This is a genomic window from Humiphilus diazotrophicus (genome assembly GCF_059726315.1).
On sequence record NZ_AP040870.1, the window covers coordinates 6,094,971 to 6,152,641 of the forward strand.

Consider the following 57,671-nt stretch of genomic DNA (forward strand, 5'->3'; position numbering starts at 1 on the left):
CCACAGTCAAGCGAGGAGTAATGCGCCAGTCATCTTGGATGAAGGCTGCTGCCTGTAACAGGTTTGGAGTGGTACGCGGTCCGGTTGTTCCTGCTCCTGCATATGCCTGAACGAGTTGCAGGTTGGAATTTGGTGTTGCCGGGAGAACCAGTGGCTGCCCAAGCAGGCTGCGCCCGAAATTCTCGAGGGTATCGAAGGTATAGGCTCCGGAGAAGTTCCCGGGGAAGTTGTTGAGGATGCTGTCGCGGAGGATATCCACACCAAACTTCAGCGTATGAGTGCTAAGAACGTAAGAGAGAGTATCGGCGTACTGCTGACGGTGAAGCGTAGTTTCACGCGGACTGAAGTTGTTGCGGCCTACGGTTAACTGCACGGCATTGTTGTTGCGTACGGCTGCTTCCGGATTAAGGGAGTTTGCCTTTCCAGGTTCGCTATCTCTCTGGTAGCTGAGGCGCAGGGTATTGATCAACTTAGGAGTGATGGTGGAATTCCACTGCAGTCCTACGGTGTCGCTGATGACGTTGGAGGCGCCTGTGTGTTCCTGCGCACTGGTGGTACCGCTGTTTTCCAGATTATTCCCATTGAAGCGCTGTGCGTTGTAACGCAGAGTGATCTGGTTGCGATCATTCAGCGTGTAGTCCAGCTTCGCTAGATAGACATCCTGGTTGAAGGTTGTGTTGTAGGTGTTGCTGCGAGCTGTCAGGTATTGGACAGCTGCTGTTTGTGCTGCTGTCGTGGGCGTCGGCAGGCTCAAGCTGACAGGTACTCCAGCCTGGTTACGCTGTCCGTCATAATCGAAGAAGAAGAAGAGCTTGTCCTTCTTAATTGGCCCACCAATGTTTCCGCCAAACTGATTGTAGTGATAGCCCGGCTTTACGGGAGCAGTAGTGCGCAGGCGTCTGTTGAAGAAATCGCGCTGCATGCTGTAGCTCTGATCGTTTGCATTCAGGCCGCGATCACGAAAGAACTCGAAGGCGGTACCGTGGAAGGCGTTCGAGCCCGACTTCGTGATCACATTGATAACAGCTCCACCGGCACGTCCAAACTCCGGAGCGTAACTGCTGGTGTTGACCTGGAATTCCTGAACAGCGTCCTGACTGAACTGGTAAGGAGCACGCCCGGAACCGGTACGTCCGAGGGTCTGCCCAAAGAAGGTGTTGTTGTTGTCTGCACCGTCGATGGTCAAGGAGTTGAGTGTTCCTCGTTGTCCTCCGAAGCTGAGGTCGCCGCCGCGGACGTCACGCACGACACCAGGGGTTAACAAAGTGAAATCGAGAAAGTTACGTCCATTGGTGGGCAGGTTGGCAACAGCACGCTCGTTTACAGCCTCTGCGACTGTCGTTCTGGTAGTGTCGATAACAGGAGCTTCTTCCGTGACCTTGATAGTCTGGGTGGCTCCGGCAACCTGCATGTGAATGGGAAGATTGACTTTCCCTCCGACAGAGATCTGAACATTCTCGGCTTCCACAGGAGCAAAGCCATCGTGCAGTACACGAACTGTATAAATTCCAACAGGGACTACCGGCAGGATGAAGATACCGCTGTCGTTGGATGTCGCCTTCAGTTCGGTACCCTTAGCAGGGTTTGTGACCGTGATGGTAGCCGAGGAAAGTACAGCTCCAGACGCATCGGTGACGACTCCTTCGAGGACTCCCTGATTGCCACCCTGGGCGATTGCCTGAGACGTGACAATTGTGAGCACACTGGCTAAACCAGCGGCCCAACGGAGAATATTACGCATATTGCCTCCAAATTGGATAAGGGCGTGCTTCTACTTGTTTCTAGAGCTTGAATAAGACCTTTCGAAGGCTATCGAAGTAAGGTTAGAGTTTTATTAATAAAGAACTTTTATTGGAGTTTGAGAATGTCTTCTCTCTGGGATTTGCACCTTTCACAGTTCCAACGGCATGTATCGTCGCTTGATCCAACACCGGGAGGTGGTTCCGTAGCGCTGGTTAGTGCTGCTCTTGGACTTTCTTTGGTGCAGAAGGGGATCCGTGTCTCGCATAAAAAAATCGATGAGAATACTTCCGCGTATCGGGAGTTATCGGACCTGGAGATTCGGGCCTCTTCCGCCCTGGAACCTCTAAAGCGTTATGCCGATGCAGATAGTCAGGCTTTTCAGGGATATCTGCATACGGTAAGACTACCTCATTTTACCCCGGAGGAAAAGGCGGCTCGTAAACGAGCTATGGAAGAGGCATTGCTTCATTCTTCGAGGATTCCTCTGGAAGCAGCGGCGCAAATGAAACTGTGTCTGGACATCGCAGAAGCTGCGATGCGGGTATCGAAAGATAGTGTGTTGAGCGATATCGCTGCCGGAGCTTTGTTGATCCGAACCTCTATTCAGGCCGTCTTGTTGAATGTGGATAGCAACCTTACCGGAGTATCCGATGCTATTGTTCGAGATAGTTTGACCCGTAGGCGCAAAGAGCTGGATGAGGAGTCTGCAGGCTACGTTGATGCTGTTCTTCAGGAACTACATCGAAGATTGGCTGTCTCGCAATGAATCTGAGTTCTCCCCAGGATGCTGCTTCCAGAAGAAATGGGCCTCAGGAGAGCAAGATCTTTATACCCTCAGTCCATTCTTCGATTTCCCGGATCGGCAGGCACTCACGTTCGCTATGAGCGGTGTGCATGTCTCCCGGTCCAATAACGACAACTTCTTCCGCAATTTTCGCAAAGCGTGTAGCTTCCGAGCCAAAGGGGATACCGGTCTTCACTCTATTGAATAGCTGGGCTAAGGTCTTTCCTAACTTTGCTTCGTTCGGATTTCTAAATCCCCTCTCTGCCCGCTGCATTTCGATTGTAATTTTGCAGCCTGGATTTCGACTTTCTACTTCTTGTGCGAATTGAAGGATATGTTCCGCACCCTGTTCAGGTGCTTCTTCGGGAATGGGCCGCCACTCGACGAGGAAAGTACATTCTGCTGGGACTATGTTCTTTGCTGTTCCCCCTTGTATTGTGCCGATGTTGAAGGTAGTAGAGGGGGGAGAAAAGAGATCATCCTGCAGGTGCGAAGCTGCTTTTGCAAAGTTTTCGATTTTGCAGATCAGCTTTGCAGCAACGCCAACTGCTGAGATTCCTTCTTGAGGAAAAGCACTGTGAGCAGGTTTCCCTGCGATATGAACCTGCAGAAGTCCGTAGCCCTTTCCTGCAACTGCCGGATGGAGCGAGGTGGGTTCACAGACAATCACGCGTTTAGGGCGGATAAAGTTCGAAGCGATCAGGTGAGAAGCGCCGATACAGCCGATTTCTTCATCTGCAGTCAAAATGAGGGCGATGGAGCTATTGGTTGCGGAAGGCTGGTGCCCGGTGATTGCCGCCAGAATCCCTGCCAGAGAACCCTTGACGTCACAAGCTCCGCATCCATGAAGAAAGCCGTTGCGTTCTTCAAGCCGAGTGGCATTGTTCCAAGAAGAGGAGAAAGGAACAGTATCCGTATGACAAGCGAAAGCGAGATCGACTTCGAGTCCGGAGCCGGATATCTCACCTGGAGTGGCAATCAGATTGATCTTTTCTACACCGTTTCCGTCTCGATAAGGAAAGGTCTTCGTCTTCCAGTTATGTTTTGCAAGCAACGCGGAGACATAATCGATCAATGGGCGATTCGAAAGTCGTGAGACGGTGGGAGTCTTAACCAGTTCATGCAGAATCTCAGTGGCTGTCATGCCTGTGCTCCCAAGAACTCGTTTCCTGCAAGAAAGACTCGGGGACGCGCCGATACTCCGACGAAGTAGATCATTTCTCGATAGTCCTTACCTTCATGAATGACAAAATCGGCACGCTTCCCAATTTCCAGAGAACCGATTGAGGCCCCGAGGCCAAGACTATATGCCGCGTTGATGGTAGCCGCTGCGAGTGCCTCACTCGGTAACATTCGTAGATACAGACAGGACAGCGACAATACGAGAGACATCGATGTGGTAGGCGATGAGCCTGGATTGAAGTCCGTTGCGATGACCGGAGCTAGACCTGCCTCGATCATTTTGCGGGCGTTCGGATATTGAGTCCTGCCCAGAGCGAATACGGAAGCAGGTAAGAGCACCGGCTGAACTCCACCAGCATGTAGGGCTACCATTCCGGAATCATTGGTACACTCCAGATGATCGGCGGTTTGTGCGCCTAACTCTGCGGCCAGAGCTGCAGCTCCATCCGCATGAAATTGTTCAGCATGAATGCGGAGCCCCAAGCCCTGCTGTTTGGCTGCCTTGAGTACAGAGCGGCTTTCGGCGAGGCTTAAGGCATGTTCGTCACAGAAGGCATCGCAATAGCGTGCAAGCTTGTGCTTAGAAATCTCGGGAATAAGCTCTTCCGTGAGCAGCCGAATATATTCCTCTCTCCTGTCTAGAAATTCCGGTGGAACAGTGTGGGCTCCCAGAAAAGTAGGTACCACTCTTAACGGAGTACGTTCCGGCAGTTGTTGTAGAACTTTGAGGATCTTTAGTTCGGAATCTCTGTTGAGCCCGTAACCTGATTTGGCTTCGATCGTCGTTGTTCCGCCACGAAGGAACCATGTCGCATATTGTGTGGATGCTTCCAGAAGTTCTTCATGGCTTGCTGCACGTGTTCGGGAGATTGTCGAAGTGATTCCTCCACCACTTGCAGCGATCTCCTGGTAGGTTTTGCCTTCAATCCGTTGTTCGAATTCGTTGACGCGATTTCCTGCAAAGACCGGATGCGTATGCGCATCGACAAATCCGGGAGTCACGCTTCGCGATTCTGCATCGATGACCCGAGTATCTTTCTGGATCAGAGGCTTAGCTTCGTCGTATTTACCTACAAACCGAATGCAGCCATCTTCAATCACCATGGCCCCATCTCGAACAATCGCTAATTCCTGTAAGGCTCTACCGGTTCTCGGCATCGCAGGACCGGAGAGCGTTATCAGTTCTCCGCAATTCACTACAGCTATACGCTGGGATTGCTTTCGTTCTTGAGACACAGTGGAACATCTCTCCTGTTGCAGTTAAAGGTCAAGCCGGTTGCTTCTCTAGGGCCGCATGGGAATGTGGATACCTTTAGTATCCGCAGTTTCACGCGCGATTTCGTATCCAGCATCGACATGCCGGGCAACACCGATTCCAGGATCGTTATTGAGCACGCGGTGCAGCCGTTTTGCTGCTGCATCGGTTCCGTCTGCTACCGTAACTTGTCCGGCGTGCAGAGAATAACCCATGCCGACACCTCCGCCATGGTGGAACGATACCCAGCTTGCCCCACTGGCTGTATTGAGCAGGGCGTTGAGAATCGGCCAATCGGCTATGGCGTCGGAGCCATCTTTCATCTTTTCGGTTTCGCGATAAGGAGATGCAACCGAACCGGTATCGAGGTGGTCTCGGCCGATGGCGATAGGCGCCTTTAATTCGCCACGTTTGACAAGATCGTTCATTGCCTCGCCCATCAAAGCGCGATTACCGTACCCGAGCCAGCAGATACGCGATGGCAGTCCCTGGAAGTGAACACGATCTTTGGCCAGATGCAGCCAGCGTGTCAGGATCTTGTTCTCCGGGAAGAGTTCGAGCGCCAACTGGTCGGTGCGTCGGATGTCTGCCGGATCTCCCGAAAGCGCTACCCAGCGGAAGGGTCCTGAACCTTCGCAGAAGAGCGGACGGATGAATTCGGGAACGAACCCTGGAATCTCAAAGGCGTCCTTACATCCTGCATCTGCAGCACGGCGGCGAATATTGTTGCCGTAATCAAAGGCCACGGCTCCAGCTCTCTTCATCGCCAGCATTGCTTCGACGTGAGTAGCCATGGATTGCATGGACTGCTCGACGTAAGCGACAGGGTCTTTCTCTCGTAGCTCGGCGGCCCGTTCAAGGCTGTATCCGGCGGGGACATATCCGTTGAGCGGATCGTGTGCGCTAGTTTGATCCGTCACGGCATCGATTTGGATCCCACGACGAACGAGTTCCGGAAGTACTTCAGCGCAGTTTCCTACAAGACATACGGAGAGTGCTTCTCCCTTGCGACGTGCTTCTTCACAACGTGCCAACGCTTCGTCGAGATCGTGACTCATGACATCGCAATAGCCTGTTTCCAGACGACGCTGGATGCGCGAAGGATCGACATCGATACCGAGAAAGACTCCATCATTCATTGTTACGGAAAGAGGCTGTGCTCCACCCATGCCTCCGATGCCGCCGGAGACAACCAGCTTACCGCGAAGGCTTCCGCCAAAATCTCTCTCTGCCAATGCGGAGAACGTTTGATATGTCCCTTGCAGAATTCCTTGTGTGCCGATGTAGATCCAGCTGCCTGCCGTCATCTGTCCATACATGATTAAGCCTTGACGATCCAGCTTGTGGAACTCATCCCAGTTCGCCCAAGCCCCAACCAGATTGGAGTTTGCAATCAGAACGCGGGGAGCATACTCATGCGTAGGGAAGACGGCTACAGGCTTTCCCGATTGAACGAGCAGTGTCTCTTCATTTCCAAGGTGCTGCAGCTCGCGGACAATGGCTTCGAAGCAGGACCAGTTACGTGCAGCCTTGCCAATTCCACCATAGACAACAAGATCTTCCGGGCGCTCTGCAACGGCAGGATCCAAATTGTTCATGAGGCAGCGCAAGGCGGCTTCCTGCTGCCAGCCTTTGCAGTGAAGCTGTGTGCCTCGTGGAGCTGTAATCGAGTGAGTTGCTGTAGTCATTGGAACCTCCGAGCCTGGAACTTGTTCTGGACCAAGAGCTGCTTGGGATATGAGAATTTTGCTAGTTTTTGCAACCTATCCGGTTACAGATTATGTGTGCCAAACCTTACGGTGAACCTCGGTGTATTGCGCGACAATTTCATCCCGAGCCGGATGCCGTCCATCTGACAGAATCTTGCTTCCTCCGACAAATACATCTCGAATTGCATTTCGCGGGAGGGCGAAAACTATCATCGGCAGTAATTCTGTCGATGAAGCACCACATAGGGAAGGATCGTTTCTGTCGATAGTGAAGAAATCGGCTAATTCTCCAGGCTGAAGCGTTCCGGCGTTAATCCCCAGACTCATTGCTCCACCCTTTGTGGCATAGCTGAAGAGACGGGCAGAAAGATCGATACCATCGATTTGATCGAGGAGTACACGCTTTTGGTGAATGAGGCGTAGATGGTATTCCAGTTCTCTGGCATCCTCCAGCGGGTCGATCTGTGCCTGGCTGTCAGAGCCAAAAGAGAACCGAATTCCTTTGGCGATGGCATGATCCGCGGCGATGATTCCATCGCCCAAATTACGTTCTGTTGTCGGGCATGAGCAGATCGTGGTCTTTGCTCCGGCTAACGCATCCATCTCTTCGGCACTTATGTGTATGGCGTGAACAAGTGTGAGATGTTCCGTAAGGAGTTGATGCTTGTGGAGCAAACTGACTGGCGTTAACCCATACTCTTTCTGGCAAGCGTCCAATTCAGCGATTTGCTCCGCCATATGTATATGTATGGGGTAGCCCTGCTCTGCGGCCCAGGAGAAAATCTCTTCGAGATCGGGAAGCGGTACGGCCCGGATACTATGAGGTGCGACGCCAAAGGACACTCGCGCGTGTGAGCGGGAGATTTCTTTGGCAAGGGCGGCGGCCCGGTCGAGATAGTCTTCTTTCGACTCGTAAAAGCGAAGCTGTCCTGGGTCGGACGGCAGATTGTATCCCGCTCGAAAATAGGCAACACGAAGCAACGCAATTCTCAGGCCGACGGATTGAGCTGCACGAATAATCTGTTTTGACAGCAGATTCGGATCGTCATATGGCTGGCCGCTTCTCGCTTGATGCAGGTAGTGAAACTCTCCGACGGAGGTGATTCCACTAAGCACCATCTCCATAAAGACCATGCGCGCAACGTGGTAAACATCTTCATGATCGACAGCCAGCGCGGCGCGATACATTGCATTGCGCCATGTCCAGAAGTCTTTGCCGTTGATTCCGCGATTTTCCGAACGTCCACGGATCAGGCGCTGAAAGCTGTGCGAGTGTCCATTGACGAAGCCGGGCAGGAGTGCTTTTCCTACGAGCCGTACTGTTTCGTATTGAGTGGCAGCATCGGCTGAAACAATGTCCAGAATGCGTCCGTCATTGCCGACTAGAAGACCTCTGTCGGCAACAAAGCCGCCATTCTGGTAGAGCAGGTCGGGATGGTAGAGCACTGGCATGGACAGATATTTTGCCGTTTCTCGGCGTTTTCGTGTTTATTCCGTTCATCATAGTCAGGTGTTCGGCCTCGGGAAAGAAGGAATCCACGGCGGAAATACGTAATCGCCGAATTATCGATGGTAAATCTGTGATTCTGCTGTGAGTTGCAGCGTCCGCTTTCTGAGCATTCTTTCGTGTGCAGCTCTCTTTTGGCAGCAAACTGAGTGAGCTTTTGTGGCTTGGTCTATAACTCTGAGTGAAATGCTGAAGCCCGTTCGAGTGTTCAATACATTATCGATGGACACGCTCGATTGCCAAGCCTCAATACAAGGCCTGCGGCGTGTCCCTAGAGGTGATAATCTTTCTTTCTGTTCGCGGTTCCGCGATGAGAAAGAGTATTCTCGCCAGAACGAGGCTATGTAGTTGATGTTGCCCAGATTACCGAAGAATTCTTAAGAAGGATTGCTGCTTTAGGCAATCTGTTTCTGTATCACCTGGCCGCTATGTTCAGGACTTCCGCCTGGCTCAGGAAAATCATTTTCGCAGTCTTGAAGAAAAATCGATTTCGTTCGCTGCGGTATCTGACTGCAGAGGTTAGCCTGCGACAATTCGTAGGGACGCTCGGTTTCGTGAGCCCCCTTCTGGAGGTCGGAATCTGTAGTCTTGTGTCTCATTGAGCATGTCTCACATGCCGGGAATTGTACCAGGGTTTGCCGAAAGTGCTTAACTTAAATCTGCAGGAAAAGAAATGCCCGGCCCTTGTTCTCCAATGGAAATCTGTTTCCGTTTCTACCCGACGCGTATCGCTGAAAGAGCATGCTGCATATCTGGAAGAGAAGATCTGTCAGATCCCCGTCCATACCAGTGCTTCTATAGTCTCTTTGAACTTATTTCCAAGGTATATCTGAGCCGAAGGACAAATTTTCGTTCCGAGGCAGGCTCCCTTTGCGCTTGTACTCTCATCTGAATCAAATGTCGGGATACAAGTTATTTCTGCTTATCGTTAAAACATAGATTATTCTCTCTTCGTTTACCGGAACACTGCGTCTTCGGTTTTTTGCATGATTGTGTCTTGAGCTTTGCTGGGAAAATTTCATTCCTACTGGAGTAGTCCCATGCTATTTAACTCTCTGTCTTTCTGTCTGTTTTTCCTTGTTGTGACGGGGCTTTATTTCGTTCTGCCCTGGAAGTGGCGATGGAAGATGCTGCTTGTTGCGAGCTGTATCTTCTATATGTCCTTTATTCCTATTTACATCTTTATCTTGTTTGCCACGATTTTGATTGACTATTTCATGGCTATCAAGATAGCTGCGGCAGAAGGGAAAGAGCGAAAAATCTATCTGTACGTGAGCATTCTCTCCACGTGCTTCGTACTGTTTCTTTTTAAGTATTACGATTTCTTCATATTGTCAGGACGCTTTCTGGAGCGGCTGGTAAGGATTCCGGAGAATCTTCCTCTGGTATCGATCATTCTGCCTATTGGCTTGTCCTTCCACACCTTTCAGAGTCTTAGTTACGTGATCGAAGTTTATCGGCGGAATCAGGCTCCTGAACGTAACTTTGGCATATATGCTCTCTATGTCATGTTTTATCCGCAATTGGTTGCAGGTCCAATTGAACGGCCGCAGAATCTCCTGCACCAGTTTTATCGGGACCATAAATTCCAGATTGAAAATGTGATCGAAGGTCTGATGCTTCTTGCCTGGGGCTACTTCCAGAAGATGGTCGTTGCCGATCGGGCTGCAATGTATGTCGACAAAATCTACGGAAGCTGGCACGGACAATCCGGGCTGGCACTCCTGTTAGCGACCGTGCTTTTTGCCGTTCAGATCTATGCCGATTTCTGTGGGTACTCGCACATTGCAATCGGATGTGCGCGAATCATGGGCTTTGAACTGATGACTAACTTCCGGCATCCATACTTTTCAACGAGCATCAGCGAATTCTGGAGGAGATGGCATATTTCGCTCTCGACATGGTTTAAGGACTATGTCTATATCCCGCTGGGCGGGAGCCGTGTACCAGTGCCCCGGCTCTATATCAACTTACTAGCTACCTTTACTATCAGCGGATTGTGGCACGGCGCAAACTGGACTTTTGTTCTCTGGGGTTTTTATAACGGCCTGCTTCTGGTTCTAGAACACTCCTTGGGGCATCTATGGCTTCGTCCAGGGATTTACTGGACGGCAGTTCGCCGTGTCATTACTTTGTCCTTTATTGGGCTAGGCTGGGTAATTTTCCGCGCACAAGATATAGGATCTGTGTTTGAGATAGTCAGAAAGATCCTGACTTCGACATCTCTAAGTATGGAGAGCATCCAAGGCGCAATTCGTGCTGCGACGGATGACAGTACGGCCTTGGGTGTTATGACGACAACCTTCCTTTTCGTGGGACTTATGTTTGCAATGGAGTGGGTCCAGGAAAAGCAACTCTTCCAGCTAAAGGAAAAATTACGTATTTCTTTTTCCTATCAAGCTGCGACGATCGCTATTTTGCTGCAGGCAATCCTTATATTCGGAGTTTTGCGAGCATCATCGTTTATCTATTTCCAGTTCTAGCCTATGAAGAAAGTCCTCAAGGTTATATCCCTTGCCGTTCTGCTTTTGCTGGTTCTCGTTGGACTCAAGTTCTGTTTCGAGCAGCATTTCTCCCTGAAAAATGCCGGGCTGCAGGGAGAATTGCGCCTGGATCATGTCGATATCTTATTCGTCGGTTCTTCGCATACTCGCCAGGGATATGACATACAGCTCCTTGAAGCGAAGACCGGCTTGACGGCCTATGCTTTGGCCTATGACGGCTTGGATTTCTATCACATGTTGCCTCTCCTGGAAGAGGCATGGAGGAATCCTTCACATCGCCCCAAGCTTTGCGTAATCGAAGCCTATCCCGCGAACGTAGCGCGTGCTCCGGAATTCGACGATCCCAGATTGTTCTTTGACGCTCCGCCACGGATGAAGATCCAGCTTCTCATGAACTATTCCAGGATGCACCCGGGACCCTCGGGTTGGGAAGATATGTTCGTGCTCATCGTGAATCGCGGGGCGGATCAACTTCTCAGCTATCCGCTTGTACGAAGGATGATCGATCCATATTTCTATCGCGGAGGGTATGTTCGGAAGAAAGTTCCCGGATTACCTCCGAAGGTATTCTCTAGTCTTCATCTTTCTGTGGCAGGTGCAGAACCTGATCATCTCGAAAAGGCAGCGTTTCAGCAGATTCTGGCATTGGCCGCAGAAAAAGGGGTTCCGGTGGTCATGGTCGATCCCCCAATGCCTGCCCCAGTAATAGCGCAACCGGAGGTCGTCCGGCTAAAAGGCTGGTTCCGTCAGGTAGCGGCGGAGCATGGGCTTCGGTATATCGACGGTGATGAAGAATTTCCTACTGGGGAACCCTCGATGTTTGCAGACTCCAATCACGTTTCCACCGCGGGTAGGGAAATCTTTACCTCGCAATTGACTGCACAGCTGTTTTCGCTTGGAGTGTTGAAAGAGAAAGCTTCCGGGGCCTTTTAAAGCATTTCCCGCATAGGTATCGACATGCCAGGATAGAACGCTACGTAAGCTTTTGTGTCTTGGTTACATCGATGAGAGAAATGCTTCAGGCAGGCTTTTCCCCTCCGGTTTGTCCGCTGTGCTCGGGGCTTGAACCGGGTTCCGGAAAATCATTGTCGGTTTCCTGGAGAAAATCCGATTTTGTTCTCTGCGGAATTTGAGTGTCCAGGTTTGTTTGCGATAGCTCACCGGGACGCTCGGTTTCATGAGCCCCTTTTTGAGCGTCGGAATCTTTTATCTTTTCAGGCATAGCAATCGTAGGACGCGAATCGCGAGGGTATGGTTTTCTGAGTGGCCGATTCCTGACGGCAAATGAAAAAGGCTCGGGAACCCCGAGCCTCTTCAGTGAAAGGTTTTTCCTTAACGTGCTGAGCTTGGTTTGGGACTCAGACGAACTCCCATGCCATTCAGACGGCTACGCGCCTGGCGTGCCTCTGGTGTCTGGGGATAGCGCTGAACGAGAGCACGAAACTCACGAACTCCGGCGTCGTTCTGATTGAGCTGCATGTAGCACTCGCCCTTATGGAGCTGAGCCGAAGGAGCCTTATTGTTTCCGGGGAACTGCTCCAGGACAGCGTCATACTCCTTGATGGCATCTTTGTACTTGCCCTGCCGGAAAGACATTTCGCCAATATAGAAATGAGCATTGCCTGCCAGATTCTCCTGGGGGTAGTACTTGACTACGTCGCTGAACTCGGAGGTTGCCAGCTCATACTTGGCGGCGTTGTAGTCTCCTAATGCACTCTGGTAGAGAGACTGCAGAGGCGGTGCCGAAGATGCCATTCCACCTTGAGGAGGCACGTTTCCCGGCTGATTGGGATCGGTTGGCGCACCGGTAACCGGAGCAGCTTGTGCCGGAGGCTGTGGCTGTAAATCCTGAATTTGCTTTTGAATCTTGTCGAAACGGGTCTTGAGTTCATCAACTGAATCGTTCAAAGCTTGAATCTGACCGGAAATGCCGTCCAGCTTCTGGCCTGATCCGTCCGTCTGCTGCTGCATCGTGCGCTGCAGGCTGGTAACGCTCTGTGTAATCTGATTGAGATTATCCGACGTCTGTTCAATTAAGTGCTGCAAGACCCCAAAACGAGAATCCGTAGTCGATTGCAGGCGCTGAACCAGCTCCTGCAATTGTGAGACCTGCGTTTGGAGCTGAATCATCTCCTTCGAGACGGCGCGTGCAGGCGGAACCGTGAAGGCAAGAGAGAGGGCGGCAACAGCGGTATAGCGAAACAGTTTCATTGCTTGCGACCTGAGAAATCGAAATGCGGCAGCGCCAATCCATGCCAAAAACTGCCGCGGCCAAAAAATTACCTACCTATCCAGGTTAAACCCAGCACAGCGATTCTGGTGCTGCACTGCGTTCGGAACACCCGGAGACAACTAGGACCAAATGCCGACCCGAGTGAGAGCCCGCATCGCTGCGTTTCCGCAATCTTGTCCCAAAACTAAATTGTACTCGCTCGGTCCGGAGATATTGTGTGTTCCCCCGATGCCAAGCTTGAGACCTCCTCAAATTGTGAGGAGGCGAGAACACCACACTCTAAAAAGTGAGGCCATTCCTACACGGAATGGCCTCGTTCTACTTGCTTTTTTCTATGCAGAAACCGCAATGGCGATGCCTCTATTTCCAGCTCCAATTGGGCATGGTGTTGCTGCCGCTCTTGGTCAATTGCTGCTGTTCGAGTCCATTGGCCAGCATGGACCAGATCTCGCTCTTTCCTCCAACCTCTCTCTGGAAGACAATGTGGCGATTATCCGGAGACCAGGAGGGGAAATCGTTGCGTCCTGCTTCGTGCGTGAGCTGAGTCCAGCGCTTGGAGGCAATGTCCATGATGTAGATGTCCTGTCCGCCAGGTGCTCCAGGTCCATATTTACGATTCCACGCAAAGGCGAGGAACTGGCCATTGGGCGACCATGACGGAGAGGTGGCATATCCGCCATCTGTCATCCGCTGGACGTTGGTTCCATCGGCACTCATGATGTAAATCTGTGGCAGTCCGGAGCGGCCACTTACCCAGGCAATCTGGGAATTCGTGCGAGGGTTCCATACTGGGGATACATCGGGACCGGCGAAGGCCGTAATGCGAGTTGGCTTGCCGCCATTGGCATCGCTCACCCAGATCTCCGGATCTCCCGAGCGGGAAGAGGAGAATGCGATTCGCGATCCATCTCCAGACCAGGCCGGAGAGAGATTCGTGCCACCGCTAGTGCCCGCAGGGAAGCTGACCGGACGGTTCAGTACGAGAGAAAACATCCGAATCGCCCAACCGCTGCGCGGATTCAAGGAAGAGAAGGCTACGCGCGAATTGTCCGGTGAGATGCGGGGTGAGAGTGACATACTGCCCAGATGTGTCACCGGATGCTGGTTCTGACCGTCGTAGTCCATCACCCAGATCTCTTTTGCTCCTGAACGATTGGAAACAAAGTAGATATGGGTGTCGGTGATGCCGGCAATGCCGCCTAAGCGAAGAATGATTTCGTTGGCAAACTTATGCGCTATCGAACGGGCGCTGTCTTGGGAAGCGTTATCCGTATATTGGCGACTCAGGATTTCCGGGGTCTGCGAATTCTTTACGTCGTGCAGCCAGCCATTGACCACTAGCTTGCCACCGTTGATGCCTAATCCGCCGAAGGCGACCATAGCGGCGTCCGATGGAGGGGCTGCCCACTGCGCGGCATTGATCTCCTGCGGCGATCCAGGCATGACTGTCGGAATCATGCTCTTCGAGACAACATCGAAAATGCCTGCATTTTGCAGATCGGTATAAAGCGTTGAATCGAACGTAGCTTTTAATTGCGGTGTTTGGGGGTCGGCCGATATGGCCTTGAAGTCTGCGGCTGCAATACGAATTCGCTGTACACCCAGGTTCGTGCCTGTGCGGATCCAATCCTGCGCGAGGCTGTGACCCGCGGCCAGGAAAACGAATGCGCAGACAGAGAAGGCGCGGAGGAGTATCGCTTTCTTATCCTTACTGATCATCGTGTCCATGTCCTCAAAACCTGTACAGTGCTTACTTCAGCTCCCTCCCAGAAAGGTATTAGGAGCCTATACTGCCGGTTTGACTTGTTTTCACTCTCAATATCATTTGCCTTCGAACGTGAAGGTGTACGCAACTGATACGGTGCTCTGGTTGTATCCCGCCGGTAGAGGTCCAAAACTGTCTACACGCTGTACTGCTCGCACAGCAGTATCGTTAAATGTCGGCGAGCCGCTTCTCGATTGCAGCTGGACATTCGAAACGGTGCCATCTCGGTGGATGGAAAAGACTACTACGACCTGGGATCCGAGTGGCGTTCGTGGATCTATCGTCTGGGTGTACCAGTTCTCACGTACTTTGCGTTGAATAATGCTTACGTAATAACCAAACTTGGAACCGAAATCGCCGCCGCCGACGGAAACCGGATTATTGCCGACGTTTCCTTGAGTAGCCTGGTGCATGGAGGAAGGCGCAGCTTCACCATACCGAGCCAAATTCTTCTGCTGCGGTGTAGTAGGCGGTTTTAAGTTACTTTGCTTTCCAGTCTGCTGCTGCTGTTCCTTCTTCGGCTGAGTGCTCTTCAGCGGAATGGGAATAGCCTTGTCTTCCTGTACCGTCGGAGCCTTCGGAGTAGGAGGTGCTGGAGCGGGACTGGGGGTTTCGGTGGCCAGCACGTTGTCCGTTGGCTTCTGATCTTGTGGTAGTGGAATTGTGGCCTGGCTCACAAGTGTGGCCTGGATAGCTCCTCCGGGATTCTCTGTGCCCCAGGAGTCACCGTGGTGAAAGTGCACAACTCCAAAGAGGAATAGGAACGCCACAATTGCGCAATGCATGATGACCGCGCCCATGAAGGGCATGGCCAGGCGTTCCTGCTGGTCTCGGAACGCACCTAAAGAGCGGTCGCTTGCAAAGCCTCCCATGGCTTTACCTCGCTGCGCCTGAGGGGCTTTGAGTTATGGGCTGCGTCACGATGCTGATATTGGAAATCCCCGCCTGTTTGACTGCGTCCATGACCGAAGCGAAAGCTCCGAAAGGAACGCGTTCGTCTGCACGCAAATAGATAACCTGGTGCGCCGGATCAGTGTCCGATGTACGGAGGATGACCGGCAGATCGTTTAGATTCACCGGCTTGTCCCCTAGAAAGACTTCCTGATCGCGGTTGATCGTGAGAACCTTACGCTGCTCTGTGACTTCCTTGACCGTCTTTGTTTTTGGGACAGCAACATCGATGCCGGACTGCAGTACCGGTGCTGTCAACATGAAGATCACCAACAGCACCAGCACGACGTCGACGAGCGGAGTAATGTTGATGTCCGCCATCGCTGACTGTGTTTTGCCGCTGCTAGTCGTGAATGCCACGTGCTGGCTCCCTTTCCAAAACGTCAGAAGAGGAATGTGGCGAGCGTCCCCCGGGGACCTCTTCCAGAGTGTTCAGCAGTTCGCGAATAAAATCGTCCATGCGTCCGCCAAGTTCGCGTAGCGAGGCGGCAAATTGGTTATAGGCAACGAGCGCCGGAACGGCTACGAGCAAGCCGGCGGCGGTGGTAATCAAAGCTTCCGAAACGCCCGGCGCTACAGCGCGCAGGGTGGCCGATCCAGCGGTGCCCAGACCATGGAAGGCATCGACGATACCCATGATGGTTCCGAAGAGACCGATAAACGGAGAGCTGGAAGCAATGGTCGCCAGCCAGGGAAGGCGGCGCTCCATATTGGTTAGTGCCTCGCTGGCGGCAATCTGAGCACTGCGCTCCAGTGTTGCGCTATTGCGTGGCGGTCCGAAGCCACCGGTCTGGCGGCGGTAGGTCTCGTAGACCTCGTCGAAAATCATGCACAGCGGGCTAGGCTGGAACTGCTCGCTGACGGCTGCGATTTCCTGCAGGCGGTTCGCCTTGCGGAAAGCACGCAGAAAACGGCGGCTCTGATTCTTCGCCCGTTTGAAACTGGACCATTTCCCGAAAATGATGGTCCATGAGAAAAGACTTGCAATTACAAGCAGACCCAACACACAGGTCGCCAGGATTCCCATGTTTTGAAGCATTTCGAGAATCGCATTACCGCTTGGCGCTGGGGCGGGTGTCGCCTCGGTTTGCAGGAAGAGAACAAACGCTGCTATGAGGTGTGTCATTACTCTCTAGGCTTCCAAGTTAGCAGAATGGGGGACCCGATACCAAATAGTTGCTCGTAGAATGAAACGCTTAGGTAAAGATTTTGTTGTCATCGAAGAGGTATCTTGGCGTGCTATTCTCGGCTCGGATTCCCATCTGTGTATGTTTAAGTAGATGCATGGCATCGGCCGACAATAACCTAAGAGGTATTGCATGCTGTTGGAATTACGTGCGGAGAACTATGCGGTCATCGACCATGCAGTTGCCGTTTTCGGTCCAGGGCTGAATTTGCTAACGGGTGAGACTGGGGCCGGGAAATCCATTCTGGTCGATGCTCTTGCTTTATTGCTGGGCGAAAAGGCCTCTTCCGACGTGGTCCGCCATGGCGCAGATCGCGCCGTGGTCTCCTGTGTCTTCGAATCCACAGCGGTTGCCGAGACGATCCTGGAAGAGAACGGGATCGACTCAGGCGGGGCCGAGATCATCTTGCGCCGGGAGATCCATACCGGCGGTAAAGGCCGTGTTTTCATCAATAACCAGCCTGCCACGGTGGCAGTTTTGCGCCAATTGGCACCCGAACTGGCCCTGGTCCATGCTCAGAGCGAGACCCTTGGAGCCTTCGATCAGGCCCAGCAGCGCAATCTGCTGGATCGCTTCGCTGGAATCTCAACCGATTCCGTAGCCTCTGCCTATCAGGCCTGGGGGGAGATCCGGAAAAAGCTGGAAGATCTCGAGAAGGATGAGCAGGATCGCCTCCGCATGGCCGATATGTGGTCCTTTCAGAGGAAGGAGATTGAGGCCGTCAAGCCGGTTGTAGGGGAAGATCTGGCTCTGGAAACCGAGCGACGGGTCCTGTCGAATGCCGAAAAGCTCTATAGCGCTTCTATGACCGGTTTCGAACTGCTCTACGAGGGAGAAACTTCGGCTGAAACTGCCCTCCGTGCCGCTCTGAACCATATTCAGGAGCTGGCAAAGTACGACGAACGCTTTGCCGAATCTGTTCAGCAGATTATTTCTGCTCGCGCCGTTGTCGGCGACGTGAGTGCCACTTTGCGGGACTATGCCGAAGGCATTCAGGCTTCTCCCGACCGTTTGGCGGAAATTGAAGATCGTCTGGAGCTCTTGAGCCGACTGAAGAAAAAATACGGCTCGACTCTCGAAGAGGTTATCTCCTTTGGCGAGGATGTCTCTGCGAAGTTGTCCGAGATCGAAGATCGGGACGAGATCGTACATCGTCTGCGCGAAGACTTGTCTCGTGCAGAAGGTAAATTCCGGCAGGCCGCCGATGAGCTGACGCTGCTCAGAGCCGCCGCTGCCAAAAAGCTTGCCAAGCTGGCCGAGAGCCAGATTAACGATCTCGCCATGAAGGTGGTCTTTGCCGTAGAGGTGACAGCTCATCACGAACAGTCGATCTGGAGTTCCTATGGCTGGGATGAGGTCTCCTATCGTATTGCTACCAATGCCGGAGAGCCGCTCAAGCCTCTCGATGAAATTGCCTCCGGAGGTGAGATGTCCCGCGTCATGCTTGCCCTTAAGGTGAGCGTCGAGGAGGGTGCTTCCAAGACCAAGAAGAAGACGGCGGTTCCTCGCACGCTGGTTTTTGACGAAATCGACATCGGTATTGGCGGAAGAGCTGCCGAAGCAGTCGGTCAGAAGCTAAAGGCTCTATCCCGGGCGCAACAGGTTCTTTGTGTTACTCATCTGCCGCAAATAGCGGCCTTCGCCGATCAGCATTTCCTGATTGAGAAGAGAGAGGAACGGGGCAGGACCAGGACCAACGTCCGTCTGCTGGCTGGGGAGGAGCGAACCGGCGAAGTGGCCCGCATGCTTAGCGGTGCGAAGTTGACTGAAGCCTCGCTAAAGAATGCAGAACAGATGATTCAGGCCAGCCGCTAGCCTTTAGGAGCCTGTACACATATCATGCATGGTACTCAGGGGAGCTAAGGCTTTTTGCGCAGTGATGTGACTGACGCGGTGTAACGGTCACCCCTCAATAACGAGATGCTGTATTCGATCGGGACCTTTTGGATGTCGTAGGTTGTTTCCCGCACGATCAGGAGTGCACTGCCCACCGTCGTCTGCAAGATACTTGCTTCATCGGGACCGGCATTGATTGCGCCGATTACCTCTTCCGCACCCTGCAAAGGCCGATGGTAGACGTTCTCAATCACGTAGTAGAGCGACTGCCCGGCCAGATCTGCCTTCTCCAGTTCAGGAAAGACGTGTGCAGGCAGAAAGCTGGTCACCACTGCCACCGGATGCTGATCGACGAAGCGTAAACGCTTTAAATAATAGACTTGTTGTCCAGGCTCAAGACGAAGGGCCTCTGCTGTTTCCGGCGTCGGTTGTTGCCGTTCAATAGCAAGGACGCGGGCAGAGGGCTTAAGGCCGCGACGCCTCATCTCCTCGCTGAATCCCCTCAGTTCTTGAAAATCCCAGCGAACCCGTTCCGTTCCCACCACAGGCCGTTTGCCCTTGGCAATTACCAGCAGACCTTCGGAACGCAATTTCTGAAAGGCTTGGCGAACCGGCATCTTGCTGATTCCAAGTAGTTTGGATAGCTCTGCTTCGGAATAAAACTCTGCTCCCGGCAGCAGCACCTTTGCCTGAATCTGCTGCCTGACCTGTTCGGCGATCTGTTCGTAGTAGGGAACAAAACTTGTGGAATCGAGCGTCACCTTGATCCGAACATCGGTTTGGGACGGAGCGTTCAGCGGAGAAACTGAAATCATATGCAGTGATGATTATAAGGGACCTATTCAGAATTTCCCTTGACAACAGGTTGTATACACATGATGCTAGGTATTCGCAAAGGAGACAACCGGGACTGAACGGGAACGGGGACATGGGGTGGATTGGATACTCCCTCAATGTGCTTCGTGTAGCTGATTCGCGGTTGCCAGCGCGATTTTGACGTTTCGATAGGGGACAGAAAGTGGAACGGATGAACTTCAAGACAGCCTGTATGCTTCTTGCTCTTTGCCTGGGGGCTTCCGGTGCACGTGCCGAGAGTAAGGATCTGGTCAGCTTGCCTTCAGTGCGGTTGGACGGCAGCTACTTTGCGAGCGAGGGGAAGCGCTTCATTCCTGTGGGCGTGAACTGGGTTCCGGCAAAGGCCGCCATGGAATGGCCCTACGAGTGGGATCCGGCTGCCATCGAGGCAGATTTTGCTCAGATGCACGAGCTGGGGGTGAATACCGTTCGCCTCGATCTGGTATGGGCATGGTTTGAACCCAGGCCGGGACAATATCACGAAGAAGCATTCCGCCAGCTCGAATACCTCATCACCCTGGCAAAGAAGTACCACATCTATCTGCATCCCTGTCTGCTGATTGGCGGAGAGGTGGGAGAGGCCTATTGGGATGTGCCGTATCGGCATGGACGGCATCCTCACGCTGATCCGGAGATGCTGCGTTTGGAAACCAATTTCGCAGCCGAGCTTGCTCGGCGCTTTGGCAAGTCGAACGAAATTCTCTCCTGGGATCTTACCGATGAGCCGCCCTTCTGGATCGCTGTGGATTCGACCTCGGATGCAATGGCGATTAATTGGACGAGATTGATCGCTTGGGCAATGCGCAAGCAGGGCGACGTCCACCCTCTGGTAGTAGGAACCAGCATGCAGGATGTTGGGCATGGACCTTTTCGTCCGGATCTTATTCGCGATGAGGTCGATTTCTTCAGCGTGCATCCTTACACGATCTATGCTGCGAATCTTTTTCCCGATCCCATGCTCTCGGCAAGGCAAACCTACGGCGGTTCATTTGAGACAGCTCTTTCGGGTGGAGCTGGAAAACCGGTCATGCTGCAGGAGCTGGGTGCATCCTCCGCGCAATATGACCCTGAGAGGATTGCAACCTTCGAATCTGCGCTAATGCACTCTAGTTTGGGCGTTGGAGCCAATGGTTTTCTACTCTGGTGCTATACCGACGCCGCACCCGACCAGTACCACAAAGTGCCTTATTTGCGGTCGCCGCACGAGACTCAGTTCGGGCTCGTGACTTGGGATCGCAAGGAACGTCCGGCAGCCAGGATGTTTCGAGACTTCTCGGCGGTTACCGGAAAGCTGGACCTTAACGGGGTCGAACCTTCCGCAGCGCAAGCCGCACTCCTGATCCCCCAGGAGTGGTCAAAGCCGTATGGCGATATGTCTCACTTTGGGCTTACCGGTCCCTCGGTTGTTCCCTATACCTCGACGGTGGAAGGTGGAACAGTTTCGGGACAAAGCCAGTCCTCTGGTGGAGGAGAGGGAAACAACAGGCTGATGGGCGGGCTAATCTCCAGCTACATTCTTGCCAGCCAAGCCCAGATGAAGGCGGATATGCCGCGCGAATACGACAACTGGCAGAAACACCCCCTTGTCCTCTTGCCCTCCCCCTTAACAAGTACGGAAGATCGCTTGATCCATCTCCATTCGGACTTCTGGACGAAGGCTGCCTCCTATGTGCGAGATGGAGGTGCGCTCTATGCCTCGGTTAGCGGCGATGCCGCCATTCCGGAGATGGAGCAACTCTTTGGGGCCAGACTGGTCGACCGTGTACCTGTATCGGACGTGACCTTGAAGGTGGTTGCGCCCTATGGAGACCTGAAACCAGGAGATGTGTTCCATTACGATGCCTCGGCCGGCTCTTCGGCGAATTGGGCTGCAGTTCTATCCGTCCACGGCGGACGTGTAATCGCTGTCGATCAACAGGGACGGCCTGCCCTGGTTGCCAATCAGCTGGAGAAGGGGCAGACGCTTCTCTGTGCTTATCCGATTGAACTCTATCTGGCTAGCAAGCCGATGGCCTTCGAGAAGAACGAACCGACCTACCGTATCTATGAGGCGCTTCGCAAATCGGTTCATGTCTATGCTCCCTTCGAGTCGGGGAATGCGGTGGTTGAAGCTTCGTCGTTAAACGGCAGCAATCGCGGATATGTGGTTCTCGTGAATCACTCCGACGCCAAGCAGGTTGCAAAACTGACCTCGACCGTAGGAGCTCGGAAGCTTTGGCAGATCCTTCCTGATAAGGAAGCAACAGTGCCGTCTGTCGGGCAGGATGCAAAGACCTCCTGGACGATCAATCTAGAACCATTTCAAAGCATGGTAGTGCGTTGGGAGTAGGCCGGGTGGGAAGACTTTTGTTAGGTGCAGTAGATATTGGCGGTACGAAGATTGCTGTTGGCCTCGTAAATGAGAACGGAGAATTACTTGCCCAAGAGGAAACTCCGGTTCAAGTCGAGCTTGGTTTCCTTGCTGCCATGCAGCGTGTTGTGGATATTCTCGATCGCCTGATGAAGCAGGTGGGAGGGGCGATTCAGGGAATTGGAATCGGCTGCACAGGTCCCATCGATCCTTTTACCGGGCAGTTAGAGGATGTAAACACCTTACCCGGCTGGTCAGGGTCAAATCCTGTGAACTGGCTCTCCGATCACTATGGGGTGACGGTTGCCATGGAGAACGATGCCGATGCTGCTGCACTGGCAGAAGCCTGCTGGGGCAGTGGAAGCGGTAAGCAGCGTTTCATCTGCATTACGGTGGGGACCGGCATCGGTTCAGGGATTCTCATCGACGGTGTCCTCTATCGCGGAGTGAATCAGTCCCATCCGGAATTGGGTCACCACATCCTCGATCCTCATGGTCCTCACTGTACCTGTGGCGCTACCGGCTGCTGGGAGGCAATGGCCGCAGGTCCAGCTCTGGAACAACTAGCCTACGAACTCGCTCCGGCAGAGATAAAAGCCAGTCGTCCTTCTGCCGCAGAGATATGCCAGCGAGCCCGTGACGGTGAAGACTGGGCTGTCAAGACCATCGAACAGGTGGGCCGCTATCTGGGAATGGGACTGGCAAACGTCATAACGATTTTTCTGCCTGACTGTATTGCGCTTGGCGGCAGCGTGATGAAAAGTGCGGATCTGTTTATGCCGGTGATGTGGAAGGTCATTCAAGAGAACTGCCGCCTGGTGCCTTTTCGCGATTGCGAGATTACGCTTGCGCGGCTTGGTCCGGAAGTGGGTCTGATTGGCGCGGCGCAAGTATGGCGCCATCGTTTTCAACCGGAAGTGAGGATGAAGTGAATTCTAGAAAGTATCAGATCGTAGAAGGTGCGTATGTACACGATATTTTGGAACAACCCAAGGCTCTGCATAAGACATACGAAAAGCTGGACCTCTCGGCAGGTCTGAATTCGCTGGCAAGAGATTTACAGTCAGGACGTTTCCGCAGAGTAGTACTTACCGGAATGGGCTCTTCTCTTCATGGTCTGTATCCCTTGAGCCTGCGTTTGAATGCTGCGGGTTATACAACTCTGCTGGTCGAGACCTCGGAGTTAGTGCACTATATGCGCTCATTGATTGGCCCTGAGACACTCTTCGTTGTCGTGTCGCAGTCCGGACAGAGCGCGGAGATTATCCGGTTACTACAGATCAATCAAGGTATAGCCCCGGTTCTGGCTATTACCAACACGGAAGATAGTCCATTGGCAAAGGAAGCATCGGTAACTCTGCTAACTTATGCAGGACCGGAGTTTTCTGTTTCCGTCAAAACCTATGTGACGGCGTTGATGATGATGGAATTCGCCGGTGCTGTGCTCTGCGGGCTCGACCTGGATAAAACTTCAAGTCAATTGGAGAGCGCAGAGGCTGCTGTGGCCGAGTATTTGAAGGACTGGAAGGAGCATGTTGTAGAAGTAGCCGATCACTTCGACGGAATTCAACAGCTCTTTCTCGTTGGACGTGGCCCCTCTCTGGCCGCTGCCAGGACGGGCGCTCTCATCATGAAGGAATCAAGCCGTTTTCATGCAGAAGGCATGAGCAGTGCTGCTTTTCGCCATGGCCCAATGGAGATGCTGAGCGATGAGACCTTCGTCACGGTCTTTGATGGCGAAGATACAACGATCGAGCTGAATCGCCGTTTATTGGCCGATGTTCACTCGCAGGCAGGCCAGGCAGAGGCAATAGGAAGTGATGCACTTATGCGCGCTTTTCGATTGCAGAGCTGTCCACCGAGTATTTTGCCGATTCTAGAGATTCTGCCCGTACAGATGATCACTCTTGCACTGAATGCCCGTGCAGGTACAGAAGCAGGGCGTTTCTCCTTTGCAACCAAGATCACGGTTGTGGAATAGGCACGGGAACGACGATGGAAGGCAATACACAACGCAGCAAGTACATGGTGGTCGTGGTCTTTGCGATTTTCTTCGTTATGTCGCTCGTAACGAATATCCTTGGGCCTATTGTCCCGGACATCATCAGCAGCTACCGGGTTAGTCTTACGGCTGCGGCGGTATTGCCTTTCTCTTTCTTTGTCGCCTATGGAGTTCTTTCCATTCCCGCGGGATTTTTCGTTGCACGATGGCGGGAGAAGAAGGTCATTCTTGGTTGCTTCACTGCGGCGTTGGCTGGATCTCTGCTGATTGCTGTGTGGCCGACGTATGCGATTGCCGTTGCATCGCTATTCGTAATTGGCGGAAGCATGGCAGCTCTTCAGGTCGCTATTAATCCTCTATTGCGGACCGCAGGTGGAGAAGAACACTTTGCGTTCAACTCTGCTTTTGCTCAGCTCATTTTTGGCATTGCCTCTTTCCTTAGCCCTCACCTCTACTCCTACATTGTGGAGGGGCTGAAAGAACAGGGGCGTGCATCGAGTGGTGTGATCGGTATCCTGTCGCGGGTAGTTCCTGCAAATCTGCCTTGGATCTCGATGTACTGGGTCTTTGCCGTGGTGATCTTTGGAACGGCCCTGGTTCTTGCTTTCTCGCGTTTCCCAAAGGTAGAGCGCAAACAAGATGAAGAAAGCGGAACCGCTACGATGTATGCCTTTCTTCTTCGCAAGCCTACTGTATTGTTGTTCTTCCTCAGCGTGTTTCTGTATGTAGGTTCGGAGCAGGGAACTGCCGACTGGATCTCAGAGTTTTTGTGGCGGTATCATCATTACGATCCCCATACCGTCGGATCGAATGCAGTAGCTTTCTTCTGGGGACTGATGACCGTCGGATGTTTCATCGGAATGGTCTTGTTGAAGGTTCTGGATTCCCGTCTGGTGTTACGAATCTTCTCCTGCGGAGCCCTAGTGGCATTAACGGTCGGTTTGTTTGGGAGCGGGGCCGCAGCTAAGGTCGCATTTCCCTGTATCGGCCTCTGTGCTTCGGTAATGTGGCCCATCATCATCTCTCTAGGCCTTAATTCGATTCTTGAGTATCCCGGACCTCTGGCTGGAATTCTATGTTCGGGAATTATGGGGGGAGCTTTTCTTCCTCTGCTGATTGGGCGATTGGGAGATTCCTTCGGACTACGAACAGGAATGTTAGTTCTCTATCTTTCTTTTGGCTGGGTAGGTGCCGTTTCTTTCTGGGCCCGGCCGCTCATAAAGAACAAGACGGCCGTGGTGCAGAATGTCTGATTCGTGCCCGTGTAATTTACGGTCATGAGATTTCGAAATTCTTCAGATTTTGGTCGCGACAAGTGCTGAACACCAATGTTCTATCCGCTCTTTTCTGTGCCGATCGAGGGCAAAGGGATGCTCGTCTTCTTCGAAGTGCTCGATTGCTTCGAAAGAGAAATTATTAGCTCCCTGCTCGTTCCACGCCAATTGCAAGGTTCGGTAACGGGGACTGTTATAGCGCAGCTCGGAGCTAATACGATTCCAGATTGTCGATAGGTCCGGTGCGTATCCAACCCACTTTTCATCGGTTGTTGTACATCGGATGGCATAAATTCCTGAAACAACCTTGCGTTCTTTGTAGGCTGCGATAGCAGCTTTTCTAGCTTCTCTAGATATGGATTGCCCACTCATTCACTCTGACTCCCCCATTGGCCGATCTTTGTTGCCGGGTATAATAGTTACTCTGCGATAATACCCGGGTGATAATGGATTGTCTACATAAGAGGTGAATTTCGTTGCTGCTGTTGGGAGATCTTCTTCGAGATGGCTTCGATCTTTATCACGGACTATTGTTTATGGGGGAGGCGCCCTATATCGGGGCAGTTAGAGAGGAGATTCCTGCTAGGGGCAGATCTCATAGCCTTCAGCTAACGTATTGTTGATTCCGCGCTTCTTCTGTATTGGAACGGGTTTTCCGCTGAGTGGAGATTCTACAAACGCTTGTTATACTGAATCCTGTGACTGTTAACACAACTGAAACCCAGCCGAGCGAAGCGAGAGAGGATTCCCCCGTGTCCGAAAAGCGCGTTCTATTGCTGAAGCCCCGTGGATTCTGTGCTGGCGTAGTACGCGCCATTGATGTCGTAAAGATCGCCCTTGAAACCTTTGGAGCTCCGATTTATGTCCGCAAGGAGATTGTCCACAATCGCTTTGTGGTGAATGAGCTTGCTGCGAAGGGCGCAATCTTTGTTGACGATATCGACGAAGTACCTGAAGGGAAAAGAGTTATCTACAGTGCGCATGGAGTATCACCGGCCGTGCGCGAGCGCAGCAAAGAGCGTGGACTCAAGGTGATTGATGCTACCTGTCCTTTAGTGACGAAGGTTCATGTAGAAGCTGTAAAGTTTGCCAAGCAGGGCTATTCCCTGGTGCTCATTGGCCACCGGGATCACGATGAAATCGAAGGAACGTTAGGGGAGGCTCCTGAGGTAACTCAGGTTGTTTCTTCAGCGGCAGAGGTCGCCAATCTTCAGGTTTCCGATCCCAACCGTGTGGCTTATTTGACGCAGACCACCCTTAGCTTGGATGAAGCCAAGGACATAATCCAGGCCCTCAAAGAAAAGTTCCCCAATATCGTGGGACCTCACGCGCAGGACATCTGCTATGCGACAGAAAACCGTCAAGTAGCCGTGAAGAATGTTGCGCATCAGGCTGATTTGGTTCTAGTTGTCGGTTCTACCAACAGCTCGAACTCCAATCGATTGGTTGAGGTTTCTCGCAATCTCAGTACGCGTGCCTATTTGATCGACAACTCGCAAGCAATTGACCCATCCTGGCTGGATGGCGTTTCCACCGTTGCTGTGACCGCCGGTGCATCTGCTCCGGAGGTTCTGGTGGGAGACGTTGTCAATTATTTGAAACAAAAAGGCTTTGATGGCGTCGAAGAAGTAGAAGTGATGCCTGAGAATGTACGGTTTGGGTTGCCTCCGGAGATTGTCCAGGCAATCGGTGGGGGGCCCGGCGGCTCTCCGGTACTGGTTCGCTAGCAGCGTCGTGTCACAACTAGAGGACACGATGCGGACAAACGCATGAGTGTTTTACATACGAAGACGCAGACCGGGCGTACCCGGTTTGGACGTTTGGACGTGGAGTTAGAGCAGGTTGATTCTGCTCTCGCACGTTCACGCGATTACATTTTTTCCGAACAGCATCCGGATGGATATTGGTGCGGCGAGCTGGAAGCGGATTCCATGCTCGAAGCCGACTACATCTACATGCACAAGCTGTTAGGTACGGGTGATCCCGGACGCATGCAGCGTGCCTTAACGGAGATTCTCCGTTACCAGAATGAAGATGGTAGTTGGAGCATCTATCCAGGCGGACCGGGAAACATTTCCCTTGCTGTTAAGTGCTATTTCGCCTGCAAATTGATGGGGATGACCATGGATCATCCGGTGCTTGTAAAGGCACGCGAATGGATCCTGGCCCATGGCGGGGTCGTGGAGTGCAACACCTTCACGAAGATGTACCTGTGTTCCCTCGGCCAATACGATTACGATGCTGTTCCGGCTGTTCCGCCGGAGATCGTGTTGTTCCCCAGCTGGTTCTACTTCAACATCTACGAGATTTCGTCGTGGTCTCGGGCGATCTTGGTCCCGCTGTCGATCATTTATGCGAAGAAGCCTTTCAAGAAGCTTCCTCCGGAGCAATGTATCGATGAGCTCTTTGTCGGGGGGAGGGAAAATGCCAACCTTCGTCTCCGCTGGGACAAGAAGAACAAGATCAGCTGGCGGAATTTCTTCCTGTTGACCGATCGCATTACGCATTGGTTTGAGGCGATTCATATTCGTCCCTTGCGCAAGATGGCTTTGAAGAAGGCCGAGCGCTGGATGCTGGAACGTCTCGAGATGTCGGATGGCCTCGGTGCCATTTATCCGGCCATGCTCAATGCGATTGTTGCCCTGCGTTGCCTGGGCTATTCGGACGACGATCCCCAGATGATTCGGGCAATGGACGAGTTCGAGAAGCTGGGAATCGAGGACGACGGTTCGGGTGACTACAAGGAACCGACCTTCCGTATGCAGCCTTGCGTCTCTCCGGTGTGGGATACGGCTCAGGCCGTCTTTGCCCTGGGAGAAGCGGGCGTTTCTCGTCAGGATCCCCGGTTATTGAAAGCTGCTGACTGGCTGTTGTCGAAGGAAGTCCGGCATAAGGGAGATTGGGCCGTCAAGGTTCGCAATTCTGAGCCCGGAGGCTGGTACTTCGAATTTAACAACGAGTTTTATCCGGACACTGACGATTCGGCGCAGGTTCTTCTGGCACTGAATAAGGTCGATAATCCGCGGGAGCGCTATCAATACGACGTTTCGCAGCGGGCGATTGACTGGATCTTTGCCATGCAGTGCAAGAATGGCGGCTGGGCAAGCTTCGATAAAGACAATACGAAGATGATCTTCCAGTACATCCCCTTTGCCGACCATAACGCCATGCTGGATCCGCCGACGGTCGATATCACGGGACGCATCCTGGAGATGCTGGCCACCTACGGTTACACGCGCAAGGACAAGCGGGTAGAGAAGGCTATCAAGTTCATCATGAGCGAGCAGGAACCGGATGGTAGCTGGTTCGGCCGCTGGGGTGTGAACTATCTCTATGGAACCTTCCTGGTGCTGCGTGGTCTGGAAACCATTGGGGTGTGGAACCACGAGCCGGAGATTCAGCAAGCCGCTGAGTGGATTCGCAGTGTGCAGAATGCCGATGGTGGATGGGGAGAGACCTGTGGAAGCTACGACGATCCCACCCTTCGAGGGGTAGGTCTCAGCACTCCTTCGCAGACTGCCTGGGCAGTTCTTGGATTGTTGTCCGCTGGCGACACCAGAAGCGATTCGGTAGCCAAGGGTGTTCGCTGGTTAATCGAACAGCAGAACCAGGATGGTTCATGGAACGAGCATATCGGTGAAGAGCAGACAAAGCAGAGCCTCTATACCGGTACAGGGTTCCCTCGCGTCTTCTATCTGGCGTACCACATGTATCGCAATTACTTCCCCCTGTTGGCATTGACGACCTACAAGCGGGCAATGGAGCGCGGCGCTTAAGGCGCCCGCAAGGAGGACAAAGGTTCATGGCAGTTCCTATCTCCCAGGCGTGGGCAGTCACCAAATATGTTCTCAAGAATAAGATTGGCGGGCGTAAGCGCTACCCTCTGGTCGTTATGCTTGAGCCGCTGTTTCGTTGCAGCTTGGCCTGTGCCGGTTGCGGGAAGGTTCAGTATCCACCGCATATTTTGAAAAAGCAGCTCTCTCCGGAAGAGTGCTTCCAGGCCATTGAAGAGGCCGGAACGCCTATGGTGGCGATTCCTGGCGGAGAGCCGTTGCTCCATCCTCAGATTGTCGAGATTGTGAACGGGCTGATTGCTCGTGGCAAGTATGTGTATCTGTGTACGAATGCTCTCGATCTGAAGCGCCGTCTGAATGAGTTCACCCCGTCGAAGTATTTCTCCTTCTCCGTTCATCTGGACGGACTACGGGAGCACCATGATTTTGCCGTCTGCCGTGACGGCGTTTACGACATAGCCGTAGATGCAATCAAGGAAGCGGTAAAGCGCGGTTTCCGCGTTACGACGAATACGACTTTGTTTGACGGTGCAGACCCAAATGAGGTCCGCGCTTTCTTCGACGAGGCGATGAGCATCGGAATCGAGAGCATGATGCTCTCTCCGGGATACTCGTATGACAAGGCCCCGGACCAGCAGCGTTTCTTGGCTCGTGCCAAGACCCGGAAGCTCTTCCGGGCGATTCTTTCGAATCGCAAACCGAACTGGCGCTTCAATGCTTCTCCGCTGTTTCTTGAGTTCTTGATGGGGAAGCGCGAATTTCGTTGCACCCCGTGGGGAATGCCTACTTACAACATCTTTGGCTGGCAAAAGCCCTGCTATCTGCTTCAGGACGGTTATGCCACAACCTTTAAAGAATTGATGGAGACAACCGCCTGGGAGAATTACGGGACTGAGAGTGGTAATCCTCAGTGCGCGAACTGCATGGTGCACTCCGGCTATGAGGCTTCCGGGGTCGACTATACTTTCGGTTCTTTACGTGGATTGTTGGCTACGGCAAAGGCGACGTTTTTCTCGAAATACGAGGACCGCGGTGCTCTAGATCTGCTGAACCAGCCGGTTGAGCATCCAGCTTCTTCGCTTGTCCAGATCAAGGGCTCTTCGGAGAAGGAATACGAGGAGACGCGGGCATGACGGAAGCAAAGCAGGGAACAGTATCAGTAACCGACCAGGAAGTAGCCCCGGGTGCGCATCATGAGAACCTGGAAGGCTGGATTCCCGAATTGGCTTCGCTGGAGGAGCTTCGGGATGCTTTGGAAAAGGCATTTGACTATCGGGGAGACATTACCATCACCTTAAAGTCCGGAGAACGCTTCGAGGCGTATATATTTGATCGGAAGACTGGTTCGACCCTGGCGGATTCATATGTCCGGCTCTTCCCGGTTGACTCTTCGGAAAAGCGTCAGATCGCCTATGGCGAGATTGCAAGGCTGGAGTTTACCGGGAAAGATCGCGCGGCAGGAAAACACTGGGAAGACTGGGTAAAGAAGTTTAACGAAAAGAAAGCGCGCGGCGAAAAGAATATTGGTTTACACCCGGAGAGTCTCGATTAGAAGACTCGGGTTTTGGCTTTGACCAGGAATCGGTCATGTGAGCCGATCCTGGCTAAGTCACAGCAAGAGCCCGAATACTCGTGATCTCGGCATTGCCAACAGCCGCTACGACGATGAAAGTTTTTTTGACAGGTGCAACCGGATTTGTTGGCCACCATGTGGCGAGGGAACTCCAGGCTCAAGGTGCGGAACTTCGGCTTCTAGTTCGAAAATCGAGTCGGCTGGACAATCTTGAGGGAATTGAAGGGGAGCAGATCGTCGGAGATCTGCTGGATCCTGAAGCACTTCTTCCCGCAGTCAAAGATTGTGAAGCACTGATTCATGTAGCTGCCGACTACAAGCTGTGGGTACGCGACCCTGATTCCATGTACCACGTGAATGTGGATGGAACACGCGGCATGTTGCGTGTGGCGCGGGAGGCCGGAGTTCGCCGGGTCGTTTATACCTCCAGCGTTGCAACCATGGGTTTCAAGGAAGATGGAAGCATTGTTGACGAGGACACTCCTGTGTCTCTTGCCGACATGGTTGGCCATTACAAGAGATCGAAGTTTATGGCTGAATTCGAAGCCTTGAAGGCTGCCGATGCCGGTCAGGACATCGTTATTCTGAATCCCACCACTCCGATTGGGCCTCACGATATCAGGCCGACCCCTACCGGGCGCATCATTGTGGACTTTCTCAACCACAAGTTTCCTGCCTACATGGACACCGGACTGAATCTGGTCGATGTGCGGGAAGTCGCAAGGATGCATGCTTCGGCCTTGGAGAAGGGTAAGTCGGGCGAGCGGTACATCCTGGGTGGCGAGAACCTCACCTTAAAACAGATTCTGGACAAGATGTCCACCATTACCGGTATTCCATCGCCCAAGATCAAGATTCCTCCGTTTATCGCAATGGCTTATGCCTATTACGAGGAGAAGGTGACGGCTGGAATGCGTGGCCAAGAACCTCGGGCCACGATGGAAGAGGTTCGTATGGCGGGAAAGAAGATGTTTGCTGCTTCGGCGAAGGCCGAGCTGGCTCTAGGGTTCCAGGTGATGCCCGTATATCAAGCTTTACGTGCAGCGATTCACTGGTTTCAGACGAATGGCTATGCTCCGAAGCCTGCCCAATGAGTGGGCGGGTTGCATACATAGCGGCTCTGCGCAGGGAGATTTATCCTCTCGTGCAAGGTTGGCGGCTAGAAGGTAACTCATCGGAGCCCAAATTATTCGTCTATCATCACAGCCGGGCTTTGATAGCTGCGGCAGGGATGGGAGCGGAGCGGGTCGCTTTAGCTGTTCAGGCCGCTTTACGCTCCGGTTCGATTACGAAGCTCGTTTCCATTGGAGTTGCCGGGGCATGCTGTTCGAAACACTCTGTTGGGAGTATCGTTTTACCGGCGACGGTTATCGACGCCCGTACCGGAGAGCGGTTTACCGCCGAGTCCGGGCAAGGAGTACTGGTCAGCGTGAATCGTGTTGCCAGTATTCAGGAGAAGCGCCGATTGCACGAAAGCTATCAGGCGGATTTGGTAGATATGGAGGCGGCAACAGTGGCACGTTTGGCTGCGGTTCATAATCTGCCTTTTCAGGTGATCAAGGCTGTTTCCGACGGTCCCGATTTCGAATTAGCAGATACCTCCCGGTTTGCCACCACAGATGGCCAGTTCCGTGAGACTGCTTTTGCCGCTTACGCGGCTCTGCATCCCAGACTGTGGAAACCGCTGCTGAATCTGGCGCGAAACAGTAAACTGGCAATAGGCAACTTAGCTGCAGCAGTTCAAGCAGATATTGAGAGGAACGAAATAACAGAATGACGACCACAACTCTGGATCAGAGTACTAGTACCAATACCACTCCTTCTATACCGACAACAATGCGCGCAGCTGTATACCACGGCGTGAATGATGTTCGGGTAGAGACGGTACCAGTTCCAGAGATTGGGAAGGGCGAGATTCTCGTCCGGGTCGCGGCATGCGGTATTTGCGGTACGGATTTAAAGAAAATCCATACCGGTTCTCACTCTGCGCCCCGCATCTTCGGGCATGAGACGGCTGGAACGATTGTTGCTGTAGGTGCGGGTGTCAGCAAGTTTGTTGTTGGCGATCGCGTGATGGTCTTCCATCACATTCCCTGCGGAGAATGCTATTACTGCAGAAAGAAGACCTATGCGCAATGCCTCGTGTATAAGCGCGTGGGTGCTACTGCGGGATATGAACCCTCTGGCGGTGGTTTTGCGGAATATGTACGCGTCATGGACTGGATTGTCGAACGTGGCGGTGTTGTGCGTATTCCCGATGGTGTGTCCTTCGAGCAGGCGGCTTTTGTGGAGCCGGTGAACACCTGCCTTAAGGGCGTTAAGATGCTTGACCTGCAGCCGGATGAGACGGTCCTGGTGATCGGTCAGGGGCCAATCGGTATCCTGCTGGCCTCCTTGGCTAAGCGCTCCGGGGCAAAAATCCTGACCTCGGATCTCTATGCCGAAAGGCACCGGATCGCCGGAAAGTTCGGTTTGATCCATCCCATTGATGCCGGCAAGGAAGATGTAGTGGCGCGGGCCAAGGCAGAAACAGATGGGCGTGGTGCCGATGCTGTGATCCTGGCCGTGGGGAGCAATGCATTGATCAAGACCGCTATGGATGCGGCGCGGCACGGGGGCAAAGTGATGCTCTTCGCGCAAACACAGCATGGAGAAGCGGTCATCGATCCCGGTGCGGTTTGCTTGGATGAAAAGACGCTGCTTGGGTCCTACAGTGCATCGGTGGATATACAACAGGAAGGCGTGGACATCGTCTTCCAGGGCTATCGCAGCGGTTATGATCTAACTCAGCTGATTTCGCATCGGTTTAGTCTTGAACAGGCGGTTGAGGCGATTGAGCTGGCCTCCCAGCCGCACGCGAATTCCATGAAGATCATGATCGAGCCCGGAAAATGAGTGGAATTGGAATGACAGAGCATATGACGGCCGCTGTTCTTTACGGCCGTGAGGATGTGCGGATTGAAAGTCTGGCCATACCAAAGGCCGAACCGGGCGAAATTATCGTTCGTGTTGCTGCAGCCTTAACCTGTGGTACGGATTTGAAGGTGTATCGTCGTGGGTACCATGCCAAGATGCTGGTTCCCCCCACGGTATTTGGCCATGAGCTGGCCGGTACTGTCTACGAAGTTGGGCAGGGTGTTTCAAAGTTCCGCAAAGGAATGCGTGTTGTAGCGCTGAACTCCGCTCCCTGCGGTAAGTGCTACTACTGCCAGCAAGGCCAGGAGAATCTCTGCGACGACCTGCTCTTCAATAATGGGGCTTATGCCGAATACATTCGCATTCCCGCACGGATTGTCGAGAAGAACACACTGCTGGTCCCCGATGGGGTCTCCTTTGAACATGCCGCTCTAACCGAGCCATTGGCCTGTGTTGTTCATGGGCTGGAGGAGTGTACTCCTAAAGCCGGAGACACCGTTGTCGTAATCGGAGCCGGTCCAATCGGACTCATGTTTATGCATGTCGCGGAATTGGCGAATCTGAATGTCATTGCCGTGGTAAAGCGTGATGAGCAGGTTGCCGCAGCGAAGACCTTTGGGGCCAAGCATGTAATCCAGATATCGAAGGTTCAGGATCCGATTGCTGCCGTGAGAGCCCTGACACCCGGTAAACGGGGAGTCGATATCGCCATCGAAGCGGTCGCGGTACCCCTTACCTGGCAATGGGCCGTTAACATGGTTCGCAAGGGCGGAGTGGTCAACTTCTTCGGAGGATGTGCCGCCGGAACCAAGGTTGAGCTGGATACCAACTTGTTGCACTACAGCAATATCACCCTGAAAGCGACCTTCCATCACACCCCTGCAATTTGCCGCAAGGCCCTGGAGCTGATCGTCAGCGGGCGGTTTAAGGCGAAGGAATACATTACCGGGCGTGCCAAGCTGAGGGATCTGGCCCGGGTCCTGCAAAAGCTGATGGACCGTTCGAACGACATCAAAACTGCAATTATTCCGTAAAGATAGATAGAGCAGCTTTCTTTCGACGAGAAAGCTGCCTAAGTTTGTCCGGCTTCGGTCGATCGGTGACAGGGAAATCCCTATCTCAGCTACCCGCTTTTTAGCCAGGCGGCGAAGCCGCGCCACCCGGACCTTTGCCACCCGTTTCTTAGCTTAAAATGTTCTTTACGCATGTCCACCAGTACGCAGAATACGGAACAGTTGATTGCAAAGGGCTGGGCTTCTTTGCCTGCCGAATATCGGATGCCCGAGAAGGCCCCTACGCTTGCTGAGGCCAAGGCCTATTGCCAGCGTCTGGCGGAGACTCACTACGAGAACTTCCATGTTGCTTCATGGTTCCTTCCCGAACGGTTGCGTCCGCATTTCCATGCTTTATACGCCTACTGCCGGATCTCGGACGATCTGGGGGATGAAGTTGGGGATTCTGAACAGGCCCTGGCTCTCCTCGATCTCTGGGGGCGAGAGTTGGATGCCTGCTACGAAGGACATTCCAAGCACCCGGTTTTTGTAGCACTTGCTGAGACGATTCGGATTTGCTCGATTCCGAAAGAGCCTTTCGCCGATCTCCTGATTGCTTTTCGGCAGGATCAGAAAATCCATCGCTTTGAAACGATGGAGGATGTACTTGCCTACTGCCGCTATTCTGCGAATCCGGTAGGACGCTTAGTGCTCTATACCTGCGGGTATAACGATGCGGAGATGTTTCGCCTCTCCGATCAAACCTGTTCGGCGCTGCAATTGGCAAACTTTTGGCAGGATGTAAGTGTGGACTACAAGAAAGGCCGCATCTACCTGCCTCTTGAAGACATGCGGCGTTTTGGTGCGACCGAGTCCATGATTGCCGAAGGTAAGGCGACGAAAGAGTTTCGCGAGCTTCTCCGCTACGAAGTTAATTACGCGCGGAAGATGTTCGATGCTGGCTTGCCTTTAATCGAGATGGTCGATAAGCAGTTGGCCCTGGATCTGGACCTGTTCAGCCGCGGTGGGATGGAGATTCTGCGAGCAATCAAGCGGCAGGACTTCGATGTTTTGAGTTCTCGCCCCTCGATCAGCAAACCGACAAAGATGGCGCTGGCCCTGCGGGCGTTGACAGGGAAATTTCTGCCAGGCCTTCGATTACGCAGGAGATCGGCAGCGTGACCCTCGAAGAAGCTTATTCTGTCTCGCGAGAGATTGCTCGCCGGGAAGCCAAGAACTTTTATTACTCCTTTCTCGCATTACCGGAGCCAAAACGAAATGCGATGTGTGCCGTGTATTCCTTCATGCGGCATGCCGACGATATTTCCGACGATGAGAGCATTCCTCGTCCGGAGCGTCGCCTCCAGATGGAGAAATGGCTCGCGGAATGGCATGCTGTCGATGCCGGTGGCGGCAGTGAGAATCCAGTCTTCGTGGCATTGAAGGATGCCAAGGAGCGTTTTGGCATCTCGTCTGGGCTGCTGGATCAATTGGTTGAAGGTACCACCATGGACCTGAAGCCGAGCTTGGATTCCAGAGAGCCCCAGGGAGCCAATCACTTCGTCGATACTTACGAAACTTTTGACGATCTCTATCGCTATTGTTACCTGGTGGCGTCGGTTGTCGGTCTTGTTTGTATTCGTATCTTTGGCTATGAGGATCCTAAAGCCGAAAAACTGGCTGAGGAAACGGGAATTGCCTTCCAACTCACGAATATTCTGCGTGATGTGCAGGAGGATGCTCAGCGTGGACGCTTATATCTTCCTTTGGAGGACCTCGCGCGCTTTGGGGTTAAGCCCGAGGAGATCTATTCGGCTGACGGCAGGCATCTGAATCAGAATCAACGAGATCTTTTGAAGAGCCTGGCAGGCCGGGCCAGACACTATTATCGTTCCGCTCAGGAGTTACTTCCGTTTATATCGTCCGATAGTAGGCCAGCTCTCCAAGTGCTAGTAAAGATTTACTCCCGAGTACTCGATAAGATTGAAGAGAAGAATTATGACGTGTTCTCTGCGCGTGTTCAGGTGCCTGCTTATCAAAAGCTTTGGATTCTTTCCGGCGGGATGGCTCGTATCTTGTTGAATCGTGCAGTTGGCCGGAATCACTGAATAGTGAGCTAATGACAACTGAATTCACGACGGAACCGGCGGCTGTAGCGGAATCGATATCCACCGAAAGAGATTCCAGCCGAGAAGAATATCGCAAGGTAATTATCGTAGGCGGCGGCCTATCCGGACTCGCAGCAGGTTGCGCGTTAGCGGATGCAGGCTTTCGTGTGCAGTTGATGGAGCGTAGAGGCTACGTAGGTGGGCGGGCCTGTTCGTATGTTCATCCTGGAACCGGCGAAGTCATCGATAACAGCCAGCATGTCCTTTTAGGGTGCTGCACCAATCTGATCGATCTTTATCGACGTCTGGAAGTTGAAGACGACATCCGCTGGTACGATTGCATAACCTTCGTGGAACCAGGTGGGCGCAGGTCTCCTTTGGCACAGAGTGGGCTGCCCGCTCCTTTACATACAGCTTTCTCTTTCCTTGGCGCAAAGGCCTTTTCCTGGCTGGATAAAATCTCTATTGCCCGGGGTTTGGTTTCCTTTCTCGGAGCGGTTCCGCCGGATACGAAACAGAGCTTTGCCGATTGGCTGGAAGAGCATGGTCAGACCAAAGGTGCCATCGACCGATTCTGGCGTCCGGTGATGGTTAGCGCTTTGAACGAGGAACTGAATCGTATCTCCGTTCATTACGCAGGTCAGGTGATTCGCGAGTCTTTCTTGAAATCCCGCGAGGCAGGGCTGTTAGGTATTCCCATGGTGCCGCTGAGTCAGCTCTATGGACGCGCTATCGACTACATCAAGAAGCGTGGCGGGGAGGTTCTGCTGTACACCTCCGTCAGAGCTGCCAAATGGAATCGGGAGACTGAGAAGTGGGTTGTAACCACAAACAGTAAAGAAGAGTGGGATTGCGATGCTCTTCTAATGGCTATGTCTTTCGAGGCGACAGCGAAATTTCTTACCAATGTCGAACCGGAAGAGCCTGGGACTCAGCTATTGACCCAGTTGAATGCCTTCGAGCATTCTCCCATCACCGGAATTCATCTTTGGTTCGATCGCGAGATTACCGATCTTGATCATGCTGCGCTTCTAGATAGCCCTTTGCACTGGATGTTTCATAAGTCACGCCTCCAGCCGCAACGGGAGGGTAAAGGAAGCTATATCGAACTGGTGATTAGTGCTTCGAAATCCCTGGTAACTATGGGACGGCAGGAAGTTATCGCCATGGCCCTGACGGAGTTAGTTCGCTTCTTCCCTAAGGCCCGCGAGGCAAAACTGATCAAGAGCGCGGTGATTAAAGAAGTCCGTGCTACTTATTCCATTCGTCCTTTGCTGGACCGGCTTAGATTCGGATCTCGCTCTCCCTGGCCCAGAGCCTATCTGGCGGGAGATTGGACCGATACCGGATGGCCTGCCACCATGGAAGGTGCGGTACGTAGCGGCTATCTTGCTGCCGAAGCGATCTGCCGTTCCACTGGAGAGCAAAGGGCAATTCTTCGGCCGGATCTTCCTGCTAGCGGACTGATGCAGCTCTTCGGCTGATCCGAATTATCTCTATAAGGGTTCTTGTTCTCGTAGTATTTGGTGCAGGAGCCCGACTCTAGGGTCGGGCTCTCTATCCCAATGTCAGATGCAGCGCGGACCCCAAGCGAACACGAAATTCCCGGAAGGTTCGCGATTGAGAAATCGCTTGTTAGAATCGGGTGACTAGAGCTCAGGCTGATTCCTGGTCTTTGAAAACGAAATAGAATTACTTCGGTTCGCGTTTGTGGCACTCTATGTAGAACGGACAGAATGGTTTATCCTGTCCGCCGTCGCTCCCTTCACGGGAGCGTGGATTGAAACTCAAGGCTCTTTTTGATGTCGTTAGCCGTCTTTGCGTCGCTCCCTTCACGGGAGCGTGGATTGAAACCATCCGCGCATCGCGAGCCTTCTCTCCGCTGTATAAGTCGCTCCCTTCACGGGAGCGTGGATTGAAACTGAGACATCAGCCAAAATTTCACATAAGTGTAGGGGTCGCTCCCTTCACGGGAGCGTGGATTGAAACCCGTGCGTCCCCCGAAGCAAACGGCCTCTCGCTGGAGTCGCTCCCTTCACGGGAGCGTGGATTGAAACTGCCCTACAGGTATCCATTCCCATAGCATCGCGTGTCGCTCCCTTCACGGGAGCGTGGATTGAAACAGTTGTCGCCGTGATCGTGTAAGCACTCGAGCGAGGTCGCTCCCTTCACGGGAGCGTGGATTGAAACTACGCAAATCTGGAATCGAGTTAAGTATTTGTTTTGGTCGCTCCCTTCACGGGAGCGTGGATTGAAACCAAATGAATGCAATTAAAGTAGCACATGCGCTATAGTCGCTCCCTTCACGGGAGCGTGGATTGAAACTGGGTGCGCGGGCCAAGCAATATACAGTACCCCCAAGTCGCTCCCTTCACGGGAGCGTGGATTGAAACGGCGAATGTCAAAGACCATTCGACACGCCGGCAAGTCGCTCCCTTCACGGGAGCGTGGATTGAAACTCCTTGAGAGCATACTAGCAAGATTATTTGAGCATAGCGTCGCTCCCTTCACGGGAGCGTGGATTGAAACAGCAACGGCCAGCCCATCGTGGAAGAACAGCAAGGTCGCTCCCTTCACGGGAGCGTGGATTGAAACATATAAATTCTGGACACAGGCAAAAGCTGTCAAGCGTCGCTCCCTTCACGGGAGCGTGGATTTGAAGCTGGTAACCGGCAACGGCAGGGGCGTTAAACCAACGTCTCTGCCTGCGCGGGAGCGTCAGAAGATCCTTAACACGGATTTGCTCTTAAGGCTTGATCTACAGCTTTGCGGGAAATGCTTGCTAGAAAAGGAAATCGAAATCCACCAGGAAGTGACGTCCGTAGTCTCCGAAGAATCGGCCATATTGCGGATCGGCCATGTTGTTATGTACCTGAAGGGGATTTGTGTGATCGGTAAGGTTACGAATTGTCAGAGTCAGACGAACAGCATGCTTTGCTGAGATATTGAGATCCTTGGCAATGCTGGTATCTGCCGAGAAATACCGCGGGAAGCGTGGCTGGAGTTCCGTAGTTAAAGGAACATAGTTCTGGTAAACATCTGTTGGTTGCCAGGTGAATCCGTTGCGGTATTCGACTCTCGGATCGATGCGCATCTTCCACGGCAATGTAGAGTTTCCCCAGGCAAGAAAGCGGTTGGGGATTTCCCCTACGGTGCTGCCCTGGATACGAGAACGCACAACAGGAAATGGAAAATCTCCGAGATAGCTGCTTGCATCCGATTGATCCCCGCGTGCAAATTGCCGCACATAGGAGAAGTAAATCTGCCGTTGATTACTGTTGCCGGCCCGGGTTGTAAATTCGAATTGCCTGCTATGGATAGAACCGGAACCGCCCAATACCATAGCGCTCCATGAACCGATTGTTTGCGGTTCGAGGATGAGTTGGTTATTTGCCTTTTGATCGAGGAAACGTAGCCGCAACGTCAGAAAGTTGTGAAGAGAATGTTCACTGGCAATATTCCATGCGACGCTGTAAGGCGCAAAATTTCCTGCCCGGCTGCTGCCATGAAGAAATGGGAAGCTCGACCGGGCGGCAGTGCTGGTGACGTTTGCATAGGTCCGGGGGCCGTCGATTATGTTTCCCTTGCCGTCAAAGGTGGTTACGATCTGCTTCGGATTGCTGCTGAAGGCGTAGGTGTCGAGCGGAACTGCGTCGTAGAAGACCCCTATGCCGCCGCGAAAGACTGTGGAGCCATTGTCTTGCGGCGTCCAGGTAAACCCGACTCTCGGTGCAAAGCGGCTGGTGTAAGTAAGGGTCTGCGTTTCGGCGCGGAGTCCGGCGTCAATTGCAAAACGCGAGTGGAGCATCCAGTGGTCCTGAGCATACACAGCAGGTTCAAAGTCGCTCAGCTTAAAAGGCTTTTTCTCTTTCCATTCAATGGTTCGCAGCAGTCGTCCATTTGTATCCTGGATCTTGACCGTATTGTTGCCTAGCACATGGCCTTCATCTTCAGAGTGCGCGATAACCGATCCGATTTGGAGGGCGTGTTTCCCATGAAAGTTCAGAAGTGCGGGATTCCAGGTCTCAATCCATTGCAGGCGGGTAGCTTCTCGCGTCTGGCTGCCGAAATAATTACCAGCATGGCCTGTAGGTGCAAGAACCATATCTGCATGGCCCTGTGAGGCAACGTTGGTGGCAACACGGGTGCTGGCGAAGGTACTGGTGAGGACGCCCTCTCCGATTGCGAAGCGGTCCGTCAATGTTCCGGTGTCCTCCTGGTAATCGGCGTTTGGAGTTACTTCCCGGGGATCGAAATAGTTCAAGTTCGCGTAGTGGATCGAATGCGGGGCGAAGTGCAAGGTCGTCGTGAAAGAATGCCGTGAACCTATCGGAGCATCGAGTTGTGTAAAGGAATTGACCGCCTCGGTTCTCGACTCGTTAAAAGGAAAAGGAAGCGTACGAACCGCGGTCTTGTTCAGTAGGTATTCCGTACCTTCAAGAAAATAAAGGCGATTGACGGCGATTGGCCCATTGAGATTGAATCGCGGCGTAGCGCTGCGCAATCCCCGAAGATGTCCGCTACGAATGCGGAATTCCGGTAACGGATCGTTGAGGTCGTATTTCCACTTTTCTCCTCCGCGACGGGTTTGGGCGCTGATCACTCCTGCGGTGAAGTTGCCATATTGCGCAAGATAAGGAGATTGCGAGACTTTCAGAACATCTACAGTATCGACCGGTATGCTAAGGCCAAAGCTTCCAGTCGCCGGGTCGGAGACATCGACAAAGTTAACAATCAGAGTGCTGTGTTGTTCATCCAATCCGGAAATCTGAACTCTTCCGTCGGTTGTTCGAATTACACCAGGCACCATTGGAAGGGTGTCGATAAGAGTTGCAGGTCTGATTGGACTGGATTTGGCTTCTTCGACAGGAAGGTTTGCCTGAATGCCGGTGCTTTCAACGACAGGATTTTCCGACTTCCCATTGACCACAACTGTCTGTTGATCCTTAACTGCCTGAGAAAGAGCGATAGCAGCTTCCGTAACTTTTTCGGAGGCAACTACCATTGTGCTTGCCGCCGTATAGCCACTGCGATTGGCCGTCAGTGTGCAGTCCATAGCAGCTTCGCAAGAGATTACTGCTTGACCATGCTCATCCGTAATAGCAGTTGAAATGACATTCGTGCCATTCCGTGCCTCGATCGTCACTCCCGGAAGTGGCTGCTGATGATCGTCTGTAACCGAGACTTTTAGTACCTGTTTCGATTGGGCTTGGGCAAACGTCTGCAAGGAAAAAGGAAGTTGAAGAAGAACACCAAGCACAAGGATGCGAATGGATTTCCACGTAAATAGTGGCGAATCATGGAAGGCGCGCGAATTGTGCCCGTGTTTCGTCATGACTCGGCATTTGAGAACGAAGCCAGCATAGCTCTGTAGACCGTAATTGCAATTGCAAATGCCTGTTTCCCTTAAGAAAACCTGCACGCCGTTTAGTCTTTAGCCGCACTAAAACGCTGGTTTCGCTATAAAGTATATGCCGTTATCCCCCTCAAATCGTTAAATAAACAGCAAGGTGCTTCAGGTCATTCCCGAGTATTATCGGATCGAAAATTATCACTCTGCCTTGTTACCGGATGCTACATACTTGATTGCTCGAACCCGTTGCGGGCGGGTCAGGATGCGTTTCCAGGCCGGCCACTTTGGCAAGAATCGAATGAAGTTGTCTTACTCCCTCGGTCAGAGCTGCGGGGCCCGGCTGCAAAATATAACTCGATTTGATTTCGTAAATATTGTCGTTACGAACTGCCTTGATGGTTTGCCAGCCTTCCCGGGAGCGGATGGATTCTTTATTGACTTTCATCCCGCACCAGGAGGCGATGATTACATCGGGGTCACGTTCTACAACACTGGCCGGTGTGACAACTCGGTCCTTAGCCTTTCCTTGATTTCCGAGTTCAGGGAAGATGGCATCTCCGCCAGCGATCTGGATGAGTTCTTCAACCCATCCAATGCCACTGATAAGCGGATCTTTCCATTCCTCGAAGAAGACTTGCGGGCGGTAAGGAAATTTCTGCGAGGCCTCGGCAATCCTGTCTAGTTCTCTCTGTAGATTATCGATCAGAGTGATGCCCTCCTGCTCTCTTCCTACCAGGCGGGCGAGGACGAAAATCATCTCGAATATTTCGTCGATAGATCTTTGATTGAAGTTGAGAACGGTAACGCCACGAAGGACAAGTTCTCGGGTGATCTCCGCCTGGACATCTGAGAATGCCAGCACCAGGTCAGGATTGAGCTTCATGATTGAGTCGAATTTGGCATTTCTGAATGCAACGACTCGGGGCTTTTTCCTGGCTTCCGGCGGGCGCGTTGTATATCCGGAGACGCCGACGATACGGTCCTGTTCGCCAAGCAAATATAAGGTTTCTGTTGTTTCTTCTGTGAGGCAAACGATCCGACGGGGAAATTCCGTGTATGACATTCTTGTCTTCCAAACGAATTTTGATGCCCGTAGTTAGAGTGTCTTGAGTCTCAGCGTAAACCAAAATTGGTACCGGTGCGGCAATTTCGCCAAAGAGCAGTCGCACGTCATGGTCATTCGATGGACCATACTAAAACCTAAAACAGCCTAAAACTATCAGCTATAGAGGAAAACCGAAGCTCCTCGATTACAGCAGCGTTTTCTTCGTTTGCATCACACCATCCTGTGTCACAGGAGGAAATGGTGGATGGGGTATCAACCGATCGAGAACTACGGTGTCATCGGCAACATGCGCTCAATTGCCCTGGTAGGAATAAATGGATCGATTGATTTTCTTTGCTATCCAAATTTCGATTCTCCAACCGTATTTGCTGCACTATTAGACGCGCAAAAGGGAGGATCGTTTCTTCTTCAGCCGGAAATTGATGGTGAACACTCCCGTCAGCTTTATCTTCCGCAGACTAATATTCTGCTAACACGGTTTCTGTCCGAGAGCGGCGTCGCCGAATTGACGGACTTTATGCCCATTGCCGCCGACGGCTCACAGCCGAATGAGATTATTCGGACCGTAAATGTAGTGAAGGGAGATGTACAGTTTTTCCTCTCTTGTGCACCTCGTTTCAACTATGCGCGCTCTGGCCACGATTTACAGGTCCAGGATAATTACGCCATCTTTACTCCGCATGACAAGTCTTGCCCACCTATGGCGCTCTGTTCTTCTGTAAAACTCCAGCAAGAAGATGACAGGGTCATTGCGCGTTTTCGTTTAAAGGCAGGTGAAAGTGCGACGGTAATTTTCGGTCCACCTAAGCCAGATAAGGAACTGCCGCGCGAAGATCATGTAAAGAATCGTTTCCTGGAGACTCGTGACTTCTGGGCCAATTGGGTGAACGCCTCCAATTACAAGGGGCGTTGGCGAGAGGTGGTCATGCGCTCGGCACTCATGCTCAAGCTTTTCATCAGCCAGGAGTATGGCTCGTTAGTAGCAGCCCCGACCTTTGCTCTTCCCGAAGCCGTTGGCGGAGTACGGAACTGGGATTATAGGTTTACCTGGATCCGTGATGCGTCTTTTACCTTGTATGCTCTGATCCGTCTCGGATATGTAGAGGAATCGGAAAGCTTCATAGCCTGGGTGAAAAATCGCCTTTCCTTCGATGCAAAGCATGGTCCCTTGCAGGTGATGTATACCATTAGCGGCAGTCAGGAGTTGGAGGAAATCACTCTCGATCATTTCGAAGGCTACAAAGGCTCCCGCCCTGTTCGGATTGGAAATGCCGCCTCCCATCAACTGCAGTTGGATATCTATGGAGAGATGATGGATTCCATCTATCTTTCTAACAAGTATGGAGACTCGATTTCGCACGACGACTGGCAAGATGTGCAGCGCATACTCGAGTGGCTTGGGAGAAATTGGAGTTGTCCGGATGATGGGATCTGGGAGGTGCGTGGAGGACGGCAGGAGTTTCTTCATTCCCGACTGATGTGTTGGGTGGCCTTCGATCGCGCTATTCGATTAGCCGAAAAGAGATCGTTGGCTGCTCCTCTAGCTGAGTGGTACGGTATCCGGGATACAATTCGCCAAGATATCTTTACAAACTTCTGGAGTGAGAAAAAGAAGTACTTTGTTCAGCACAAGGGATCGGAGGAACTGGATGCTTCGGTTCTTCTCATGCCGATGATGCGATTCATCAGTCCATCCGATCCCAGGTGGATCTCGACGTTGGATGCCATAGAAAAAGAGCTTGTAGAAGATACTCTCGTATATCGCTACAACACGGAGCGCAATCGAGTGGATGGTCTTCCGGGAAGAGAAGGGAGTTTTACAACCTGTTCCTTCTGGTATATCGAATGCCTCGCTCGCTCCGGACGCCTTGAAAAGGCGCAACTACTCTTCGAGAAGATGCTGGGATACGCAAATCATGTTGGGCTGTATTCCGAAGAGTTAGGTTCAAGCGGCCAGCATCTGGGTAATTTCCCCCAGGCGTTGACTCACCTTGCTCTGATTAGCACGGCAACCTATCTTGATCGTGCTCTCTCGGGAGAGATAAAGAGAACAACCTGGCGTTAGGGCTACTGGAGCCTTGTACCGCCGGACTCCAGGCCGGCTGTCGTGTGGGCGTCCTCGCCCACACAGGCAAAGCAGCGTTGAAGCAGGAAACGTCGTAGTAACACGTGATCGTCCCCGGTGGAGGGCTTGGAGTCCGGCGGTACCAAAGGCCATTGCGAAGAAAGGTGCCTTGGTTTCTCGCAGCCGCGGGGTTCTGTTGACATCTCCCTGTACCCTATGTAACTCTAGGCCTGTTCGCTCTAGGTGTATCGAGCTGTAAGATTTTCATTTGCGTTGTCACATTAGGGATCGGGAATGAATTGGTTCGAACGGCTGTACTCTCGTCGTAAGTTGTATCAAGACTTGTCTGAAGAGATTCGAGAACATCTCGCCGAGAAGGTGGAAGCGTTGATGGCTTCCGGGCTCTCCCGCGAAGAAGCTGAGCATCAAGCGAAGCGAGAGTTCGGTAATGTAAGCCTGATCGAGGAAAAGGGCCGGGGCGTTTGGCAGTGGACCAGTTTTGAAAGATCTTTGACTGACTTCCGTTATTGCCTGCGGCGGCTGCGCCGATCTCCCCGCTTCGTTCTCACGATTGTTGCGATGCTTGCCTTGTCGATTGCTGCCTGTGGTGTTGTTTTTAGTGCCGTCGATCTAGTTCTTCTACATCCCTTTCCCTTTCGTAATGCCGACCGGTTATTGATGCCCTGGGAATGGCATTTCATCAATGGCAAACAGGAAGTAGCCACTCCGGATTTTCAAGATTGGCGTGCACATAACCACGTCTTTGAAGATATGGCTGCATATACGTTTCGGGGATACGACCGATTTGTTATAGGTGGAAAAGAGGAAGCCGAAGAAGTTGAAGGGACGTGTGCAACCGTCAATTTGTTTTCCCTTTTGGGTATACAGCCTCTGTTGGGGAGAACATTTTCGCCCGACGAAGAGACTCCGGGTCACGATCAAGTAGTGGTTCTCAGCAACGCATTATGGAAACGCCATTTCCATGGAGACCCCTCGATCATCGGGAAACAAATTTCCTTAAGTGGCGAGGCTTTTGTTGTGATTGGAGTGCTGCCGCCAACCATGGTAGTTCCTACCTGGGCCGATCTTTGGATACCGCTCTCTCATCTTTGGCAGGAGGAGCAGCATGCGCGTCAATCTCATCTTCTCGAAGTCATCGGACACCGCCGGGAAGGAGTAACTCTTCCTCAGGTGGAAGCGGATATGCAAGTGATTGTTCATCGCTTGCAGCAGGAGTATCCGCTTTCGAATGGGCCAACTGGTTTCCACCTTGTGACCTTCAGAGATGAACAGATTGGGAAAATTCGTCCGGTGTTGTGGTCTCTTTCGGTAGCAACACTTCTGGTCTTGTTGATGACCTGTGCAAATGTATCGAATCTGATTTTGCTGCGGAATATTGAATCACAACGAGAAATAGCGGTTTGTTCGGCATTAGGTGCGAGTCGCGGGCGGTTGCTCTTCCTATTACTCGGAGAGGGTTTAATGCTCTCCTGCTCAAGTGTTGTTCTGGGATTGCTCCTTGCCAAATTGGGCATATCGATATTGCACTCCAGGGCCTATCTTGTGTTCCCACGCTCCGGAGAGTTGTCCTTGAGTTGGAGCGCCATTGCTGCTAGTGCTGCTCTCTGTATAGGAACTGTGGTGCTTTGTTCCATGATCCCCGCCATCAAGATTCTCGGTGGTGCTCTCACGGAACCTCTCAAGCAGGGAGCAAAGGCGACGTTAAGCAGGAATCACATTCAACTGCAGCGTGTTCTTCTGACCGTTGAGGTTGGGCTGGCAGTTACAGTATTAATTGGCTCAGGATTGCTGCTCCGCAGCTTTCGAGAGTTGTTGGCGGTGGATTTAGGATTTCATTCTCATCATGTCCTTTCTTCCCACCTTACGATTCCCGCGGAAAATGATCAGGAAGTTTCGCGATTCTTTGAACATCTTCTTCCAGCGCTTCGTCAGTTGCCAGATGTTGAGCTGGCGGCTACCGTTAGTACCCCTCTATTGAGTTCTCACGCTGCACGCTTTGCTGTTGCGGATGTACCTGCCCCTGCGCCTGGGCACTATCCGACAGCCCAAATGCGTCATGTCAGCCTGGATTATTTCCGGCTCCTGCACATCTCTCTCTGGAGTGGCCGCCTATTTAGAGAGTCGGATTTTGGAACCAGAAACATACTGGTAAATCGAAGTATGGTGAAGAAGTATTTCGGGGGCGTTGATCCCACGGGAAGGGCATTGCTGCAAGGATTCTTTAATCCGCCCTTGCAAAGATTACAAATTGTAGGCGTAGTTTCGGATGTTAAGGATACAAGTATTGAAGGCGAGGCTCTGCCGACTGTCTATTTCTGCGATTATTCGGGATCGGCTCTTCTCGTCAGCACAAAATCGGATCCTGCTTCTGTCAGCACCGAGGTACAGAAGACCCTGCACGCGATGAATCCAAATTTAGGCATTGGAGATGTTCGGACGGTAGATGACATTATTCAGGGCTCTATTTCGCGTCAAAGAATATCGGCTATCTTGTTTACCCTTTTCGCAGGCTTTGCTCTTCTGATTACGATTACGGGAGTCTCCTCTGTTTTGTCCTATTCCCTGGCACAAAGAACGAAAGAGATTGCCGTTCGTATTGCGATGGGGGCTACACGGAAACATATTGTACGGATGATAGTCCAGCAGATAGTGAAAGTCGTTGTCCCCGGAATGCTCTGTGGGCTCACTTTAGCTCTACTCTTTAGCCGGGTGCTTGCCAGCCTGCTTTTTCACATTTCACCATTCGATGCCTTGGTGTTTACCGTGGTTCCGCTTCTGCTTTGTATTGTTATGCTGCTTGCTGCAGCCGGTCCACTTCATCGAGGAGTCGGAATCAATCCAATTCGTGCCTTGCGCGAGGAGTAAACAGCGGTGGATTCTTAGAAAAGGAACTGTTTGAGATACTTTTCGGGGATTTACTGCTCCTCCCCTCTCTTCCAGTGGAGCTTGGTTCCGAAGCCTAGCCGATTGTCGGTAAACTTAGCTGTCTCGATTTCCAGTGCCCAGAGGGGAGCCTTGGACATCATAGCGACAGGAAAGTTGTGCAGGTATATCTTGCGTCCGGAGCTGGCGAGATCGCCTTCTGCCATCCGGCAGATTCCTGTAAACTGCAATCCCTGAATCCTGCCAATCATCTTCGGCTGTCCGGCAACAGTTCCTGCGACCTTTGGATTTTCCAGCATCATCTTTCCATGTCTGGTATCGAGTTCCGTCAGAAGAAAGAGAATCATCTTCTCTTCATCGAAGACATAGAAGCAGGAAGCGCACCAGCTTTCATTGTTGACTGCTGCGGCGAGATTCAATACATGGTTCTTCTTTAGAAAAGAGCTGATCGCCTTGCGCGATTTGTCTTGCATGCTGGCATGATTCCTTTGCTTTGTAGCTGCTTGCAGGCTACAACATTTCAAAGCCAGGAGGAAATGCCCCCTCGTATTTCCCGCAGGTTTGCTGGGGTGGAAAGAAAGCCGTTCTTGCCCCAGCTTTGGAGAGGTCACAGTATTTCGGGAAACTCTTTAATGCGAGCCTGCGACAGCCTGTTGGCTGCTATTACGCTCTTGTGTGGCGAATTGCAGGACCTTTCGAAAGACATAGGCTCCATTGTGAAATGCATCGGGAGGGAGCAGACCTACAAAGCAGATAATTCCTTTTTCGTTTGCAATGATGCCAAGCGGATAGTCGGTGGCTCCTAACTTGTCGAGTGTGTCGGGCGTGGTAATAAATGTAGGTGTGTTCAAGAGAGCTTTGAATCTCTCCTCTTTGGGCAGGCTGGCATCTCCGTTTTTATTGGGGATCATAAGCCCATACTCAATATATTTGAGAGAAAGACCATTTGCCCCAGCCGAAATGACCTCCGGGTGCATGTCCTTCGTCATTTTCACGCATTGTGCACACCACTCGGGGAAAACTGTTAAGGCGGCAAAAACTCCGGGATCAGGTGCCATGGCTGGTTTTGCCTTTGGCGAAAGCAGCGAGGCGGATAGAGGGAGCTTGGGTAATTTCTGCCCAAGCAGAGAGTATCGGGTATCGGCTTTCTCAATGGCTTGGGAGTCGCTAAGAGACAAAGGGGGTGCTTCGTTCAGAGCGTCTTTCAATTCCTTTATTGTCTGTTCCGCTTCTCTCTGCTGGTTTTTATAGCGTTGCAGAAAAGCCAGCTGAAGCCCTTCCTGGTAAAGGTTTCCGATTTCGATTCGGCCGTCTCCATGAATTTCGTTTAGAGCCACGTGTTTCTTCAATGCGTCCACCAGGAAAGGATGCTGCTCCTTTGCCATGTCGATTGTTCTAGGGTCGAAGTTCGCGTCCAGGAAGGTGATCAGGAACCAGAAGGACTGTGCAACTGTGGCATCGTATGGCATTTCATGCAGCATGGACTTGGCTGTATTAATTGCACTGGTTGCATCCTGGAGACGTATAAGTGCTTCCATGCTCATGGCATAAGCTTGGGCCCTGTATGTCGGATCTCCCCAGGCGAGATACTGCAGCGCTCCTGCATTGGTATTCTTCCAATCCTGCCCAAGAGCACAGAGACGGACATAATCATAAAGGTCTTGACCGGAATACCCGGTAGGTGAGGATTTGGAACAGGCTTCCTTTGCCTTTTGCTTTACTACTTCGAAGGCGGCCAGCTCAGGTTCAGACCAGTTATCTAGCGATTGCCGTACCACGTCCAGTGGTCGCATCGCTTCGTTGTAAGACTCCCCTGGTTTCAAACTTGGCTGAGCTTGTGTTGGTTCCAGCGAGGACGGCTGCTGTTGGGTCAAAGCGCGAGGTGACATCGCAAGGACAATAAAGAAGGCTATTGCTATCGGGATTGTCTTGGTATAGACCTGAGTGCTTCGTTTGTAATTCAATGATTCCGGACGGATTAGTAGGAAGTTCCAGCGCATAGCCACCTCGGATCTAACAACGTAGACAATCTACATCCATGGGTAATAAATGTCGAGTCCAGGTCCTGGACAATGCTGTTCGGGCCGACACGTGGAAAAAATCGTAGACAGCTTTTTGACGATTCAGAGACTTAAGTCACTGTGTACCCTGTATCTCTTCGTGAAATATCCCTATTAATATGTCTCCTGTTCTCGTAACAGGGGTTCCTCATCTGGGAAGGAAGAAGTATGCAGGGTTCATCTGGATCGAGATCGCAGCTAGCTTTGGGAACCGGAGCGTTTGCCCTTTGTTTTGCGGTGTTTGGCTCACTTTCGGCCATGATGCCGATTCTCACGCGGCAAATGCACCTCACACCTGTTCAGAAAAGTACTGCTGTTGCTCTTCCTGTACTCCTGGGGAGCTTGGGTCGGATTCCTTTAGGGATTCTGACGGACAGACTTGGGGGAAGAGCAGTCTTTTCCGCTGTTATGCTGGCGACAATCTTTCCCGCTTACCTGATGGGAGGCGTGAGCAACTATTCGCAATTGCTGACCTATGGCTTCTTGATCGGAATCGGTTTGGCCAGTTTTTCCGTAGGCGTTGGCTTTGTAAGTGGATGGTATCCTCCAGCACGGCAAGGGTTTGCTCTTGGGGTATATGGCGCGGGAAATATCGGGCAGTCTCTTGCCGCATACGGCGCTCCCATGATTGCCGCTGCGATAGGTTTTCGTTGGGGCTTTTGGACCTTTGCTATCTTGTTGTCGGTCTGGCTGATTATCTTCTTTTTGTTTGCACGGAATGCGCCGAAGACCACTGCTCCGAAAACCTTAGCCAAGACACTGGAGCCGTTGACCGATTCGCGGAGTTGGGTCCTCAGCCTCTATTACTTTCTGACCTTTGGCGGATTCGTTGCTATGGCTGTCTATCTGCCTATTCTTCTGACCGAGTTATTCCATCTGACTCCGCAAGTGGCAGGACTAAGAACGGCAGGCTTTGTCTTGTTGGCGACAGCAACACGGCCCTTTGGTGGAATTCTTGCGGATAAGGTCGGAGGAAAGAGCGTACTGCGTTGGGTCTTTCCCGGAGTTATCCTCTTTAGCCTCTTCTTGGCCAGTACAAATATCATTGCCTTCACGGTAGGGGCTCTGGCGATTGCGGCCTTCATTGGATTAGGAAACGGCGCGGTCTTTAAGCTGGTTCCGGAGTATTTCCCGAATACAGTGGGAAGTGTTACCGGCATTGTGGGCGCAGCTGGAGGCTTGGGAGGCTTTTTCCCTCCGTTGGTCCTTGGAATTATCCAACAACGTACCGGCGGGTTCACTTTGGGATTTGTTCTACTTAGTCTCTTCTCGGTCTTATGTCTGGTAGTTTTGCTTTGGCCGAAATCACGTCGAGCATCAATTGCGATATCTTAGGTGCCTATGTCTGTGCAGAGTCGTTCCCTCACTGCTTCGGATTCCTTTCATGCAACGATGTGGGGACTCATCGTTGCTTCGTCCCTGATTATCGGTATTCTTGTTGGGAGCCGAGGGCTACGGGATTTTGATCCTGCCCTGGTCTCTTATGCCGGTGCCAGTGTCTTCGCTGCGTTTGGTTTGGGATATCGCTACGCCATGTGGCTGCGAAGACCACCTACCCGGCTTTACTGGAGACGTGGTTGGCAGCTCTTCCTGGACCGTAGACATTTCGTAAGCAATATTGCTCATCTTGCTCGGCTGTTGTGGGACAACATCGTCCTTCAACGGTTTATTGAGAAGCGCTCCCACGTTCGCTGGACAGCTCACTGGTTTATTGCCTGGGGCTGTTTGCTAGCGGGAGCGATTACCTTTCCTCTCTCCTTCGGATGGGTCCGTTTTGAGACTGCTCCAGACAATCAGGAGATCTATCGTTCGTTTGTCTTTGGCATTCCGATGGGCAGTTTTCATCTCGGGACGTGGATAGCAACGCTTACCTTTAACATCCTGGATATCGCCGCAGTCATGGTGCTGATTGGTGTTTTCTTTGCCTTGCGTAGAAGGGGAAGTGATCATGGCGCAATGAGTGTTCAGCAGTTTTCGAATGACATGATGCCTCTGATTCTGCTCTTTGCTATCTCCGTGACAGGGTTATTCCTGACTGCCTCTACGCATCTGATGCATGGCTTGCACTACGTCTTTCTTTCACAACTGCACGCAATCACCGTTATTCTCACGCTACTCTATATGCCTTTTGGTAAGTTCTTTCATATCTTCCAGCGTCCCGCACAGCTTGGACTTGGTTTTTACAAGCGTGCTGGGGCAGAAGGGCCTCAGGCTCAATGTGCCCGTTGCGGCAAACCCTATGCTTCCAGGATGCAGATGGAGGATCTAAAGGCCGTTCAAAAGGAGATAGGTATTCACTATCGCTTTGCCGACGGAACGCACTATCAGGACATATGTCCGCAATGCCGTCGAAAGAATGTTGCACTCACGCAGGATGGGCTATGGCGCTCGCCGAAGCCCACTGAAGGAGGCCGCTAATCATGGCTAAGTTACCTGCAAGCATCCCAGATCTTGTTCATGAGTTCGGCCCCACTTTGCATCATGTTCCTTCCGGAGGATGGGTACGCACAAGGGAAGACGACCGGCTGGTGAAAACACATTGCTGTTTCTGTGGACAGCAGTGTGGCATTCAACTGCGAGTACAGGATAATCGCATCGTTGGTTTTGAGCCCTGGGAGGACTTTCCCTTTAATCAAGGCAAGCTCTGTCCCAAGGGTGTGAAGCGATACATGCAGGACGAGCATCCGGATCGTCTGAAGTTTCCTCTAGAGAGAGTTGAGGGGAAAGGCTTCGAGCGTACTACCTGGAACTCTGCACTAGATCGAATCGTTGGCGAGATCAAGCGGATTCAGGAAACCTATGGCCGTGATTCTTTTGCCATGCTTACGGGTGCTTCGTTGACGAACGAAAAAGCTTATCTTGCCGGAAAGTTCGCGAGAGTAGCTTTGCGCACGGCAAACATCGATTACAACGGCCGGTTATGTATGGTTTCGGCAGGCGTGGCTTCTAAAAAGATCTTCGGCATTGATCGAAGTGCCAATCCCTGGAGCGATATTCCAAAGGCCAAAGTCATTCTGGTTGCAGGGGCAAATATTGCCGAATGCGCGCCGATAACAACCGGTTATCTGTGGCAGGCTCGTGAGAATGGGGCCAAGCTGATCGTGATCGATCCGCGCATGACTCCGATAGCCCGGAATGCGGATCTTTACATCCCTGTTCGCTCCGGCGGCGATATTGGAATCTTCAACGGGATTCTGCATCTGATGATCGAGCGCGGATGGATAGATCGTGAATTCATTGCGCAGCACACCACCGGCTTCGATCAGGTGATGGAGACAGTAAAGAAATACACCCCGGAATATGCTGCAAAGATCGCTGGCGTTCCTTCTGCCATGATCGTTAAGGCTGCTGAGATGTGGGGACCTGCTCCGAGTAGCTTCCTGCTTCATGCTCGCGGCATCGAGCATCATTCCAAGGGCGTAGATAATTGCATCGCTGCTATCAATATTGTTCTCGCTTCCGGAAGAATCGGGCGTGAAGGTTGTGGCTATGCGATGATCACCGGACAGGGCAATGGCCAGGGAGCGCGTGAGCAAGGACAGAAGTGCGATCAGCTTCCCGGAAATCGCGATATCAGCAATCCTGAGCATCGCAAATTTATCGCCGGTGTCTGGGGCGTTCCGGAAGAGAGCATACCTCAGAAAGGGCTTTCGGCGATTCCACTTGTCGAGGCAATTCACGAGGGCAAGATCAAGGGGCTGCTTTCGCTCTGCTTTAACCCTACGGTCTCTCTGCCTGATTCGAATTATGTTCGTGAGGCACTGGAGAAACTGGAGTTCTATACCTGTATCGATTTCTTCCTGTCTGAGACAGCTCGCTATGCGGATATCGTACTTCCCGGTTCTTTGATGGAGGAAGACGATGGCACAACCACCAATGTGGAAGGCCGCGTCATTCGCCATCGCAAAGCGGTTGAGCCGCCGGGAGAAGCAAAGCAGGACTGGAAAATATTCTGTGCAATTGCCGAGAGGTTAGGTTGTGGAGATAAATTCTCCTACTCCTCACCCGAGGATATCTTTCAAGAAATACGCGTAGCCTCCAAGGGCTCTGTTTCCGACTACTCGGGAATGACTTGGAAACGAATCGACGATGAGTATGGTATCTTCTGGCCCTGTCCGACGGACAATCATCCGGGTACGCCAAGGCTGTATGAGGATGGCAAGTTCGGTCATCCGGATGGTAAGGCTCATTTCATTCCGTCCGAATGGCGTCCTTCGGCTGAAATGCCGGATGAACAGTACCCCATTATCCTCACCACAGGTCGAGTTGTTTCGCATTTTCTCTCCGGCACTCAGACTCGACGTATCGGCGGCTTGATGGAGCAATATCCCCAGCCCAGATGTGAGATTCATCCCAAGCTGGCGGAGAAGTTGGGAATTCAGGACGACGACTTCGTCAAAGTAGAGAGTCGTCGCGGTTATGTGATCGTTCGGGCTCAGCTGGTGAAGACAATCCGTCCGGATACAGTATTTGTTCCCTATCACTGGCCCTTGGATCGTGCGGCCAACAATTGCACGATTCGCGCTATCGATCCGCTATCAAACATTCCGGAGTACAAGATTTGCGCCGTTCGTGTCAGCAAAGTCGATCCTCCCGACGATCCAATCGCGAAGCTCGAATTAGAGGCCGGAGGTGTACGTTGAGTGAGGCTACCTTCTTCCTCGATTATTCGCGGTGCATCGGTTGTCAGTCTTGTGTACAGGCCTGTTCCGAGTGCGATACGCATCGCGGCATCAGCATGATTCATCTGGAGACGATTGAGCGGCGAGACAGTGTACAGACTGCTCCTCAAATTTGCATGCATTGTGAAGAGCCGATCTGCGCACAAATGTGTCCAGCGGATGCGATTAAGAAGACGCCCGACGGAGTTGTGCAGAGTGCTTTGAAGCCTCGTTGTATCGGTTGCTCCACTTGCGTCTATTCCTGTCCATTCGGCGTTCCGAAGTATATCGAGTCCATGGACCAGATGATGAAGTGCGACATGTGTTATGACCGCAGCAGCATCGGAAAGAAGCCTATGTGCGCAACGGTATGCCCATCGGGAGCACTGACCTTTACAACGATGGAAGAGATTCAACGGACACGGCAGGGCATTCCCACCAATCGCTGGCAGTTCGGGGAAGAAGAGATCAAGACCAAGGTGTATGTGATGGTCCCGAGAGAAGTTGAGAAGGTGCATGTTGGGCTGGTACAGATAACCGGTACGCCGGCTCCATTACCTGTTGATCCCTATGACGTTGCCCTGATGCTGGAGGAGGTCTAGTGAGTACTGATCAGACGCCGTGCGGAGGCTGTGAGAAGAAAGAACAATGGCGGCGCGATTTCCCCATCGAATGGGAGGGAGATCAGTATGTCAGTCGCCGCGAGATGGTGAAATTTCTCACCCTGGGCTCTTTCCTGCTGGCTGCAAGCAATTGGGCCACGGTGATTACAAATCGATTCTTGCGTCGTGGTATTAAGTCTACGATGTGGATCGGGGCGGCAGCTTCATTACGTAAAAATGGAGTGTTATTGTTTCGATATCCGACTGATCGCGATCCCTGTATTGCTGTGCGAATGGCCAGTGGGCAGATAGCCGCCTATTCTCAGGTATGTACGCATCTTTCCTGCGCAGTAGTTTATGACGATAAGGAACAGAATCTTCTTTGTCCCTGTCATAACGGACGTTTTAGTCTGCAAGAGGGAACAGCTATTGCGGGACCACCTACCCGGGCGTTGCCTAGAATCAAAATAGAGGAACGCTTTGGACAAATCTATGCTGTGGAGCGGGAGGGATAGAATGGCCAGTCGGCAACAAGGAACAATTCTCTTTTCAGGAATTCTCTTCTTAGTCGCTACCACGGTTGTTTTGCAACTGTGGCTAACGACCGTTTCCCTGGAAGCACTGCTTAAGGGCGAATCTCATACACTCATTCCTGCGGCTGTTGCCAGCACAATTCTCTTTCTCGTAAATGCAGGATTACTGCGCTACGTCTTCCGCTTCGACAAAAAGCTTCACGGAGATGAGTAGATTACGGCTACCTTTTCAGAAAGAAGTACCTCTGTTTATGAATAATGCAGTCTAGAGTCGTAGGATTCCTCTAGGACTAAAGTGCTTTGTGCTCTTGTGCTGAGGGTGTCTCCAATATTCTTTCGAGAGTTCTTTCAATGTAGCCATCGGGATTGAAAGCATCCGATGGAATCGTGCCGACAAACCGCACGATTCCTTTCCGATCGGTTATAACTCCCAGCGGATAATCGATCGCTCCGAAGAGCTCAAGGGTATCTTCCTTCGTTAAGAAGGTGGGAGTCCCGCGAAAATCCTTAAAACGATCCCTCTTCGCTTGCTCTGTCTCTTCCGGCAGTTTGTTGGGAACCATCAGCCCATAAGCATTCAGTTGTGCGTTGCCATTCCTGAATGCGAATTCGGTGAGCGGTTCCATCATCTTGACGCACTGAACACACCATTCAGGAAAGAGGACAAGTGTAACGGCGGCTCCGTTCTCCTGGTTGATCTTAGGCTTGGTATTAATGGCCGAGAGCGATGCCGTGAGGCTGATTGCAGGAAGCGGCTTGCCGAGCAGGTTGTATTGAGCCCTGGTCTTTTGGATCAGCTGTGTGTCCTCGATGTCGCGAAGCTGAATACCCTTAAGGCTCTCTTCCAGTTCCCTGAAGGATTGCGATGCTTCCAGATCTTTACCGCTATATCTCTGGAGAAATGGCAACTGCATTCCATTCTGGTAAAGAGCGCCCATAGCGACTGTTGCGTCACCATGAGCCTCTGTAAGCGGGACTCCCTTTTTGAGTGCATCCAGTAAAAATGGATATTGTTCTTTGGCGAGCATCTCTGCTTGAGGATCAAAATTTGTCGCTAAACGGACAATGAGAAACCAAAATGTCTGAGCTACCACAGCGTCATACGGAAGATCGTGAAGCATGGTTCGAGCTGTGGTTATGGCTTCAGGCTGAGCTCCCAGATGGAGCAGTGAGTCGATCCTCATTGCATAAGAATGAGCTCGATGAACCGGATCGTTCGAACGAAGATATTTGGATGTCGCAGCTTCAGTGTTCTTCCAGTCTTGGCCTAAACCACACAGGCGCTCGAGTTGATAAAGATCTTCCCCTGACAGGGTATTGGGAGAGAGCTGTTCACAGGACTCTTTTGCTTTTCGCATGACCTTTGTCAGGGCATTCAGCTCTGCATCCGACCAGTTATCGAGGTTCTTTCTAACCATCTCCAGTGGAGCCATCGCTTGCTTGTAGGCATCCTCCGGATGTTGGATCTGTGCTCCCTGCAGGATTGGAGGTTCTGGTTCGGACTGAGCTTGCGCCGCGAGGCATCCTTCATACGGCACAAGAGCGATCAATATTACAAAGAAGCTTTGCGATACGATACGAGAACCCCAGCCCATGTTCACCTGTCCCCAAGTAGAGAACCGCTCATCTCTACGGATTTCTGTATGCACAACAATTTACTATCGAATCCATAGACTGTCTATGGTTACATCGCAATTTAGCCGTAGAGCTTGCCTTCTTCTCTGCGGACGATCATTGTTGATAGTCCTGCACAGATTAACGTGAACCCGATCAGGACCTCGATATGGGAGGCCATGCTTCCCTGACTTCTTTCATGGACTACGCCTAAAGCTAACTGGCCAAAGTGATAGGGCGGGAGCCAAAGAGCCAGTTCCTGCAGGAATTTGGGAAGGATGTTGATCGGCATC

General features: G+C 52.2%; 45 protein-coding genes and 1 CRISPR repeat array (2 of these 46 cut by a window edge). Of the genes, 27 read left to right on the forward strand and 18 right to left on the reverse strand.

The features are described from left to right. Window positions 1-1,741: the 5' portion of a TonB-dependent receptor gene (locus tag AC6I7T_RS24890; RefSeq protein WP_497790465.1), read on the reverse strand. It extends 1,325 nt beyond the left edge of the window; the window shows 1,741 of its 3,066 coding nt (coding positions 1-1,741); its start codon is at window positions 1,739-1,741; its stop codon lies off the left edge, out of view. Between the two features lie 123 nt (window positions 1,742-1,864). Here AC6I7T_RS24890 and AC6I7T_RS24895 point away from each other — a divergent pair, with 123 nt between their 5' ends. Next, window positions 1,865-2,509, forward strand: coding sequence for a cyclodeaminase/cyclohydrolase family protein (locus tag AC6I7T_RS24895; protein ID WP_497790466.1), 645 nt, complete (start codon window positions 1,865-1,867; stop codon window positions 2,507-2,509). 43 nt (window positions 2,510-2,552) lie between these two features. Here the strand turns inward: AC6I7T_RS24895 and AC6I7T_RS24900 are convergent, their stop codons facing one another. The 4 genes from AC6I7T_RS24900 to AC6I7T_RS24915 form a co-directional block, all read right to left on the reverse strand. Continuing rightward, window positions 2,553-3,671, reverse strand: coding sequence for a M20/M25/M40 family metallo-hydrolase (locus AC6I7T_RS24900; protein ID WP_497790467.1), 1,119 nt, complete (start codon window positions 3,669-3,671; stop codon window positions 2,553-2,555). Continuing rightward, window positions 3,668-4,945, reverse strand: a complete 1,278-nt coding sequence (gene hutI, locus AC6I7T_RS24905) for an imidazolonepropionase (protein WP_497790468.1) — start codon at window positions 4,943-4,945, stop codon at window positions 3,668-3,670. Before hutI ends, AC6I7T_RS24900 begins: the two co-directional genes overlap by 4 nt. A gap of 48 nt (window positions 4,946-4,993) precedes the next feature. Then, entirely contained in the window at window positions 4,994-6,652 is a 1,659-nt protein-coding gene (gene hutU, locus AC6I7T_RS24910) for a urocanate hydratase (protein WP_497790469.1), read from the reverse strand. 90 nt (window positions 6,653-6,742) lie between these two features. Further along, window positions 6,743-8,125, reverse strand: a complete 1,383-nt coding sequence (locus tag AC6I7T_RS24915; RefSeq protein WP_497790470.1) for a formimidoylglutamate deiminase — start codon at window positions 8,123-8,125, stop codon at window positions 6,743-6,745. A 1,095-nt stretch (window positions 8,126-9,220) separates the two neighbouring features. On the opposite strand from AC6I7T_RS24915, the gene AC6I7T_RS24920 reads away from it, so the two are divergent. Then, window positions 9,221-10,663 (forward strand): MBOAT family O-acyltransferase, encoded by a 1,443-nt coding sequence (locus tag AC6I7T_RS24920; protein WP_497790471.1) that lies wholly within the window; start codon window positions 9,221-9,223, stop codon window positions 10,661-10,663. A 3-nt stretch (window positions 10,664-10,666) separates the two neighbouring features. Next, a complete protein-coding gene (locus tag AC6I7T_RS24925) occupies window positions 10,667-11,617 on the forward strand; it encodes an SGNH/GDSL hydrolase family protein (protein ID WP_497790472.1) in 951 nt (316 codons plus the stop codon). Between the two features lie 399 nt (window positions 11,618-12,016). Here AC6I7T_RS24925 and ybgF read toward each other — a convergent pair whose 3' ends face one another. The 5 genes from ybgF to AC6I7T_RS24950 form a co-directional block, all read right to left on the reverse strand. Next, window positions 12,017-12,895 carry a tol-pal system protein YbgF gene (ybgF, locus tag AC6I7T_RS24930; protein ID WP_497790473.1) on the reverse strand — a complete coding sequence of 293 codons (879 nt, stop codon included), beginning with the start codon at window positions 12,893-12,895 and terminating at the stop codon, window positions 12,017-12,019. Window positions 12,896-13,277: 382 nt separating this feature from the next. Then, the gene (tolB, locus tag AC6I7T_RS24935) at window positions 13,278-14,636 is read right to left on the reverse strand and encodes a Tol-Pal system beta propeller repeat protein TolB (protein WP_497790474.1); all 1,359 of its coding nucleotides are present in this window, start codon (window positions 14,634-14,636) and stop codon (window positions 13,278-13,280) included. Window positions 14,637-14,738: 102 nt separating this feature from the next. Next, window positions 14,739-15,554 carry an energy transducer TonB gene (locus tag AC6I7T_RS24940; protein WP_497790475.1) on the reverse strand — a complete coding sequence of 272 codons (816 nt, stop codon included), beginning with the start codon at window positions 15,552-15,554 and terminating at the stop codon, window positions 14,739-14,741. 4 nt (window positions 15,555-15,558) lie between these two features. Beyond that, on the reverse strand, window positions 15,559-15,993 hold the full coding sequence (locus tag AC6I7T_RS24945; protein WP_497790476.1) for an ExbD/TolR family protein: 435 nt from the start codon (window positions 15,991-15,993) through the stop codon (window positions 15,559-15,561). Then, window positions 15,977-16,759, reverse strand: coding sequence for a MotA/TolQ/ExbB proton channel family protein (locus AC6I7T_RS24950; RefSeq protein ID WP_497790477.1), 783 nt, complete (start codon window positions 16,757-16,759; stop codon window positions 15,977-15,979). The genes AC6I7T_RS24945 and AC6I7T_RS24950 overlap by 17 nt, the downstream gene beginning before the upstream one ends. Before the next feature lie 193 nt (window positions 16,760-16,952). Between AC6I7T_RS24950 and recN the strand changes: the two genes are divergently transcribed. Continuing rightward, entirely contained in the window at window positions 16,953-18,635 is a 1,683-nt protein-coding gene (recN, locus tag AC6I7T_RS24955; protein WP_497790478.1) for a DNA repair protein RecN, read from the forward strand. A 44-nt stretch (window positions 18,636-18,679) separates the two neighbouring features. Here recN and AC6I7T_RS24960 read toward each other — a convergent pair whose 3' ends face one another. Beyond that, a complete protein-coding gene (locus tag AC6I7T_RS24960) occupies window positions 18,680-19,471 on the reverse strand; it encodes a GntR family transcriptional regulator (protein WP_497790479.1) in 792 nt (263 codons plus the stop codon). A 212-nt stretch (window positions 19,472-19,683) separates the two neighbouring features. Between AC6I7T_RS24960 and AC6I7T_RS24965 the strand changes: the two genes are divergently transcribed. The 4 genes from AC6I7T_RS24965 to AC6I7T_RS24980 are packed head-to-tail and all read left to right on the forward strand — an operon-like array spanning window position 19,684 to window position 25,116. Then, on the forward strand, window positions 19,684-21,840 hold the full coding sequence (locus AC6I7T_RS24965) for a glycoside hydrolase 5 family protein (protein ID WP_497790480.1): 2,157 nt from the start codon (window positions 19,684-19,686) through the stop codon (window positions 21,838-21,840). A 5-nt stretch (window positions 21,841-21,845) separates the two neighbouring features. Then, window positions 21,846-22,793 (forward strand): ROK family protein, encoded by a 948-nt coding sequence (locus AC6I7T_RS24970; RefSeq protein ID WP_497790481.1) that lies wholly within the window; start codon window positions 21,846-21,848, stop codon window positions 22,791-22,793. Further along, complete coding sequence (locus AC6I7T_RS24975; protein ID WP_497790482.1) at window positions 22,790-23,842, forward strand: SIS domain-containing protein; 1,053 nt, start codon at window positions 22,790-22,792, stop codon at window positions 23,840-23,842. The genes AC6I7T_RS24970 and AC6I7T_RS24975 overlap by 4 nt, the downstream gene beginning before the upstream one ends. A 14-nt stretch (window positions 23,843-23,856) precedes the next feature. After that, entirely contained in the window at window positions 23,857-25,116 is a 1,260-nt protein-coding gene (locus AC6I7T_RS24980; RefSeq protein WP_497790483.1) for an MFS transporter, read from the forward strand. 42 nt (window positions 25,117-25,158) lie between these two features. Here the strand turns inward: AC6I7T_RS24980 and AC6I7T_RS24985 are convergent, their stop codons facing one another. After that, the gene (locus AC6I7T_RS24985) at window positions 25,159-25,509 is read right to left on the reverse strand and encodes a GIY-YIG nuclease family protein (protein WP_497790484.1); all 351 of its coding nucleotides are present in this window, start codon (window positions 25,507-25,509) and stop codon (window positions 25,159-25,161) included. Window positions 25,510-25,889: 380 nt separating this feature from the next. On the opposite strand from AC6I7T_RS24985, the gene AC6I7T_RS24990 reads away from it, so the two are divergent. The 11 genes from AC6I7T_RS24990 (at window position 25,890) to hpnE (ending at window position 38,004) form a co-directional block, all read left to right on the forward strand. Then, window positions 25,890-26,864 carry a 4-hydroxy-3-methylbut-2-enyl diphosphate reductase gene (locus tag AC6I7T_RS24990; protein ID WP_497790485.1) on the forward strand — a complete coding sequence of 325 codons (975 nt, stop codon included), beginning with the start codon at window positions 25,890-25,892 and terminating at the stop codon, window positions 26,862-26,864. Between the two features lie 42 nt (window positions 26,865-26,906). Next, entirely contained in the window at window positions 26,907-28,913 is a 2,007-nt protein-coding gene (shc, locus tag AC6I7T_RS24995; protein ID WP_497790486.1) for a squalene--hopene cyclase, read from the forward strand. A gap of 26 nt (window positions 28,914-28,939) precedes the next feature. Then, entirely contained in the window at window positions 28,940-30,064 is a 1,125-nt protein-coding gene (gene hpnH, locus AC6I7T_RS25000; RefSeq protein ID WP_497790487.1) for an adenosyl-hopene transferase HpnH, read from the forward strand. Continuing rightward, window positions 30,061-30,483: a hypothetical protein gene (locus AC6I7T_RS25005; protein ID WP_497790488.1), complete on the forward strand. Its 423-nt coding sequence runs from the start codon at window positions 30,061-30,063 to the stop codon at window positions 30,481-30,483. The genes hpnH and AC6I7T_RS25005 overlap by 4 nt, the downstream gene beginning before the upstream one ends. A 113-nt stretch (window positions 30,484-30,596) precedes the next feature. Further along, window positions 30,597-31,598, forward strand: coding sequence for a hopanoid-associated sugar epimerase (gene hpnA, locus AC6I7T_RS25010; protein ID WP_497790489.1), 1,002 nt, complete (start codon window positions 30,597-30,599; stop codon window positions 31,596-31,598). A 50-nt stretch (window positions 31,599-31,648) separates the two neighbouring features. Beyond that, entirely contained in the window at window positions 31,649-32,281 is a 633-nt protein-coding gene (locus tag AC6I7T_RS25015; protein ID WP_497790490.1) for a phosphorylase family protein, read from the forward strand. Then, window positions 32,278-33,399, forward strand: coding sequence for a zinc-dependent dehydrogenase (locus tag AC6I7T_RS25020; protein ID WP_497790491.1), 1,122 nt, complete (start codon window positions 32,278-32,280; stop codon window positions 33,397-33,399). Before AC6I7T_RS25015 ends, AC6I7T_RS25020 begins: the two co-directional genes overlap by 4 nt. A gap of 11 nt (window positions 33,400-33,410) precedes the next feature. Then, window positions 33,411-34,454, forward strand: coding sequence for a zinc-dependent alcohol dehydrogenase (locus AC6I7T_RS25025; RefSeq protein ID WP_497790492.1), 1,044 nt, complete (start codon window positions 33,411-33,413; stop codon window positions 34,452-34,454). A gap of 171 nt (window positions 34,455-34,625) precedes the next feature. Then, window positions 34,626-35,594 (forward strand): squalene synthase HpnC, encoded by a 969-nt coding sequence (gene hpnC / locus AC6I7T_RS25030; protein ID WP_497790493.1) that lies wholly within the window; start codon window positions 34,626-34,628, stop codon window positions 35,592-35,594. Continuing rightward, on the forward strand, window positions 35,591-36,520 hold the full coding sequence (locus AC6I7T_RS25035) for a phytoene/squalene synthase family protein (protein ID WP_497790494.1): 930 nt from the start codon (window positions 35,591-35,593) through the stop codon (window positions 36,518-36,520). The genes hpnC and AC6I7T_RS25035 overlap by 4 nt, the downstream gene beginning before the upstream one ends. A gap of 11 nt (window positions 36,521-36,531) precedes the next feature. After that, window positions 36,532-38,004, forward strand: coding sequence for a hydroxysqualene dehydroxylase HpnE (gene hpnE / locus AC6I7T_RS25040; RefSeq protein WP_497790495.1), 1,473 nt, complete (start codon window positions 36,532-36,534; stop codon window positions 38,002-38,004). Window positions 38,005-38,275: 271 nt separating this feature from the next. Next, window positions 38,276-39,182: a CRISPR direct-repeat array (repeat unit 32 nt; unit sequence GTCGCTCCCTTCACGGGAGCGTGGATTGAAAC). A 120-nt stretch (window positions 39,183-39,302) separates the two neighbouring features. On the opposite strand, the gene AC6I7T_RS25045 is transcribed toward hpnE, so the two are convergent. Together AC6I7T_RS25045 and AC6I7T_RS25050 are read right to left on the reverse strand one after the other, a co-directional pair. Further along, complete coding sequence (locus AC6I7T_RS25045) at window positions 39,303-41,855, reverse strand: TonB-dependent receptor (protein WP_497790496.1); 2,553 nt, start codon at window positions 41,853-41,855, stop codon at window positions 39,303-39,305. A 229-nt stretch (window positions 41,856-42,084) separates the two neighbouring features. Further along, entirely contained in the window at window positions 42,085-42,936 is an 852-nt protein-coding gene (locus AC6I7T_RS25050; protein ID WP_497790497.1) for a cobalamin-binding protein, read from the reverse strand. 208 nt (window positions 42,937-43,144) lie between these two features. Between AC6I7T_RS25050 and AC6I7T_RS25055 the strand changes: the two genes are divergently transcribed. Both AC6I7T_RS25055 and AC6I7T_RS25060 read left to right on the forward strand, forming a co-directional pair. Continuing rightward, window positions 43,145-45,004, forward strand: coding sequence for a glycoside hydrolase family 15 protein (locus AC6I7T_RS25055; protein WP_497790498.1), 1,860 nt, complete (start codon window positions 43,145-43,147; stop codon window positions 45,002-45,004). Between the two features lie 294 nt (window positions 45,005-45,298). Continuing rightward, complete coding sequence (locus tag AC6I7T_RS25060; RefSeq protein WP_497790499.1) at window positions 45,299-47,890, forward strand: ABC transporter permease; 2,592 nt, start codon at window positions 45,299-45,301, stop codon at window positions 47,888-47,890. 50 nt (window positions 47,891-47,940) lie between these two features. Here the strand turns inward: AC6I7T_RS25060 and AC6I7T_RS25065 are convergent, their stop codons facing one another. Together AC6I7T_RS25065 and AC6I7T_RS25070 are read right to left on the reverse strand one after the other, a co-directional pair. Beyond that, window positions 47,941-48,381, reverse strand: a complete 441-nt coding sequence (locus AC6I7T_RS25065) for a YhbP family protein (protein WP_497790500.1) — start codon at window positions 48,379-48,381, stop codon at window positions 47,941-47,943. Window positions 48,382-48,537: 156 nt separating this feature from the next. Beyond that, window positions 48,538-49,908: a hypothetical protein gene (locus AC6I7T_RS25070; protein WP_497790501.1), complete on the reverse strand. Its 1,371-nt coding sequence runs from the start codon at window positions 49,906-49,908 to the stop codon at window positions 48,538-48,540. 228 nt (window positions 49,909-50,136) lie between these two features. Here AC6I7T_RS25070 and AC6I7T_RS25075 point away from each other — a divergent pair, with 228 nt between their 5' ends. Genes AC6I7T_RS25075 through AC6I7T_RS25100 form a run of 6 tightly spaced genes read left to right on the forward strand, consistent with a single transcriptional unit; the run spans window position 50,137 to window position 55,978 of the window. Then, entirely contained in the window at window positions 50,137-51,303 is a 1,167-nt protein-coding gene (locus tag AC6I7T_RS25075) for an MFS transporter (protein ID WP_497790502.1), read from the forward strand. 12 nt (window positions 51,304-51,315) lie between these two features. Then, complete coding sequence (locus AC6I7T_RS25080; protein WP_497790503.1) at window positions 51,316-52,386, forward strand: hypothetical protein; 1,071 nt, start codon at window positions 51,316-51,318, stop codon at window positions 52,384-52,386. A gap of 2 nt (window positions 52,387-52,388) precedes the next feature. After that, window positions 52,389-54,611, forward strand: coding sequence for a molybdopterin oxidoreductase family protein (locus AC6I7T_RS25085; protein WP_497790504.1), 2,223 nt, complete (start codon window positions 52,389-52,391; stop codon window positions 54,609-54,611). Next, window positions 54,608-55,231 carry a 4Fe-4S dicluster domain-containing protein gene (locus AC6I7T_RS25090; protein WP_497790505.1) on the forward strand — a complete coding sequence of 208 codons (624 nt, stop codon included), beginning with the start codon at window positions 54,608-54,610 and terminating at the stop codon, window positions 55,229-55,231. Before AC6I7T_RS25085 ends, AC6I7T_RS25090 begins: the two co-directional genes overlap by 4 nt. Beyond that, window positions 55,231-55,746, forward strand: coding sequence for a QcrA and Rieske domain-containing protein (locus AC6I7T_RS25095; RefSeq protein WP_497790506.1), 516 nt, complete (start codon window positions 55,231-55,233; stop codon window positions 55,744-55,746). The genes AC6I7T_RS25090 and AC6I7T_RS25095 overlap by 1 nt, the downstream gene beginning before the upstream one ends. A gap of 1 nt (window position 55,747) precedes the next feature. Continuing rightward, entirely contained in the window at window positions 55,748-55,978 is a 231-nt protein-coding gene (locus AC6I7T_RS25100) for a DUF6755 family protein (protein ID WP_497790507.1), read from the forward strand. Window positions 55,979-56,054: 76 nt separating this feature from the next. On the opposite strand, the gene AC6I7T_RS25105 is transcribed toward AC6I7T_RS25100, so the two are convergent. After that, window positions 56,055-57,413 (reverse strand): hypothetical protein, encoded by a 1,359-nt coding sequence (locus AC6I7T_RS25105; RefSeq protein WP_497790508.1) that lies wholly within the window; start codon window positions 57,411-57,413, stop codon window positions 56,055-56,057. Window positions 57,414-57,460: 47 nt separating this feature from the next. Next, window positions 57,461-57,671 carry the end of an ABC transporter permease gene (locus tag AC6I7T_RS25110; RefSeq protein ID WP_497790509.1) on the reverse strand. It continues 593 nt past the right edge of the window, so 211 of the gene's 804 nt are visible here — the last part of the coding sequence; its start codon lies beyond the right edge, outside the window; the stop codon is at window positions 57,461-57,463.

Excerpts from the sequence above, each read along its gene's own strand:
- ybgF (WP_497790473.1), bottom strand. The coding sequence starts at position 12,895 with ATGAAACTGTTTCGCTATACCGCTGTTGCCGCCCTCTCTCTTGCCTTC.
- AC6I7T_RS24920 (WP_497790471.1), top strand. The coding sequence starts at position 9,221 with ATGCTATTTAACTCTCTGTCTTTCTGTCTGTTTTTCCTTGTTGTGACG.
- AC6I7T_RS24950 (WP_497790477.1), bottom strand. The coding sequence starts at position 16,759 with ATGACACACCTCATAGCAGCGTTTGTTCTCTTCCTGCAAACCGAGGCG.
- recN (WP_497790478.1), top strand. The coding sequence starts at position 16,953 with ATGCTGTTGGAATTACGTGCGGAGAACTATGCGGTCATCGACCATGCA.
- AC6I7T_RS25075 (WP_497790502.1), top strand. The coding sequence starts at position 50,137 with ATGCAGGGTTCATCTGGATCGAGATCGCAGCTAGCTTTGGGAACCGGA.
- AC6I7T_RS25005 (WP_497790488.1), top strand. The coding sequence starts at position 30,061 with ATGACGGAAGCAAAGCAGGGAACAGTATCAGTAACCGACCAGGAAGTA.
- hpnH (WP_497790487.1), top strand. The coding sequence starts at position 28,940 with ATGGCAGTTCCTATCTCCCAGGCGTGGGCAGTCACCAAATATGTTCTC.
- AC6I7T_RS25060 (WP_497790499.1), top strand. The coding sequence starts at position 45,299 with ATGAATTGGTTCGAACGGCTGTACTCTCGTCGTAAGTTGTATCAAGAC.
- AC6I7T_RS24925 (WP_497790472.1), top strand. The coding sequence starts at position 10,667 with ATGAAGAAAGTCCTCAAGGTTATATCCCTTGCCGTTCTGCTTTTGCTG.
- AC6I7T_RS24980 (WP_497790483.1), top strand. The coding sequence starts at position 23,857 with ATGGAAGGCAATACACAACGCAGCAAGTACATGGTGGTCGTGGTCTTT.
- AC6I7T_RS24960 (WP_497790479.1), bottom strand. The coding sequence starts at position 19,471 with ATGATTTCAGTTTCTCCGCTGAACGCTCCGTCCCAAACCGATGTTCGG.
- shc (WP_497790486.1), top strand. The coding sequence starts at position 26,907 with ATGAGTGTTTTACATACGAAGACGCAGACCGGGCGTACCCGGTTTGGA.
- tolB (WP_497790474.1), bottom strand. The coding sequence starts at position 14,636 with ATGATCAGTAAGGATAAGAAAGCGATACTCCTCCGCGCCTTCTCTGTC.
- AC6I7T_RS24940 (WP_497790475.1), bottom strand. The coding sequence starts at position 15,554 with ATGGGAGGCTTTGCAAGCGACCGCTCTTTAGGTGCGTTCCGAGACCAG.
- AC6I7T_RS25020 (WP_497790491.1), top strand. The coding sequence starts at position 32,278 with ATGACGACCACAACTCTGGATCAGAGTACTAGTACCAATACCACTCCT.
- hpnA (WP_497790489.1), top strand. The coding sequence starts at position 30,597 with ATGAAAGTTTTTTTGACAGGTGCAACCGGATTTGTTGGCCACCATGTG.
- AC6I7T_RS25045 (WP_497790496.1), bottom strand. The coding sequence starts at position 41,855 with ATGACGAAACACGGGCACAATTCGCGCGCCTTCCATGATTCGCCACTA.
- AC6I7T_RS25065 (WP_497790500.1), bottom strand. The coding sequence starts at position 48,381 with ATGCAAGACAAATCGCGCAAGGCGATCAGCTCTTTTCTAAAGAAGAAC.
- hpnE (WP_497790495.1), top strand. The coding sequence starts at position 36,532 with ATGACAACTGAATTCACGACGGAACCGGCGGCTGTAGCGGAATCGATA.
- AC6I7T_RS25050 (WP_497790497.1), bottom strand. The coding sequence starts at position 42,936 with ATGTCATACACGGAATTTCCCCGTCGGATCGTTTGCCTCACAGAAGAA.
- AC6I7T_RS24900 (WP_497790467.1), bottom strand. The coding sequence starts at position 3,671 with ATGACAGCCACTGAGATTCTGCATGAACTGGTTAAGACTCCCACCGTC.
- hutU (WP_497790469.1), bottom strand. The coding sequence starts at position 6,652 with ATGACTACAGCAACTCACTCGATTACAGCTCCACGAGGCACACAGCTT.
- AC6I7T_RS24965 (WP_497790480.1), top strand. The coding sequence starts at position 19,684 with ATGAACTTCAAGACAGCCTGTATGCTTCTTGCTCTTTGCCTGGGGGCT.
- AC6I7T_RS25100 (WP_497790507.1), top strand. The coding sequence starts at position 55,748 with ATGGCCAGTCGGCAACAAGGAACAATTCTCTTTTCAGGAATTCTCTTC.
- AC6I7T_RS25085 (WP_497790504.1), top strand. The coding sequence starts at position 52,389 with ATGGCTAAGTTACCTGCAAGCATCCCAGATCTTGTTCATGAGTTCGGC.
- AC6I7T_RS24915 (WP_497790470.1), bottom strand. The coding sequence starts at position 8,125 with ATGCCAGTGCTCTACCATCCCGACCTGCTCTACCAGAATGGCGGCTTT.
- AC6I7T_RS24895 (WP_497790466.1), top strand. The coding sequence starts at position 1,865 with ATGTCTTCTCTCTGGGATTTGCACCTTTCACAGTTCCAACGGCATGTA.
- AC6I7T_RS25070 (WP_497790501.1), bottom strand. The coding sequence starts at position 49,908 with ATGCGCTGGAACTTCCTACTAATCCGTCCGGAATCATTGAATTACAAA.
- AC6I7T_RS24985 (WP_497790484.1), bottom strand. The coding sequence starts at position 25,509 with ATGAGTGGGCAATCCATATCTAGAGAAGCTAGAAAAGCTGCTATCGCA.
- hpnC (WP_497790493.1), top strand. The coding sequence starts at position 34,626 with ATGTCCACCAGTACGCAGAATACGGAACAGTTGATTGCAAAGGGCTGG.
- AC6I7T_RS25025 (WP_497790492.1), top strand. The coding sequence starts at position 33,411 with ATGACAGAGCATATGACGGCCGCTGTTCTTTACGGCCGTGAGGATGTG.